At 41.1% G+C, this 53,378-nt stretch carries 41 protein-coding genes (1 of these 41 cut by a window edge); 16 read left to right on the forward strand and 25 right to left on the reverse strand.

What is annotated here, in order from left to right:
• Positions 1-1,064: the 5' portion of a TetR family transcriptional regulator gene (locus AACU25_RS13915; RefSeq protein WP_096576509.1), read on the reverse strand. Its footprint begins 166 nt before the window's first position; 1,064 of the gene's 1,230 nt are visible here — the first part of the coding sequence; it begins with the start codon at positions 1,062-1,064; its stop codon lies off the left edge, out of view.
• 211 nt (positions 1,065-1,275) lie between these two features.
• Between AACU25_RS13915 and AACU25_RS13920 the strand changes: the two genes are divergently transcribed.
• Positions 1,276-2,133, forward strand: coding sequence for an acyl-CoA desaturase (locus AACU25_RS13920; RefSeq protein WP_096576511.1), 858 nt, complete (start codon positions 1,276-1,278; stop codon positions 2,131-2,133).
• 543 nt (positions 2,134-2,676) lie between these two features.
• Here the strand turns inward: AACU25_RS13920 and AACU25_RS13925 are convergent.
• The 4 genes from AACU25_RS13925 to hemE form a co-directional block, all read right to left on the reverse strand.
• Positions 2,677-4,266 (reverse strand): B12-binding domain-containing radical SAM protein, encoded by a 1,590-nt coding sequence (locus AACU25_RS13925; protein WP_096576513.1) that lies wholly within the window; start codon positions 4,264-4,266, stop codon positions 2,677-2,679.
• A gap of 401 nt (positions 4,267-4,667) precedes the next feature.
• Positions 4,668-6,644, reverse strand: a complete 1,977-nt coding sequence (locus tag AACU25_RS13930; protein ID WP_096576515.1) for a GAF domain-containing sensor histidine kinase — start codon at positions 6,642-6,644, stop codon at positions 4,668-4,670.
• Between the two features lie 302 nt (positions 6,645-6,946).
• Positions 6,947-7,900, reverse strand: coding sequence for an NAD-dependent epimerase/dehydratase family protein (locus tag AACU25_RS13935; protein WP_096576517.1), 954 nt, complete (start codon positions 7,898-7,900; stop codon positions 6,947-6,949).
• Between the two features lie 205 nt (positions 7,901-8,105).
• A complete protein-coding gene (gene hemE / locus AACU25_RS13940; RefSeq protein ID WP_096576519.1) occupies positions 8,106-9,158 on the reverse strand; it encodes a uroporphyrinogen decarboxylase in 1,053 nt (350 codons plus the stop codon).
• 112 nt (positions 9,159-9,270) lie between these two features.
• Between hemE and AACU25_RS13945 the strand changes: the two genes are divergently transcribed.
• Both AACU25_RS13945 and AACU25_RS13950 read left to right on the forward strand, forming a co-directional pair.
• Positions 9,271-10,026 (forward strand): hypothetical protein, encoded by a 756-nt coding sequence (locus AACU25_RS13945; RefSeq protein WP_096576521.1) that lies wholly within the window; start codon positions 9,271-9,273, stop codon positions 10,024-10,026.
• A gap of 52 nt (positions 10,027-10,078) precedes the next feature.
• Positions 10,079-12,154, forward strand: coding sequence for a S9 family peptidase (locus tag AACU25_RS13950; protein WP_096576523.1), 2,076 nt, complete (start codon positions 10,079-10,081; stop codon positions 12,152-12,154).
• A gap of 182 nt (positions 12,155-12,336) precedes the next feature.
• Here the strand turns inward: AACU25_RS13950 and AACU25_RS13955 are convergent, their stop codons facing one another.
• The 3 genes from AACU25_RS13955 to AACU25_RS13965 all read right to left on the reverse strand — a co-directional run bounded on the left by AACU25_RS13955 (position 12,337) and on the right by AACU25_RS13965 (position 15,553).
• Positions 12,337-13,674 (reverse strand): ABC transporter substrate-binding protein, encoded by a 1,338-nt coding sequence (locus AACU25_RS13955; RefSeq protein ID WP_096576525.1) that lies wholly within the window; start codon positions 13,672-13,674, stop codon positions 12,337-12,339.
• A gap of 9 nt (positions 13,675-13,683) precedes the next feature.
• Entirely contained in the window at positions 13,684-14,346 is a 663-nt protein-coding gene (locus AACU25_RS13960) for a glycosyltransferase family 2 protein (protein WP_096576527.1), read from the reverse strand.
• A gap of 100 nt (positions 14,347-14,446) precedes the next feature.
• Positions 14,447-15,553 carry a methyltransferase domain-containing protein gene (locus AACU25_RS13965; protein WP_096576529.1) on the reverse strand — a complete coding sequence of 369 codons (1,107 nt, stop codon included), beginning with the start codon at positions 15,551-15,553 and terminating at the stop codon, positions 14,447-14,449.
• Between the two features lie 639 nt (positions 15,554-16,192).
• Here AACU25_RS13965 and AACU25_RS13970 point away from each other — a divergent pair.
• Positions 16,193-16,513 (forward strand): hypothetical protein, encoded by a 321-nt coding sequence (locus tag AACU25_RS13970; protein WP_096576531.1) that lies wholly within the window; start codon positions 16,193-16,195, stop codon positions 16,511-16,513.
• Between the two features lie 55 nt (positions 16,514-16,568).
• Here AACU25_RS13970 and AACU25_RS13975 read toward each other — a convergent pair whose 3' ends face one another.
• The 4 genes from AACU25_RS13975 to AACU25_RS13990 form a co-directional block, all read right to left on the reverse strand.
• The gene (locus AACU25_RS13975; protein WP_045870890.1) at positions 16,569-16,862 is read right to left on the reverse strand and encodes a DUF2103 domain-containing protein; all 294 of its coding nucleotides are present in this window, start codon (positions 16,860-16,862) and stop codon (positions 16,569-16,571) included.
• 5 nt (positions 16,863-16,867) lie between these two features.
• Entirely contained in the window at positions 16,868-17,173 is a 306-nt protein-coding gene (clpS, locus tag AACU25_RS13980; RefSeq protein ID WP_045870891.1) for an ATP-dependent Clp protease adapter ClpS, read from the reverse strand.
• 250 nt (positions 17,174-17,423) lie between these two features.
• Positions 17,424-19,673 (reverse strand): caspase family protein, encoded by a 2,250-nt coding sequence (locus AACU25_RS13985; RefSeq protein ID WP_321206732.1) that lies wholly within the window; start codon positions 19,671-19,673, stop codon positions 17,424-17,426.
• Positions 19,674-20,691: 1,018 nt separating this feature from the next.
• Positions 20,692-21,984, reverse strand: coding sequence for a dicarboxylate/amino acid:cation symporter (locus AACU25_RS13990; protein WP_096576535.1), 1,293 nt, complete (start codon positions 21,982-21,984; stop codon positions 20,692-20,694).
• Positions 21,985-22,155: 171 nt separating this feature from the next.
• On the opposite strand from AACU25_RS13990, the gene AACU25_RS13995 reads away from it, so the two are divergent.
• The gene (locus tag AACU25_RS13995) at positions 22,156-24,786 is read left to right on the forward strand and encodes a DNA polymerase III subunit alpha (RefSeq protein WP_096583740.1); all 2,631 of its coding nucleotides are present in this window, start codon (positions 22,156-22,158) and stop codon (positions 24,784-24,786) included.
• Positions 24,787-25,431: 645 nt separating this feature from the next.
• Here the strand turns inward: AACU25_RS13995 and AACU25_RS14000 are convergent.
• Positions 25,432-26,844 carry a pyridoxal-dependent decarboxylase gene (locus AACU25_RS14000; protein WP_096576539.1) on the reverse strand — a complete coding sequence of 471 codons (1,413 nt, stop codon included), beginning with the start codon at positions 26,842-26,844 and terminating at the stop codon, positions 25,432-25,434.
• 146 nt (positions 26,845-26,990) lie between these two features.
• Here AACU25_RS14000 and AACU25_RS14005 point away from each other — a divergent pair, with 146 nt between their 5' ends.
• Positions 26,991-28,127, forward strand: a complete 1,137-nt coding sequence (locus tag AACU25_RS14005; protein ID WP_096576541.1) for an ankyrin repeat domain-containing protein — start codon at positions 26,991-26,993, stop codon at positions 28,125-28,127.
• Between the two features lie 143 nt (positions 28,128-28,270).
• Here AACU25_RS14005 and AACU25_RS14010 read toward each other — a convergent pair whose 3' ends face one another.
• Together AACU25_RS14010 and AACU25_RS14015 are read right to left on the reverse strand one after the other, a co-directional pair.
• Entirely contained in the window at positions 28,271-29,284 is a 1,014-nt protein-coding gene (locus tag AACU25_RS14010; protein ID WP_096576543.1) for an SDR family oxidoreductase, read from the reverse strand.
• A 196-nt stretch (positions 29,285-29,480) separates the two neighbouring features.
• Entirely contained in the window at positions 29,481-30,188 is a 708-nt protein-coding gene (locus AACU25_RS14015; RefSeq protein WP_096576545.1) for an ROK family protein, read from the reverse strand.
• A 183-nt stretch (positions 30,189-30,371) separates the two neighbouring features.
• On the opposite strand from AACU25_RS14015, the gene AACU25_RS14020 reads away from it, so the two are divergent.
• Entirely contained in the window at positions 30,372-31,172 is an 801-nt protein-coding gene (locus AACU25_RS14020; RefSeq protein WP_096576547.1) for a creatininase family protein, read from the forward strand.
• A gap of 182 nt (positions 31,173-31,354) precedes the next feature.
• On the opposite strand, the gene AACU25_RS14025 is transcribed toward AACU25_RS14020, so the two are convergent.
• A complete protein-coding gene (locus tag AACU25_RS14025; protein ID WP_096576549.1) occupies positions 31,355-31,708 on the reverse strand; it encodes an ArsR/SmtB family transcription factor in 354 nt (117 codons plus the stop codon).
• Positions 31,709-31,791: 83 nt separating this feature from the next.
• Between AACU25_RS14025 and trxA the strand changes: the two genes are divergently transcribed.
• From trxA to AACU25_RS14055, 6 genes are all read left to right on the forward strand, one after another.
• Positions 31,792-32,118: a thioredoxin gene (trxA, locus tag AACU25_RS14030; RefSeq protein ID WP_096576551.1), complete on the forward strand. Its 327-nt coding sequence runs from the start codon at positions 31,792-31,794 to the stop codon at positions 32,116-32,118.
• A gap of 175 nt (positions 32,119-32,293) precedes the next feature.
• Positions 32,294-33,589 (forward strand): MFS transporter, encoded by a 1,296-nt coding sequence (locus AACU25_RS14035; RefSeq protein ID WP_096576553.1) that lies wholly within the window; start codon positions 32,294-32,296, stop codon positions 33,587-33,589.
• Positions 33,590-33,706: 117 nt separating this feature from the next.
• Positions 33,707-34,396, forward strand: a complete 690-nt coding sequence (locus AACU25_RS14040; protein ID WP_096576555.1) for an SDR family NAD(P)-dependent oxidoreductase — start codon at positions 33,707-33,709, stop codon at positions 34,394-34,396.
• A 139-nt stretch (positions 34,397-34,535) separates the two neighbouring features.
• Positions 34,536-35,234 (forward strand): glutathione binding-like protein, encoded by a 699-nt coding sequence (locus AACU25_RS14045; RefSeq protein WP_096576557.1) that lies wholly within the window; start codon positions 34,536-34,538, stop codon positions 35,232-35,234.
• Positions 35,235-35,554: 320 nt separating this feature from the next.
• On the forward strand, positions 35,555-36,367 hold the full coding sequence (locus AACU25_RS14050) for a HEAT repeat domain-containing protein (protein WP_096583742.1): 813 nt from the start codon (positions 35,555-35,557) through the stop codon (positions 36,365-36,367).
• A 401-nt stretch (positions 36,368-36,768) separates the two neighbouring features.
• Positions 36,769-37,005: a CDGSH iron-sulfur domain-containing protein gene (locus tag AACU25_RS14055; RefSeq protein ID WP_096576559.1), complete on the forward strand. Its 237-nt coding sequence runs from the start codon at positions 36,769-36,771 to the stop codon at positions 37,003-37,005.
• Positions 37,006-37,177: 172 nt separating this feature from the next.
• On the opposite strand, the gene AACU25_RS14060 is transcribed toward AACU25_RS14055, so the two are convergent.
• The 3 genes from AACU25_RS14060 to AACU25_RS14070 all read right to left on the reverse strand — a co-directional run bounded on the left by AACU25_RS14060 (position 37,178) and on the right by AACU25_RS14070 (position 42,998).
• On the reverse strand, positions 37,178-39,067 hold the full coding sequence (locus AACU25_RS14060) for a beta-barrel domain-containing protein (RefSeq protein WP_096576561.1): 1,890 nt from the start codon (positions 39,065-39,067) through the stop codon (positions 37,178-37,180).
• 144 nt (positions 39,068-39,211) lie between these two features.
• Entirely contained in the window at positions 39,212-42,130 is a 2,919-nt protein-coding gene (locus AACU25_RS14065; protein WP_096576563.1) for a peptidase domain-containing ABC transporter, read from the reverse strand.
• 136 nt (positions 42,131-42,266) lie between these two features.
• Complete coding sequence (locus AACU25_RS14070) at positions 42,267-42,998, reverse strand: peptidylprolyl isomerase (RefSeq protein ID WP_096576565.1); 732 nt, start codon at positions 42,996-42,998, stop codon at positions 42,267-42,269.
• A gap of 1,003 nt (positions 42,999-44,001) precedes the next feature.
• Between AACU25_RS14070 and AACU25_RS14075 the strand changes: the two genes are divergently transcribed.
• Positions 44,002-44,913: a CAP domain-containing protein gene (locus AACU25_RS14075; protein ID WP_096576566.1), complete on the forward strand. Its 912-nt coding sequence runs from the start codon at positions 44,002-44,004 to the stop codon at positions 44,911-44,913.
• A 197-nt stretch (positions 44,914-45,110) separates the two neighbouring features.
• On the opposite strand, the gene AACU25_RS14080 is transcribed toward AACU25_RS14075, so the two are convergent.
• Both AACU25_RS14080 and AACU25_RS14085 read right to left on the reverse strand, forming a co-directional pair.
• Positions 45,111-46,424, reverse strand: a complete 1,314-nt coding sequence (locus tag AACU25_RS14080) for a hypothetical protein (protein ID WP_096576568.1) — start codon at positions 46,422-46,424, stop codon at positions 45,111-45,113.
• Positions 46,425-46,915: 491 nt separating this feature from the next.
• Positions 46,916-47,413, reverse strand: a complete 498-nt coding sequence (locus AACU25_RS14085) for a hypothetical protein (RefSeq protein ID WP_096576570.1) — start codon at positions 47,411-47,413, stop codon at positions 46,916-46,918.
• A 476-nt stretch (positions 47,414-47,889) separates the two neighbouring features.
• Here AACU25_RS14085 and AACU25_RS14090 point away from each other — a divergent pair, with 476 nt between their 5' ends.
• Positions 47,890-49,140 (forward strand): glycoside hydrolase family 10-like protein, encoded by a 1,251-nt coding sequence (locus AACU25_RS14090; RefSeq protein ID WP_422641117.1) that lies wholly within the window; start codon positions 47,890-47,892, stop codon positions 49,138-49,140.
• 108 nt (positions 49,141-49,248) lie between these two features.
• On the opposite strand, the gene AACU25_RS14095 is transcribed toward AACU25_RS14090, so the two are convergent.
• Genes AACU25_RS14095 through AACU25_RS14105 form a run of 3 tightly spaced genes read right to left on the reverse strand, consistent with a single transcriptional unit; the run spans position 49,249 to position 51,155 of the window.
• Positions 49,249-49,440: a DUF6887 family protein gene (locus AACU25_RS14095; protein WP_096576574.1), complete on the reverse strand. Its 192-nt coding sequence runs from the start codon at positions 49,438-49,440 to the stop codon at positions 49,249-49,251.
• On the reverse strand, positions 49,437-49,613 hold the full coding sequence (locus tag AACU25_RS14100) for a DUF6888 family protein (RefSeq protein WP_190445795.1): 177 nt from the start codon (positions 49,611-49,613) through the stop codon (positions 49,437-49,439). The genes AACU25_RS14095 and AACU25_RS14100 overlap by 4 nt, the downstream gene beginning before the upstream one ends.
• 45 nt (positions 49,614-49,658) lie before the next feature.
• Positions 49,659-51,155, reverse strand: a complete 1,497-nt coding sequence (locus tag AACU25_RS14105) for a site-2 protease family protein (protein WP_096583744.1) — start codon at positions 51,153-51,155, stop codon at positions 49,659-49,661.
• Between the two features lie 176 nt (positions 51,156-51,331).
• Between AACU25_RS14105 and AACU25_RS14110 the strand changes: the two genes are divergently transcribed.
• Positions 51,332-52,111, forward strand: a complete 780-nt coding sequence (locus tag AACU25_RS14110; RefSeq protein ID WP_096576576.1) for an MBL fold metallo-hydrolase — start codon at positions 51,332-51,334, stop codon at positions 52,109-52,111.
• Here AACU25_RS14110 and AACU25_RS14115 read toward each other — a convergent pair.
• Positions 52,104-53,378, reverse strand: a 1,275-nt coding sequence (locus AACU25_RS14115) for a glycosyltransferase family 4 protein (protein WP_339382027.1), incomplete at its 5' end; no start/stop codon positions are given. The two genes, AACU25_RS14110 and AACU25_RS14115, sit on opposite strands and share 8 nt — an antisense overlap.

The raw sequence follows: 53,378 nt of genomic DNA on the forward strand, positions 1-53,378 counted from the left end.
TGGGCGATGACTGGGGGTTGTCCTTGGGGTGTTAACATTACCTGAGTCCAGGTTTGCCAGTGAGTTTCAATTTCCGATGCAGAAATTGGTTCTCCTAGATTATTAAGAAACATAGCTGTTTGGCTGTCTTTACGACTTTTCAGCCATTTAATTAAGGGATTGTTTGTATAGGAACCATAGTGTTTGCCCATGATCCACTGATTTACAGGTACTTGGCGGACTAATCCCGGAGTAGTAATTTGTAAAAAGTGCCCTTGATCGTCATAAATTTGGTGCGATCGCTGTAAGTTAACTATTTCTTTGGGAGATAAACCAGCACCAAATAATACATACACTAAAGCATAATCTTGGATTCCCGCTTTCCTGGCTAGGCGGAATATTTCGTGGACTAAACTAGCAGGTAAATCAGCTACCTCTGTAGTGATGCTAGTTTCTGTGAGATTACTGATGGCTAACTCTGGTGAGGGTGACATCGCACCACGTAGAAACAATTCCACCAAAGTTTCTAAAAAATCATCCCGGTCATCCCAAAGTTCATGAAATTCGCTAGTAAATTCTATGACGGCATATCCCAACAGCATTCCATTCAGCATACTAGCTAATTTTTCTGCCGGCAGATAGGTATTTAGATGTCCTTGCTGAATTACCGTAGCTAGGTACTGGGCTACATAGCGGTTAGCTTCTGTTAATCCCTTCCCCAAGGCGCGCCGATTTTCTGCGGGGTATTGGTCAGCTTCACCAACTACAGATCTGACTAACTCTGGTACTCGCTCTAAAGCAAGCAAGTTATCACTTGCATAGTCCTTCAAGGCTTGATAAACACTACCAGGAGGACTAGCTCGGCGTACCAAAGATTCCCCTAAATTTTTGAAGACAGCAGATTCTTCTAAAACCGCTAACAGCAGTCCATGCTTATTACCAAAATGCCGAAATAACGTGACTTCGTTCACTTCTGCCTTTTCTGCAATTTGGCGAGTTGTCGTACCGCTGACTCCTTGAGCAGTAAATAGTTCCAATGCTGCTTGAATCAGACGTTGACGAGCTGAATGGGTGGGAGATGCCATAAAAGCACTAATGCAAGTACTACTTGCATATAATTTTCAAAGTTGTTAGGATAACAAATGTAAGTGATACTTGCTCTACTTTACTGTAACACCCTGATACAGAACGGGTAGATTCCTTGTAGGTTGTGCCGCGTAATAGCCAAATACACCCCATGCAAGAGTACATCCGTAACAAAGCAGATCGCTTAATTACTCATCAACAGGAATTTTTATGGCTGCAAAATCGCTGGCGTTCGCCCCTGAGCAACAAACGTCACTCCGTCTCAGTTGGACGAACGTAGTATTCTTTGGCACAGTTCATGCCTTAGCTTTACTAGCTCCTTGGTTTTTCTCCTGGTCAGCATTAGGTATAATGCTGTTTCTGCACTGGTTGTTCGGAAGTATTGGGATTTGTTTAGGCTATCACAGGCTACTCAGCCATCGCAGCTTCCAAGTACCCAAGTGGTTAGAATATGCGATCGCAATTATTGGCGCTTTAGCTTTACAAGGCGGGCCGATTTTCTGGGTGGGGGGACACCGCCAACATCACGCCCACACTGAAGATGTTAGTCTTGATCCCTACTCTGCCAAACGCGGGTTTTGGTGGAGTCATATGTTGTGGATTTTCTATCCCCGTGCCGAGTTTTTTGATTACGAAGTCTATCAAAAATATGCACCCGATTTAGCGCGTCAACCTTTTTATCGTTGGTTAGATCGCTACTTCTTATTGCTGCAAATTCCTTTGGGGATTTTGCTCTATGCGCTGGGCGGTTGGTCTTTTGTGATCTATGGTATGTTTCTGCGCTCAGTATTACTGTGGCATTCTACTTGGTTTGTTAACTCCGCAACTCACAAATGGGGTTACCGTTCCTTCAATGCAACTGACGACTCACGTAATTTGTGGTGGGTATCAATTGTGACTTATGGCGAAGGCTGGCATAACAACCATCATACTTATCCCCATGTAGCGAAATCAGGATTTTCTTGGTGGGAAGTAGATATTACTTGGTGGAGTATCCAAGTTCTTAAGACATTAGGTTTAGCTAAAAAAGTAATTATGCCTCCCTCTCAAAGCACAACACAAGTATAAATTACTATCAAATTAAAGCATCTACCCAGCCCATAGCGCGATCGCCTGTGGGCTATTTTGATTTTAGATTTTGGATTTTGGATTTGCGATCGCTATCTGTCTGTAACTGTTTATCCTCATATCATTTTGAAAAAAGAACGCGACAGATGGGTAGGGGCACGGCACCAGTCATTGGTGTCAACTTAAGCTAAAAGCTATATAGGGCAGGCGTTGTACAAATACCTCGTGCCCTCATCCCCTAACCCCTTCTCCCCCAAGAGAAGGGGAACTAAATCTCTTGCTCCCCTCTCCCACAGGGAGAGGGGCTGGGGGTGAGGGCGAAACCTTGCAACCAAGAGGATTTCACGTTAAGTTGACACCAATGGGCACCAGTAAGATATTTGATATGCTAAAAGATTGCGGCTGCCGTGCCCTTACAAAGGATTTATCTTCAGGCATTTCCAGAAAATCATACCAATTTGAAAAAAGAATACAACAGATTGTAGGGTAAGGCACAGCAGTACCCTACCATATAAATTCTAAAAATTCATTTTTGTTATTCTCTTAACTAACTCCAGCTTCAGCCTTTTCCTTCACAGGTGGTACATAGGGTTTCTCTGCACCTTGGGCGAGATATTCTGCTAGCTGGCTTTCTATTTGATCGCGTACAATTTGGCGATATTCCAGAAAATGCTCGTTATGGGCACAAGCTGAAAGGTAATGCTCGGCAACTCCAGGGTTTCGCTTGATCATGCTAAATAAGTGATGCCAGAATTTCCAGCGAGTTTCGCGTTTAATGCCTTGTCGCCAAATGACAATCAATAGCGCCTTAATTACTATCAATTCTGGCCATTTAAATGGTGCTTTCCAACTGGGCGCACCCATCATTAAAAAGCAGCGATAGGTACGATCCAAATACTTTACTGGATCGTATAAAGCACAAAATGCTTCTATGTATTCTCTCGCAATATCTTCCAGGGGACGGGTAGCAACAAAGTTCATCAAAGTAGTCTGATTGATGTTGCCGTCTTTGTTTTCCCGTAATCTGCCTTCTTTTTTCAGGCGATGCCACAAGGCTGTATTGGGTAGCGCTTGTAACATAGCGAAAGTAGTAGAAGGAATGGCAGCTTGTTCAGCAAACCGGACAATGCGATCGCCTGCACCTGCTTTTTCCCCATCAAACCCAATGATAAACCCAGCCATTGGGCGCAATCCGGCTTTAATGATGGTTTGCACTGCCTCTGTAAGGGAACTGCGAGTATTTTGAAATTTCTTCGTCAGTTGCAAGCTATCTTCATCTGGGGTTTCAATTCCCAAAAATACCGCCGCAAAACCAGATTCCACCATCAATTCCATTAATTCTGGATCTTGTGCTAAATCCACAGAGGCTTCGGTATCAAAGCGGAAAGGATATTGATGTTCTTGCATCCAAACTTTTAACTCTTTGAGCAACAATTTCACATTGCGTTTGTTGCCAATAAAGTTGTCATCCACCATGAACACACCCCGCCGCCAACCTAATTCATAGAGGTAATCCAACTCTGCTAACAATTGGGCTGGGGTTTTGGTACGTGGTTTGCGGCCATAGAGAACAATAATGTCGCAGAATTCGCATTGGAAGGGACAACCCCGCGAAAACTGCACGGACATCATGTCGTAAGCATCAAATTCTAATAAATCAAAGCGGGGTACTGGTGTGATTGTTACATCTGGTTTTTCATCTGTGCGGAAAGTACCAGAGGTTTCGCCCCGTTGAATCGCCTCAACGAACATAGGTAAGGTGATTTCCCCTTCATCGAGAATTAGAAAATCTGCGCCGACATTTTGCACTTCATGGGGTGTAGAAGTGGGGTAGGGGCCGCCCACGGCGACTAACTTACCACGCCGCTTTGCTTCTTGGATTTGGTCTAGCAAGTCCTGTTTCTGGACAATCATGGCGGAGAAAATGACGACATCAGCCCAAGCCCATTCGGCTTCGGTGACTGGGCGAATGTTGCGATCTACGAGTTTATATTCCCATTCTTGGGGGAGAATTGCCGCCACTGTTACTAAACCTAAAGGTGGTAACAAAACCTTGCGATCGACTAACGCCAAAATTTTTTCATAAGACCAAAAGGTTTTGGGAAATATGGGATACACCAGCAGGACTCGCATACAGTATCAATCCTCACACTTTGATTGTTATTTCACTTTAACGAAAATCAAGGCTCATTGACTTTTTATCTCAGCAGGTTCAGCTGTTTACTCAATTTTTTCCTCAGTTGAGAAAAGTTTTCGTCGCACAAGGGCAAAAAGAAGAATGTAATTGTATGGTCTTAAATCTGAGTATAAAGGTTCCAATCAAAGGTTAGATTCCCATAAATATTAGGTATTGATTGCTTATCCAAATTTTACTTCTTTGGGTGGTAGTAGTTTATCTAGATATGATTAACAGGTGATAACTTTGCCTTAATGTGAATCAGGACTACTCTCAGGTCAGCCCCTGTGCGTAAGTCAAAAGCCCCGAAATATATTTCGGGGCTTGTACCTTTTTCTTTCTGGTCACAGTCTTGCTTCTACATTTGAATAGGAATCTCAATTAAAAATTCAGTTCCTTCTCCTAATGTAGAAATACAATTGAGTTGCCCTTGATGCCTTTCCACAATAATTTGATAACTGATTGATAACCCTAAACCAGTTCCTTGTCCCACAGGTTTAGTAGTAAAGAATGGATCAAATATCTGTTTCTGCACCTCTGGAGTCATACCTAATGCATTATCTTTAATACTAATTAAAACTCTATCTTCTTTCACTGAAGTTTTAATTATAATACTAGGAATAGCAGTGGTAGATTGCCAATGTTCTACATTTGCTTTTAAGGCATAAATTGCATTATTCAGAATATTCAGAAAAACCTGATTTAACTGGTTAACATAACAACTAACCTTGGGCAGTTGTCCATAATATTTAATTATCTGAATATTAGGTAACTGACTATTGATTACTAACTGATGATTCAGAATCATTAATGTATTATCTATGCCTTCATGAATATCTACCGACTTCGTTGTTGCTTCATCTAGTCGTGAGAAGTTACGCAATCCTAGCACAATGTTTTTAATTCTCTCACTACCTACTGTCATAGATTGCATCAACTTAGGTAAATCTTGACATAAATACTGCAAATCGATAGCTTTAATTTTGGATGCTATAGTAGGATTTGCTTCGGGATATTGCTCTTGATAAACTGCAATTAAATTTAGTAAATCATCAATATATTGATTTGCATATTCTAGATTACCAGCTATAAAACTAATCGGATTGTTAATTTCATGGGCAACCCCTGCTACCATTTGTCCAAGACTAGACATTTTTTCACTATGAACCAATTGCGCTTGTGTTGTTTGGAGATCTAGCAGCGCTCTTCTTAATTCAGTGGTGCGTTCTTCAACTTTCCGCTCTAATTCATTATTAGCCTTTTGCAGAGCTTCTGCGGCTCTAGCTGTTTCTGTGGCAATACTAGCAATATGAGTAGCTGTTTTCAGAATTTCTAGATGATGCGGAGTCGGATGACAGGGAAATTTATGAGATATCGCAAATGTCCCTAAGACTTCACCATTGTGTGAAGTAAAAGGTGATGACCAACAAGCTCTAATATTGTAGCTCAAAGCGAAATCTCGAAAATCAGCCCATAATGGATCATTAGCAATATCATTAACAAATACTGTATCTCCTCTATAAGCCGCAGTTCCACAAGAACCACAATTTTCACCAATCATCAAACCATCAACACCTTTAGCAAATTCCTCTGGTAGAGTTGGTGCTGCTCCTCCCCGCAGTCGGCGTTTGTCCTGATCTACAACTAAAATTGAGCAATAAGCTCCAGGTAATTGTTGCTCTAATAAAATACACAGATTATTAAAAATTTCATATAAGTTAACTCCAAAGGCAACTTGTTCTAAAACCTGGCTTTGGGTATACACTAATGCTTCTGATAGCTTGCGTTCAATCGCTGTAGCTAAAACATGGGTTACAGATTGTAAAAAATGAATATCTTCAGGAGAAAAATCTCTGGACTCAGTAGCATATACTTCCAGAAAACCTAAAGGTTTAGTCGCACCAGTAATTAGTACACTTAAACCAGCAACACTTTCAGGTGGAGAAGGAATAGCAAAATGTTCTATCTGACAAGCGGCTGTATTAATATTAATAATTTTTTGCCTCTCGTCCAAGATTTTTTTTAATCCTTGATTAATTCCCACATGAATTTCATAAGCATCTGTGGTTAAAGACGATTCTCCAAGACTAGCTACTTTACGCAGAGAATTCCCATCTGAAAGTACTTGCCAAATTCTACTATATTTAATATTTAATATTTGAGATACTAAAGCGACTGTATCTTGGAATAAGTAGGACAAGTCAATTCCTGACAATGCTTTTTGTCCTAGTAAATTTACAGCGGCTGCATAGCTGACATTAGTTGATAAATTATCAATGCTATCGGAGTTAAGTGATTGTTCTGTGTTGCTGGATGAAGGGAAATTTAATTTCATAAAAAAATATTAATTATTTAATGTCTGTATTCATATTTCCCTAAAAAAGACTCCAAAGTTGATATAATTATCAAAAATTCAAAATTAAAGGCTATTTATCAAGTAAATATTAAATAGGTGTTGAGTTAGGTCGAGGGGCAGTATTATCTCTAACATTTTAGGAGAAGATGAATTTGCTAAAGTACTTGCTGTATAAGTCTTATAGCCCTTAAATACCTGAGATAAAAGCTTTGTTGATGGTGAATGCAACCGACCATTTCCTCGACCTATGCTTGATAATATTCCCAGCAACTATCCATTCTCTAATGTCTTTTCACACCACTAATTTTCAAGACATCACTCATAGTTGCACAGTAATTTGGTAAACCAAAACTGTCGGGATTGATAGCGTTTTCGTAGGTAAAATGGCGATAGTTCATACAGAATCTATCCCAAGCAGCCATCTGAATGCGGAAGACGGCAATAATTACATTTGCCAATGATAAAGATAGCGGAATGCGAAAATAAATCTTCTTACCTAGATAGGCGCAGAGTTGTTCTACGGCTTGGTTAACAGTTAATTTCTCTTGACCTAAAACTAACTTGCGGAGTTCATTTCCAGTAGAGGGATTTTCTATTAAATATTTGACTGTGGTAGCAATGTCTTTGCCGTGGATAAAGTGGAAACTACCATCGGTTTGCAAAAATCGAATTAAATTGACATATTTTGTAACTTCAGGAATCCCGGCTGTTAAATGAGAATAGGGTTTATTAGCATCACCACCCAAAACCAAAGTCGGAAAAACTGTAGTAATTTTCGGTGCGATCGCAAGTTTTGGTAGTTCCTGTAAACAGTGATACTTAGAACTGACGTAATCTGTGCCTATTTCCCCGGCTTCTTTGAGTGGTTGATTGTGACGACTTAAAACGCTAGCGGTAGAAAAGTAAATTACTTGTTCGCATTTTTCTGGGTCTAGCAGCTTCAGCAATTCTAGAGTTTTATTAACATTAATATTAAATGTTTGGTCTCCACCCCAAGCCGTTGCTGTTAGCACCGCCACATCAATTGTTGAGAGTAAGTCAGCGAACTTGCCAATTTCTTGCATATCACCTTGTAATACGGTGATACCTGGACGCGCCTGAGTGTTGACTTGGAGTTTACTGGGGTTTCTAACTAGGAGATACAGTTCGTAATCTGTTTCTTGAATTAAGGCTTCACTTATGTAGTGACCTATACAGCCACTTGCACCAGTCACTAAAATCCGTTTCTGACTCATAGAGAGTTTTAAGTTTTATTTATTTATTTATTTATTTATTTAATTTATTTAGTTGCGTGGAATGAATTTTTAGTTCCCAATGTAGCCTCAACATCAGAATATAAATTTTCTTCGTGTCTTGGTGTCTTGGTGGTTAAAAATGATTTTTTCACCACAGAGACACTAAAACACGAAGAAGAAAAATGTACAACAGATTGACAATTGCCTACACTAGTGCATTAAGTTGCTTTGCTGTTTCAAAGAAGAAAGCAACATTTTCTTCTGGAGTTTCTGGTAGTACGCCATGACCGAGGTTGAGAATATGGCCCCAGTTACCAGCTTTGCGAACAGTATCGAGGATGCGATCGCGAATAAACTGTTTGGAACCAAATAATACACCAGGGTCAAGATTTCCCTGAACTTTCACGTGCTTGCCTAATCTGGCCCTTGCATCTGCCATGTCTACTGCCCAGTCTACAGTCACAACATCTGCACCAGATTGTGCCATTCTTTCCAGCACGCCTGCACTACCGCTAACCAACAAAATTAAGGGTGTGTCGGGGTGGGTTTGCTTGACTTGCTCAAAAACCCGTCGCTGATATGGCAAAGCAAAGGTGTCATAATCTTGAGGACTCAATTGACCTGCCCAGGAGTCAAACATTTGGACAACTTGAGCACCACAGTCAATTTGGTAGCGTGCGTAAACTGCGATCGCATCTGCTAATTTCGCTAAAAATTGATGCAGAATTGTCGGGTCAGAAAACGCCATATTCTTGATGATGGAATAGGTTTTAGAACCTTTTCCTTCTACTGCATAAGCAGCCAATGTCCACGGCGCACCGACAAAGCCTAATACCGTTGATTGATTCCCTACCTCTTGACGCAACGCCTGCAATATGGTTTTTATAAACGGCAGGGATGCTTCGGGTTCAAAGGGACGCAGGTTATCTACTTGTTCTTGAGTGCGAATGGGCGAGTGAATAATTGGCCCTTTACCTTCCGCAATGTCCATGTCAATGCCTAAACCAGGCAATGGCGTTACAATGTCGGAGAATAAAATCACCCCGTCTGGTTGAAAGGCTCTCCAAGGCTGTAGGGAAACCTCAATCGCTACTTCGGGAATTTCTGAGCGATCGCGGAAAGAAGGATACTTCTCCCTTAAATCGCGATAAGCTTTCATGTACCTTCCCGCTTGTCGCATCATCCATACTGGAGGACGGTCTACTACTTCACCACGAGCTGCCATGAGGAGTCTAGGAGCTGTTGAGGAAACACCCATTTAACACTTCATCCTAAGTCACTTTTTTATGCCACTGTTTAGCTTATCATTCTGAGATCACGCTTTTTCAGGAGGCTGGTCTCACTCTCGTTTCTGCTTAACTTAACTTCATATGCAAGCTAATTCCAACACTTCTTCTCCTGTGACATCAACTCAGAATGTTGCCAAACCCGGAAAGTTTTTGATCCCACGTTCTCAAGCCAGAAATTTCTTGATCAAATTTACCTTCATGACCTGTGTGGGATGGGTTGTAGGTGGCCTTGCCAGTATAGCTTTAGAAAAGCTGCTAGATAGTGTTTCTCCTGCTTTTTTTTCAGATTCTCAAATGTGGATGAACTTCGCTAACTACCTCAGCAGCGTTGTCTTTGCCTTAATTTTCGCTGCCGATCAAGCCTTAGTAATACGGCAATATGTATCTGGTTGGTGGTGGATGCTAGCTACTAGCATCGGTTGGCTGTTATCCAGTAGCGTTGCTACAGCTTGGATTAACTATATATCATCGATTGCTGCATCTTTTAACGAAACTTTACCTCCTGAGGCGGTAGTAATTTTGGGGTTCTTGTCTACCATTTCCTATATTATTTCCGGTGTTTGGCTAGGACTTTGCCAATGGTTGGTGTTACGACGTTACACAATCAACGCTTGGTGGTGGAATTTTTTGCCTGCAGTTGCCTTCTTCTTCATCAGTACTTTAATTTGGTTGCTTTCTTTATTGCAAAATTTTATTCCCGAAGCCTACCGGACTTCGATATTGTATTGGAATGGGCAAGGATTTACAGCATTCATTCTGGGCTTTATTCCCGCAATTGGCTTGTGTACTTTAAAAAGAAAACAAAACCACAAGAATGTTATTCCTAGTTCATCCTAAGGTTATTAGGCAGCTAAATGCTGCTTATTTGTGATTTATCAGCATAATTTTAATGTCTCATAATAATTTTTTACAAAATCTTACTAAACCACCAGTTGCTGACAAACACCCAGAAGTTTTAGAGTTACATGGCGATCGCCGCATCGATAACTACTTTTGGTTACGTGATGTTGATAACCCCCAAGTCATAGCTTATTTAGAAGCAGAAAATGCTTATACAGCAGCGATGATGCAACACACAGAATCGCTGCAAACCAAGCTCTACAATGAAATGTTGGCACGGATTAAAGAAACTGACTTATCTGTGCCTTATCGTAAAGATAATTACTACTATTATTTACGCACTGAAGAAGGTAAAGATTATCCAATTTATTGTCGTAAAAAAGATAATTTATCAGCGCCAGAAGAAATACTTTTAGATGAAAACGAACTAGCTAAAGGACACGAATTCTTTAGTTTAGGTGTATTTGATATTAGCCCTAATCATCAAATTCTAGCTTACTCTGTTGATACTAGTGGATCTGAGCAATATACTTTATTTTTCCTCGACTTAACCACCAATCAATTATTACCAGAAACTATTCCGGATACCTATTTTTCTTTTGCTTGGGCAAACGATAATCAAACAGTATTTTATACCAAAATTGATGATGCCAATCGTCCCTATCAACTATTTCGCCATACTTTAGGTACTGATACTGATGCAGATGTTCTCATCTATGAGGAAGCTGATGAGCTTTATCATTTATATGTGGATAAAACCCGTAGTCAAGCATATATTTTGATGAGCTTAAGAAGCAGCATCACTACAGAAGTGCATTATTTAGATGCAAATCATCCTCAGGGGAATTGGCAATTAATTCACCCCCGGACTACAGGGATGGAATATGATGTTGACCATCATAGCGATTACTTTTACATTGTGACTAATGATGCGGCTACTAACTTTAAATTAGTAAAAACCTTAGTAGCTTCGCCCAGTAAAGTCAATTGGCAAACGGTAATTCCCCACCAGGAAGATGTTTTGTTAACAGGAATTAGTTTATTTGCAAATCATTTAGTCATTTATGAACGTAAAGGTGGGTTAGAAACTGCGCGAGTACAAAACCTATCTACAGGTGAGGAAAGTAATATCACTTTTCCTGAGCCTACCTATGAATTTTATGAAGGCAATAACCCAGAGTTTAATACTACAATTTTGCGTTTTCATTACACTTCATTTATTACACCGCAATCTGTGTTCGATTACAACATGGAAACACAGCAGCGGGAGTTAAAAAAAGAAACAGAAGTACTTGGTGGTTACGACAGAACTCAATATCAAAGCGAGTGGCTAATGGCTACCGCCGAAGATGGAACAAAAATTCCCATCTCGATTGTTTACAAACAGGGAATTAAAAAAGATAGCCAAAATCCTTTATTACTTACAGGTTACGGCGCTTACGGTTCTTCTTACCCAGCCACATTTTCCTCAAATCGCCTAACATTGCTAGACAGAGGAGTCGTGTTTGCCATTGCCCATATTCGTGGTGGGGAAGAAATGGGACGAAAATGGTATGAAGATGGCAAATTTTTACAGAAAAAAAACACCTTTACAGATTTTATCGCCTGTACGGAATATTTAATTAATCAAAAATGGACAGCGAGCGATCGCCTAGTCATTACAGGCGGTAGTGCAGGCGGTTTATTAATGGGCGCAGTTATGAATCTGCGTCCCGAACTCTTCAAAGCAGTAGTCGCCCATGTCCCCTTTGTCGATATTGTCACTACAATCTTAGATACTTCATTACCCCTCTCTGCAATGGAATGGGAAGAATGGGGTAATCCCAACGATCCAGTTTATTACGACTACATGAAATCCTATTCGCCCTACGACAATGTTGAGGCGAAAGATTACCCAGATATGTTAATTACTGCTGGCTTAAATGATTCTCGTGTCAAATATTGGGAACCAGCGAAGTGGACAGCCAAACTCAGAGAACTCAAAACCGATAACAATATTCTGCTGTTAAAAACTAATATGGGTGCAGGACATAGCGGCGCATCTGGACGCTATGAAAGTTTGCGCGAACTGGCTTTTGAGTATGCTTTTATTTTAGATAGGCTGGGACTAGGGACTAGGGACTAGGGACTAGGGACTAGGGACTAGGAACTGGGGATGAAAGCAATGTAGAAGCGCAGCGGCTACTCTTCTCCTGCGGAGACGCTATGCTAACGAGAACGCCTAACGACGAACCTGCAGGGTGGGAGACATACAATTTAAAATTGTGTCTTTTTCCCTCTCACAAACACCCAATGCCCAATACCCAACTATCTATCTTTGTTATTATCCCAAATGAGTTCTAAACGCTCTTGTGCTAATTTCAGAGCGTTTTCTGCTGTAGACTTACCCATTAGCGTAGACTCAATCGCTCTCCCAAGACTATCAGATAAACGACTATAGCCAGCAATAGTTGGTCGCGCATTAGCTACAGGCATTTGTTCCATAAAGACTTTTAACCAAGGCTTTTGGTTGAGATATTGTTGATACGCTGCACTTTCAGCAGATTTGATATTTACAGGTAAAAAACCTGTGCCAATACTCCATTCTGTTTGGAATTCTTCACTTAAAACATAGGCTAAAAATTCCATTGCGGCTTTCTCTCTAGCTGGTGTAGTTTTCATCACATAAAGATTTCCCCCACCTATAACCGTAGCTTGGCTGGTATTTGCAGGTATGGGAAAGACACCATAATCAACATCAGACTTGGTAATGTAAGTCCAGGGGCCTGTAATTTGCATCGCCACACGACCCGCAATAAAAGCATCCTCTTCATAACCCCGTTCTGGTGCAGAAAGAGTTGCTGAACCATCTTTTAAGAGGTCTTCCCAAAATTTTAAAGCAGTAACAGCACCGGGATTCATTAAATTTGGTTGGTTATTAGTAACTACTTCACCCCCAGCACTCAATAAAAAGGGAAACCAACTAAAAACTGTCCATTCTCCTTTTCCCAGAGGTAGTACCATTCCATACTGTTCTGGTCGGTTGTCGCCATTACTGTCTATAGTTAATTTTTTGGCAGCTTCTCGTAATTCTTTCCAAGTTTTAGGCATTTCTGTGATTCCCGCAGCTTGAAACAGCTTCGGTCGGTAAAAAATCCCCATATTGCTGGTGTAAAGCGGCACAGACCACAAGTGTCCGTCTAATTTTAATTCATTCAGAGAGTTGGGTATAACTTCCGATTTCATCGACAATTTGTCTAGCCAATCTTCTAAAGGTCGAACCGCGCCTAGCTCTACTAATTGACCTGTAATTTGTGGATAAAATGACAAAATATCTGGAGGTGCATTGCCCACAACTGCTGCTAAAACTTTCGGTAATTGTTGGTCTAAGGCACCTGCAAAGATAGATTCTATCTGGATGTGGGAATGAGTCTGATTAAATTTATCTACCAGTTTTTGAAATACATCCCGATTCACAGGTGGATTGATTCCTTGCCACAAAGTTAGATGGATGACATCATTGTTTTTCTTGACTACTTGCTGGCAACTAGACAAAAATATCAAGCATAAACTCAAGCTAATTACCAGAGTTATAAACTTCCGAGGATAAGCAATTAAATTGCGGAAAAATATTTTGATTGGTGACAAAAAAATAATTATGTTCATCTCAAGTATTTAACCAGCCGCGGAAATTTTCTCTACAAAAGTCTTGGTAATACTAGTTTCGGCTCTTGTATAGATATAGGTTTGTGGTTCGGTGATTTTTTGAGTTTTAAATATTGTCTCCGCACGCTGCCAAAAATCTGTATCTTCTCCATAGGGAATATTATTAAATCCCTTTAATTCAAAAAATACCTGTCTCTTACCAAAGAAGGTCGGCCCCAAAACGCATTCTCTTAAATTAATGGTTTTCCCTGGCTGGTAATAATCTGCTACCCAAATCTCTTCTTCAGAATCAAAACCTCCTTCAATTAAGTCAATTTCTGGATGGGTTTGCATATAACCTATGCGGGACTCTAGATGGTTGGGTTTGTAGGCATCGTCACTATCAATAAAAGTTATATATCTACCAAAAGATGCTTGAATGCCAGCATTTTTAGCATAACCAAGTTTCCTATTTTGATGTTTTAAATAACGAATATTTCTAAACTCTTGCAGATAGGGATTAACTATGGCAAACGTATTATCTTGGCTACCATCATCAACTATTACTAGTTCCCAATCTTTAAAAGTTTGGTTAATAACACTATTAATACAGTTGCTTAAATATTGCTCGCGATTGTATGTACATAAAAGTACAGATATTTGCGGTGAAATGTCAAAAATTATACTACTCATTAGACGTTATTGTTGTACCTGTTTCACGCATCAATTATCTATTCTGACAGGAGATGTAATTATTGGGTAATAATTACACTATTTTGCTAAATATCTAGCCTTATTTTTCTGCCATGATGCAAGTTGCAACTGGATAGTCGGGATGAAAAGCATCGAGTTGATCAGAAGTTAATTCTTCTACAGCAATTCCATGATAACTAGCTATTACAGTTATCGGATTACCGTAAACATATAACTTTTGCTGAGAATAGTTTCTAAATATCCAGGCAAAAGCATCAGGTAAAGGTCGCCAATAATCAACAGGAGTTGCATGAACTCTAATCGCACTTGGCACCATAGCGAAACATTTTCCGTCTGGCTTTAGCCAAGTATGGATATTTTCAACCGCTATCCAAGGCGCATAACAATGCTCTAAGACATTAAAAATAATTACTGAATCTAAAGAGTTAGGCTCTATCAGTGAGACATCGTGAACATCCCCTACTATATCAACTCCTGGGCCAGATTCTATATTCATAATTCGATAAGAACTACCTGGATTGACTTGATAAAAATCTTTATCTTTAGGGGTTCCTCCTACTTCTAGAATATTGCCAACTATTTCCGGTTTAATTTCTGTAATAAAATTACTGAGATAATATCTATCGACGGGAGTGCCTCTTGTTAATCCAAATGCTTGACAAATAGGCACAGTTTTAGATAAGTCTCCCCAATTTATTGAACCTGTGGCTGGAGATAGAAAACCAATACTTTCTAATTTCTCTACTACTTGACGAAAGTCTTCTATGGTGTCGATAGATGCTAAATCATGCTCTAAGTTAACTATAGAAAAGAATTGTGAGAGGACTTGATAAGTTTCTTGACTTAATAAGCCAAGTTCAAATTTCATTTCATTCTCGATAAAGCTCCGAAATCCTTTACCAAAAATAGTGATTTTGCTATCTGCTAAAGATACGATAGATTCTGTAATTATTGGCTGATATTGTGTTAGTTCCTGAATCACTTTCTCAGAAATTTGCTTTGCTTTTACTTCTTGAAAAATTTTATAGGCTGCCGCTAAAGAATGTTCATGAACAAAGATTTCGAGTGTTGTTAACCAAGACTGTGCAGCTATCAGTTCTGCTTGCCGCTGACTCCAAGCAAAAATTCCATATAAATGGCCATCTTCTATTTTCAAAAAGGCGTTGGCTACATATTTTTTCGGCATATAATTACTGACTCAAAGACTGCCATTTATTAAGGATTGCTTATGTATTATAAAGTATATAGGTATTAATACAAATAAATCTCCAAAGTTATGCAGAGGCGAATTTAGCAAATACGAGTATTTTGGCAATGCATAAGATAAATACAGCACAAGGTGGATAGATCCTTGGCTACTAAAGTAATCGATAACAGTCAAAAGTTATTTGTATAAAAACAAAGCAAATTTCTCAAATGTTCTTTGTTCTCTGTTTTCTATCTAGACTAGTTTTATAACTCATTTAAGAGCGCTATAGATTGAAGTTCAATCAGGTTCATTTAGCGTCAAAAACCTTAAACTGTGAGGTTGGGGAGCCACTGCGTTGGACGGTTTTCCCGGCTTAAAGCAAGTGGCGTTTGAGGAACGAAACCCAACATTTTTGGCGCTTTTGTGGGTTTCACTTCGTTCAACCCAACCTACATTTATCCTTAACTGAACAGTATTGGATTGAAGTTGACTTGAACCGAATAAAACTTTATTAAGTAATTTTACAAATACCCAAACTATGGCGAGTTTTCTATTGCAGTTTGTAACTATTGTGTGCAACCCTAAGGACTATTCCTTTAGACTGAATCTCAATTAGAAAGATTGGGATCAAGACAAATGCATTCGGTAAATATATTTTGTCACGAGTTTATTGTTGCTGTGTCCTTTGTTGCTTGTATTGCGGGTCTATTGTTACTTTGGGATGGCAAACAGCACAAAGATGAAATGGAAGAAACAGAGCAGATTCTCTTGAGAATGAGCTTCTCTTACTGGCTAGTTTACTGTATTGCTTTTGGCGTTGAAAAAATCATGGTACCTAGCTGGGAACCCATGCTGATGACTTTAAAAATTACTACAGCTTTGTCATATTTCTTAACATTTTCTTGTATTCTCAGTTTGCCACTTCATAGATTTGCGGTACATCAAGTAGAAGAATAGTTGAGAGCCAACAGTGCATAGTCAATTAACTATGGACTATTGACTACAGTGATTGTTAAATTTTCATGGCGATCGCGATCGCTTCTAAGAGGCTATCTTGATCTAAAGTCGTCAAGATAAATACCTCCTGTACAGTTTTTCCTTGACGGGCAATGACTTTATAACCCCCACGGATGGGTACGGATATACGCAGCTGTAATTTAGGAGCATGACCTCTAACTCGCCCAATTACGCCTGGGGTAACAGTTTGAATTCCTGGCTGCTGACACAGACGTTCTAATATGGGGATGAGGCCATCTATGTGGGTTGAGTGATTCCAGACGAGTCTACCATCATTGGGTTTGCCCATTCTAGTTAAGCTGCCTCTAGAGGAGCCATTGTTAAACCCGCCCGCCGTAGTTGTTGGTGATAGAGTTCCGCTGGTTCTTGGGGCCCTACCCAAACGATCGCTTGACCCTCAAAATGGATTTGGTTGGTCAAGTCCCACGCTTGATCGCTGCTCATTCCCGGAATATATTTCATCAAACACTCCGCCACGTGCTGAAATGTATTAAAATCATCGTTCAAAACGATTACTTTGTAATTTGGATAATGCTTGCGGGTAACTTGATTAGACCGTTCAGGAGCTATAGTTGGTGTTGTTGAAAGTCTAGTCACCATAAAACAGTTAATCAACCAATTTGTACAAGACTACAAATAACTAGTTTAGTTCATCCTCCAAAGTCAAGAGTGCAACTTTGGATTCAGAAATATTAGTAATTTTATTGACAAAATTTTATAGATGTGTTCATCAGTTACATATTGATATAAAGCGGATAGATAACAGGTAACAAGCTGAAAGTTATGGCGCGCAAGGGGTAAGCGTTAAACTGCCCCTTGTCTTAAATAGTACAATGAAAGTGTAGCGAGATCAGCTGTTTGCTGTACCAACCACTTCAAATGCGATCGCCATTGCTGCTAATTTCTTAGTATCAATCCCCCGTACACCGTTAGGGAGTTGAATCCCTTCAACATTAATCGCGCCCCGAGTCCCGGCATCTAGGTCATTAAGTAAACTATTTGTTACATCTAATAATTCATTAGTTACAGCTATGGGCGCACGCGTATTTTCGACTCCGCGAGATTTGGCAATTTCTTTTAAGGCTTTGAGAGAATTTCGCAGTGGTGTAGTGCTAGCAACAATTAAAGCTTCTGATACTCCTAAAGGTTCGCCAATCACCAGTTTGAAGGTATCGCCAGCAGAAGGAATGACTAACTTTTGTTTACCTTCTACCAAAGCAGCATCTTCTGCAGCTGACCAATTATTAGGAAAGATAATCGCCATTTCGCCTTGGGCATCAATTACCAAAATACTTATATATAGAGGTTGCGATTCGTTATTTTGAATTTGAAAAGCAATTTTTGTACCCAGAGGTAACTTTTGCAAACCTGAGTTAGTAGTTTGGCTGGATGTCCCCAAATCTACTTTTTGAACTCCACGAATAGGGAAGGTTTCCCCCAGTATTTCTTGACTACCGACAACATTCATCGTCGCAGTCACATTAATTCGCGATGAATTAGTATTGCCCAGCATTTGCTTGACAATCCGCGCTGCGAGTAAGGACTTGAGTTTAGGCTGTAAGCGCGTAACAGCAGCACTCACCGTTTCGTTACTTGTACCAAAAGAACTAGCAATAATTTGCGTCATTCCTGGTAAAAACAAACCAAAACTACCCACCACAGGTAAATTTGAGAGGCGACTTTTTTGTAATTCCTGAGATTTGGCTTCAGTCATGCGACCAAAAATATATTGCACCTCTTGTCTTCCCAAAGTTTTGGCTGCAATGCGGGGAATCGCCTGTAATGCTTGTTTAGCTTGTTGAATGTTATTTCCTAAAGAGTCATCTAGCCCAATTTTTAAAGTTAAATCACTAGGAATACTGCGAATCCGTTCTTGTAAGAGTGCGCCTGGTTGGAGTGGTTGCTTTTTTTGGGCAGCTTTTAGGAGTTTACCTTGTCCTGTTAATCCTTGACGAGACTGTAACTGAATTAATCCGCGATCGCTACCTTTATTATCCAAAACTGTGAAAATCGCATCTTGTTTAAATGCTTCCAGGCTTTCGGAATCTAGCCCACCCAGCCACAATTTTACCTGCTCACCATTGACTTGAGTGACTACCGCCTCAGCGGAGACAGCAGGTGTGCGCGTAAAGTAAATAGGTGCGCGAGTATTTTCTTTGCTAAAGTTAGATTCTAATTCTGGTTCTTGAAAATTGCCTGATTGCCTAGCGAAGATAGTTGTACTGCGGCTAATATTAGCGATCGCACGATTAATCGCTTCATCCCCTGGTTGTTGCCAAAGGTACTGAGTAAATAAATAAGTAAAAGCCCCAGCGTTAAAATCATCAAAAGAAGCATCAGCCGCATATTGATCGCGTTTAGCGCTGGCGATGACTACGCCTTTAGCAACGCCTTTTCTCCTCAGTTCGATAAATTTTTGTGGTGACAGTCCCAGTTTTCCTAACAATCGGCGTTGATATTCCAGTTCCGCCGTACTTGGTAAGAGTTTTTCACCACCATCAATGGAACGCACCCGAAAATTCCCCCGCTTTGCACCACCCGCATGACAGCTATCCAATACTACAGTTACATTTTCTGTTTTCAATGCAGACATTAGCAAAAACAATGTATGCCCCATAATGTGCTGCACCTGGCCTCCTTGCTGGGGATAGCCTGGTGGTAAATTCCCATCAATCGGAACCAAAGTGCTGTTGAGTCCATCTTCCGTGTCGCGATCGCGATCGCGTACCCGCGAACCATGTCCCGAAAAATGAAATACCACCACATCCCCAGGCTTGGCTTGCTTAATTAAATGTTCTTCAAATGCTGTTAGCATCCCTTTCCGGGTGGCTTTTTGGTCGGTCAAAGTTAAAATATCTTGAGGGTTAAAGCCAAAGCGGTGAATTAATAATTCGCGTTGCAACTGCACATCATTCACACAACCATAGAGTTCTGGTATACCCTTATACTCATTAATTCCTACTAACAGTGCGAGTTTCCGCTTTGTACTTTGGGCTAGGACTTGTTGATAGCGTTCTCCTTGCTGCATGATATCCCACTGGCTTAAACCCAAGGTTGCTAAAGCAGACCCAGCAAATTGCAAAAAGTGCCGGCGTTTCATATCAGCCATTATTCACTCCTCTCATGGAATTTTGATTTCTTAGCAATAAGACTAAAAAATCACAGTAATTTATCCCATTAGCCCCATAAAAGGAAGATGAGGGGATTGGGGAACTCGGGGCCCCCTCTGGGGATAAGGGGTAATGGGGATTAGGGACTGGGGATTAGGGACTGGGGACTGGGGAACTCGGGGCCCCCTCTGGGGATAAGGGGTAATGGGGATTAGGAGATGAGGAAGATGAGGGAAAAACAGCAATTACCAATTACCAATTACCAATTACCAATTACCAATTACCCAATGCCCAATGCCCAATGCCCAATGCCCAATGCCCAATGCCCAATGCCCAATGCCCAATGCCCAATGCCCAATGCCCTAAGTATTATTACGTGTTTATAAAATCTAATCTTTAAAATAATGTTAATAAAAAAAAAGAATGTAACAGATTCTTCAGTAAATATAAAAGATTTGGAGAAGAAGCAAAACGCCGAAATCTATCCCTAGAAAGATGTTTGCTCAGGTGTTGTTATTTACCGTGGAATAACTATCAGTAATCTTGTAAATGACTGCCAGGAGATAATTGCCGCCAAAATCAGCTTTCTCAAGCAATTTTTTCCTTAAAAGCCATTAATATAACTTTAGCCATAAAAACTGGTGATTTTCCGCAATTGTCACCAGGACGATCGCGTGCAGATTGTTTAATCTTTAACTATACTGCTAGCACGCTTGTATAGTAACTCCTCCTATGGCTCCTAAGTTTAACAAGATTAAATTTCCACTTTGGCATTATCTCAATCAGCCTTTATTTTGTAACCACACTAAATTAATATGGAATCCTTATATCTTCGCCGCTATCTGGCGAATTCAGCTTCTAGAAAGATGCTGGAATAAAGAGTGTGATGCTAAGGGCCCGCAACAGCATTAAAAGGGACTGGGGACTGGTGACTGGGTACTAGGAATTAGGAATTGCAAATCAAGAGGGTAAGGTAGAAAAACTCAGCACTCAGCGCTACAGTTGAAACTAAGCCTCGTCTAAGTGGCGAGGCTTTTTGCCGTCTAGTAAAGCACTGACAGTCATATCGCCCATGACATTGAGGGCTGTCCGACAGCGATCCAAAAACCAATCGACTGTAACTAACAAAGCTATATACTGGGTCGGTAAGCCAACGGAAGTAAATACCAAGGTCATCGTTACAAGTCCGGCATTAGGAATACCTGCAGCGCCGACGGATGCAAAAATCGATGTTAAGACAACTATTAACTGCTGTCCTAAACCTAAATGTTGACCCAATATTTGGGAAATATATAATGCAGACATCGCTTCATATAGGGCAGTACCGTCATTATTAAAGTTTGCGCCTACTAATGCGCCTAAAGAAGCGGAAGATTCTCTTAAACCGATTTTAGTTTGCAACACTTCAAAGGTGATGGGCATTGTCACCGTTGAGGAAGAGGTGGAAAAAGCTGTCAAAAATGCATCAGAACCACCCTTGAGAAATGCGATCGGGTTGACCCAAGAGCCAATTTGTACTCTAGTGAGATAGTAGCAAGCTTGTAAAAACAAGGCGACTAGTACGGCGACGATAAAGGCTGCTAAAGATTGGAAGGGCGCAAAACCTTTTTCGGCAACAGTTTTAGCCACAATTCCAAACACAGCCAAGGGAATTAAGGCTATTACCCAATTGAGAATCCGGATTACCGCCTCAAATAAAATACCGATGACATCTTCAATCGGTTGGTATGCTGCTTTACCTTCCACGATTTGTTCTGATTTTAATGCCCGCAGCACAATTCCAAAGGAAAGGGCAATCACAATTAGTTGGATAACGTTATTATCGACTAGTGGCTTGAGGATAGCATCGGGGACAGCATCTTTAAATAAACCCCAAGGATCGAGACTTGCAGTAGGTGCTTGTGCTTCGGTGGGGGCTGTTATATTTCCCCAACTCCCAGGGTGCAAGACGTTAGCTACTAGCAAACCGATTAAAATTGCTGCGGTAGTGTTAGTTAACAGTAGTACTGCTAGCCGTCTACCTGCTGTTCCGGGGATATTTGTAGTCATGAAGGTATGCAGCACTGCTACCAAAATTAGGGGTGTAGCTAGGGCGCGTAAAGCCTTCAGCACCAATTCTGCAGGAATTGCTAAGTTAGTAATCAAAGTAGCATTACTGGGGCTGGGATTCCCCGCACCTAGGGCAATTCCTAAGCCGACAGCAAGCGCTAGGGCGACGACAATTTGCAATGTCAGAGGGATACGCAGCCACCAAGGACGGGTTTTGGTCTCTAGAGAAGTAATACTCTCTGGTTCAGTCATTGCTTAATTTGGGGTAACTCTACTGCTGTAACTATTTAAACATCACTTGCGGAAGTGAAAATTCTGCAAACGCGTTAATCTAAGATCCCATTGCTTTCTTTAGTGAATCCTACTCCAGGGGGTATTTTTTCTTTCCTGGGAGATATTGTTGGCTTGTGGTTGGAGACTGATATGTCCTTTGTCCCTTTGCATATTCACAGTGACTATAGCTTGCTTGATGGTGCCAGTCAGCTGCCAGAGTTGGTTGATCGCGCGATCGCCCTGGGGATGAAAGCGATCGCCCTCACCGATCATGGTGTGATGTATGGCGCGGTGGAATTGATCAAAATCTGTCGTAGCAAGAATATTAAACCCATTCTTGGCAACGAAATGTATATCATTAATGGCGATATTGAAAAGCAAGAACGCCGCCCCCGTTATCATCAAGTTGTCTTAGCTAAAAACACCAAAGGTTACAAAAATTTAGTCAAATTAACTACTATTTCTCACCTCAAAGGTGTACAAGGAAAAGGCATTTTTTCTCGCCCTTGCATCAACAAAGAATTATTAAAAGAATATCATGAAGGTTTGATTGTTACTAGTGCTTGTTTGGGCGGAGAAGTTCCCCAAGCAATTATGAGTGGTAGACCAGATGCAGCCCGTAAAGTTGCTCAATGGTATAAAGATGTATTTGGTGATGACTATTATTTAGAAATTCAAGACCACGGTTCCCAGGAAGACAGAATTGTTAATGTAGAAATTATTAAAATTGCTCGGGAATTAGGCATCAAATTTGTTGCTACAAATGACTCTCATTTCATTTCCTGTTATGACGTAGAAGCACACGACGCTTTGCTATGTATTCAAACAGGTAAGCTGATAATTGAAGAAAATCGGATGCGTTATAGCGGCACAGAATATCTCAAATCTGCTGAAGAAATGCATCTGCTATTTCGTGACCATTTACCAGATGATGTAATTGCCGAAGCTGTGGCGACGACTGAAGAAGTAGCAGATAAAGTTGAGCCATACCAGATTATGGGTGAGCCGCAAATTCCCACTCCACCGATTCCTTCTGGTCATACTGCTGATACTTATGCTGAAGAAGTTGCATGGAACGGACTTTTAGAAAGATTAAATCGCAAATCCCGCAACGAAGTCGATTCAACCTATAAAGAAAGGTTGGAATACGAACTCAAAATGATTCAACAAATGGGATTTTCCAAATACTTTTTAGTTGTTTGGGATTATATTAAATTTGCTAGAGATAATAATATTCCAGTTGGGCCTGGACGGGGTTCTGCTGCAGGTTCATTAGTTGCTTATGCGATGCGAATTACTAACATTGACCCCGTACATCATGGGCTACTATTTGAGCGTTTCTTGAATCCCGAACGGAAATCCATGCCTGATATTGATACGGATTTCTGCATTGAACAAAGAGATAAAGTTATTGAATATGTCACTGAGAAATATGGCGCTGATAAAGTTGCTCAAATTATTACCTTTAACCGTTTAACTTCCAAAGCTGTATTAAAGGATGTTGCCAGGGTATTAAATATACCCTACGGAGAAGCAGATAAAATGGCAAAATTAATTCCTGTGGTGCGGGGGAAACCAACTAAGTTAAAAGTGATGATTTCTGATGACACCCCAGAACCAGAATTTAAAGCCAGATACGATAATGATGAGCAAGTTCGCCACTGGATTGACATGGCGATGCGAATTGAAGGTACTAACAAAACCTTTGGTGTTCACGCAGCAGGTGTGGTAATTTCTGCCGATCCGCTTGATGAAATTGTGCCGCTACAAAGAAATAACGACGGTTCCGTCATTACCCAGTATTTCATGGAAGACCTGGAATCAATGGGTTTGTTAAAAATGGACTTCTTGGGTTTGCGGAACTTAACTCTAATCCAAAAAACTTTGGATTTGATTGAAGAAACTAAAGGTTATCGTGTTGATCCAGATGAAATTACAGGCCAAGAAAGAAAAGCTCAAAGAATATTAGCTAAAGGTGAGCATAGTACTTTGCCTAAAGATGTACAAAAGGCTTATGAATTATTAGAAGCTGGAGAATTAGAAGGAGTATTTCAGTTAGAATCCTCTGGGATGAAACAGATAGTACGAGATTTAAAGCCTTCTAATATTGAGGATATTTCTTCTATTTTGGCACTGTATCGACCCGGCCCATTAGATGCAGGGCTAATTCCCAAGTTTATTAACCGTAAACACGGACGAGAAGCGATTGATTATGAAAGTGTGATTTTAGAACCGATATTAAATGAAACCTATGGCATTATGGTCTATCAAGAGCAAATTATGAAAATTGCTCAAGATATGGCTGGATATTCCCTAGGACAAGCCGACTTGCTGCGGCGCGCTATGGGTAAAAAGAAAGTTTCCGAGATGCAAAAGCAGCAAGAAAAGTTTATTGATGGTGCTACTAAAAACGGGGTGAAAAAGCAAGTAGCTGAGAAATTGTTTGACGATATGTTAAAGTTTGCCGAATATTGCTTAAGCTACGATACAGAAGTTTTGACGGTAGAATATGGCTTGATTCCTATTGGTGAAATTGTCGAAAAATGCCTGGAATGCAGGGTTTATAGTGTTGATGCTAATGGTAATGTTTATACTCAACCGATAGCGCAGTGGCATAATCGCGGTAAACAAGAGGTTTATGAATATGCTTTAGAAGATGGTTCGATTATTCGGGCAACAAAAGACCATAAATTTATGACTACTGATGGTCAAATGTTACCCATTGATGAAATCTTTAAACGAGGGTTAGATTTGTTGCAAGTTCCCCATTTACCGGAGTAATATCAAATAATTTTGGCGGTACATCAATATATTCTAGAGGGCAAGGCAGTGCCCACCTGTGTCAACTTAAGCTAAAAGCTATATACGGCGCGTGTTGTACAAATACCTCGCGCCCTCATCCCCTAACCCCTTCTCCCCCGGGAGAAGGGGAACTAAATCTCTTGCTCCCCCAGGGGAAGGGAAATTAAATCTCTTGCTCCCCTCTCCTGGTGGGCTATCCATTATAAACATCTTTCTTAACATTTCAAGGGTGTTAACTCTCGTCTCTAGAACCATGATTTTTGCGTTCTTAATTCTCAATAAAACCCCATTTTTAGCGAGAAGAATACACGCGAATTTGTCAAGCCTGCCTAAACTCTCATTCTCTAAGATGCTTATAGAACAAGGGTTTTAAGATTGTAAAGAAAGATGTGGGTAATGCATAGCCTGGTGGGAGAGGGGCTGGGGGTGAGGGCGAAACCTTGCAACTATAGCGTTTCCTAACCTACTGAGGTACACCCAAATCTTGTTGAACAAGGTTATTAGCTTTGGAAATGTACTTCACCAGATTGGGAACCGCTATAAGCGGGTTTCACGTTAAGTTGACACCAATGGGCACTGCCTTGCCCCTACAATTTGTCGCATTAATTTTTCAATTTGGTACTGTTAATTTGCATCAGCTATTTGGCAAATTAATTCCCAGGCTTGTTGCACGTTTAACTTTTCAGTAGTTGCTTGCCCAATCGACATTCTTAAGGTAACTTTTTGGTCAAGCTTGGTGGAAATTAGGTAGATTTTACCGGAAGAATTGAGACTGTTGACTATGGTTTGGTTGATGCGATCGCCTCCTTTGTGGCGGAAACATACCAAATTTAATGGTGGATTAACAGCTAATTCAAAGCGTGAATCTGATTTTACCCACTCTGCAAACTCTTGGGCTAAGGCTATATGCTTACGGACATAATGCTGTAACCCTTCAATTCCGTAATGGCGAATCACAAACCAGAGTTTGAGGCTGCGGAATCTTCTACCTAAAGGAATTTGCCAATCTCGGTAGTCAATTACTGCACCGGATTCACTGGCTTGATTTTTGAGGTACTCCGGTACGATGGAGAGAGACTGAGTTAGCTTGCTTCTATCTCGCACGTAAAAACAAGTACAGTCAAAGTTAGTCAGCATCCATTTGTGGGGGTTAAAGCAATAGCTATCGGCTAACTCTAAACCTTGATGAATCCAGCGGTACTCAGGACATAACGCTGCTGTACCACTCATTGCGCCATCAACATGAAACCAGATATTGTATTTTTGTGCGATCGCTCCTAACTCAGGTAAAGGATCAATTGCATTGGATGAAGTTGTACCCACAGTAGCAGCTAAATAAAAAGGCGTTAACCCCGCCGCAATATCCTGTTCAATACACTGCTGTAGTGCATCTGGACAGATGGCGTAATTTCCATCAACCTCGATTAAACGCAAATTCTCACTGCTGATTCCCGCAATTTTAAATCCTTTCTCAATAGAAGAGTGCGCCTGAGTTGAGGTGTAAGCAACCAGTTTACTAATATCTGCTGTAGTTTGTTCTCTAGCCGCTACCAAAGCCACAAGACTAGCACTGCTGGCGGAATCTTGAATTACTCCTCCCCCTGTTTCACTGGATTTGAAATGCAAGGGTAACTCCAGCATATCTACTAGCCAATCAAGAACATGGGTTTCCAACTCTGTACAAGCGGGAGAAGTAGCCCATAACATCCCTTGTACACCCAAACCAGCGCTGAGTAATTCACCTAAAATTGAAGGTGCAGAAATCCCGGTAGGAAAGAAAGCAAAGAAGTTAGGCGATTGCCAATTTGTTAACCCTGGAACGATAATTTCATCGATATCTTTGAAAATCTCTGCAAAAGATTCCCCTTGCTGCGGGGGAGAATTTGGTAATTTTGCTCTAATATCTCCAGGTTCAACTTGAGATAGTACAGGCAGTTTTTCTACATTCTCTAAATAATCGGCTATCCAATCAATAGTTTTATATCCCCACTGACGAAATTCTGCGGAAGACATATGGTAGTTTGGCTTTTCTTCCATACCCTGTATTTGCTATTGCTGCGATTAACTGCAATTATTTTGACGTAAATTCCGTAATGTTGCATTTAGGTGTTGTATTTGGCTATGACAACATCCTAGCGACCAATAATTTCGTCAATAAATAAGGTAGATTTGCTGCAAATTACATGAAGTTATTATCATCTTTAGTTACACTTTCCGCAATTGCAATCACAATTATGCCTACAGTATCTTTAGGAGCATCAGAATCAACTTCTTTGTGCCGAGCGCTAATGTTTCAACAATATGATGAAGTTCAACAGATTGTAGAAAGCGGCGCAAATCCTAATGAAATTTGTATGATAGGAGAAGAAAGTTTTCTGCCGCTTCACGCTGCTATTGCTGCTGGTAATGAAGAACTAGCAAAATTATTAATTGCTAAAGGAGCAGATGTCAAAGCTAAAAACTCTAAAGGAGAGACATCTTTACACTTTGTTGGTAGTTCATTAACGCTAGCAAATTTGTTGATTGAAAAAGGACTAGATGTTAATGCTACAAATAATAATAAATTGACACCTCTGCATAATGTTTATGGTCAATTAACTCAGGAAGTAGCACAAGTTTTAATCGATAAAGGTGCTAAGGTGAATGTTAGGAGTGATGAACAGCTAACACCTTTGCATTTGACAGTAGCACAAGGAAAGCAGGAAGTAGCAGAGTTATTGATTGCCAAAGGTGCAGATATCAATGCAAGAACCATCATCAACTTTACACCGCTTCATTATGCTATTAATAGACCAGAATTTGCAAAATTACTAATTAATAAAAGAGCTAATTTTTATATTAAAGATAATAATGGTATGGCGGTCATTCACCAGCAATCTCTAGATAAAGAAATTTTAGAATTACTGATTGCTAAGAAAGTAAATGTTAATTTCAGAAGCAATGATGGTAAAACTCCACTGCACCACCATGCGAGAAACCCAGAGTTTACCAAGCTATTGATTACTAAAGGTGCTGCGATTAATGCCAAAGATAATTTAGGTAGAATACCATTACACTACGCTATGAAAGAAGCGGGTAAAATCATGGTTGAAAGAGGTGCGAATATCAATGCTAAAGATAAGCTTGGTAGAACACCATTACATACAGCAATTTTAGCAGAAGATTATTACACCCTCGATTTTATCGAATATTTATTGAGTAAGAAAGCCAAGGTAAATATTAAAGATAACGAAGGTAAAACGCCACTACAATTAGCTTTGTCTCGTAATAATTCGGCGGCTGTTGAATTACTGAAAAAGTATCGAGCTACATTAAATTAATTTTATTTGGTTCGTAGTCAGAAAATTAAGGCTAGATAAATTGTTTGTAAGGGCACGGCATCCTCAATCTTTTGGCATATCAAATATCTTACTGGTGCCGTGCCCCTACCCATCTGTCGCGTTCTTTTTTCAAAATGGTATTACTAAATATCGTTCCTACCCCATAAACCTACAAGTGCAGCAATACCCAAGGCTGCAAATGCTAACGCGCCCCATTTTAGCGGTGGATTCATATCCAAACTTTCCAAGAAACTGGGTATAGACAAGTTCCTAAAGTCGCCTTCAACTTTGTCATAGCCTGTAATTGGCTCAAAAACGTTATTAGGCGCGTCTTCTGATTTCGGCTCATTGGTACGCTGTCCTTGAAAAGCGATCGCTAATAGTAAAGAATCAGCTAAAAGTGGGGAAATCCGTTGTATAAAATCTAATATTTTACCCGCATCTCCAACTACAAAATCACGGGTAGGATGTTCCGCCGCGTAGAGAATGGCATCGGCAACCAAACTAGGTTGGTAATATGGGGGTACTCCTGTCGGCTTCACCCCTAATTTAGTGCCAACTTTATTGTAAAAAGGTGTATTGATTGTTGCAGGCAGGATCGAGGTAACGCTAATAGGCCATTTTTCGTGTTGTAATTCCACCCGTAAAGCATCTAGGAACCCTTCTAAACCATGCTTGGCTGCAGAGTAAGGGCTTTGTAAAGGTAGACTGCGCCTACCTTCCATTGAAGAAATATGAATTAACGCTCCCCGTCCTGTTTGTTTGAGATGAGGTAGCGCCGCCATTGCACCATATACCTGTCCCATCAAGGTTACATCGACAACTCTGGCAAATTCCTCTGGTGTAATTTTCTCAAAAGGAGCAATCACACCAGTAGCAGCCGCATGAACCCAAGTATCAAGCTGTCCGTATTCTGCTACAGTTTGATCTGCGATCGCCTTTACCTGCTCAAAATCGCTAACATCAGCAATTACATACTTAGCCACACCACCCAAACTCTGAATTTCTTCCACCAGGGACTTTAGCCCTGGTTCACTACGGGCAGCAACTACCACCTTTGCACCACGTTGGGCAAACTTTAGCGCTGTATCACGCCCAATCCCACTTGAAGCACCAACGATGGCTACCACCTGCTGACTAATTGGCTTTAATTGCATGGTTAATTATTGTTAACTTACCTTCCTTTTAATCAATAGGTGTGTTTTTAAATTGCTTCATCCCTCGGTAGGCTTAGGTGGGGGATTGGGGACTGGGGACTGGGGATTGGGGACTGGGGATTAGGGACTGGGGAACTGGGGAAAAGGGAGACAAGAGGAAATATTGATTACCAATTACCAATTACCAAATGACAAATTAATTTCGCCACAAGGCAATTCCACCTAATAACCCCGTGATATTAGGGATGAGTTTGACGTTTAAGGGTAGCTGGAGATTTACTTTCACAGCTTCACCGCCGCCGATGTAGAGGCAATCATAATTAAACAGATGTTGTAAAGATGCGATCGCTTTTTCTAAACGCCGATTCCATTTTTTCTCACCAATTTTTTCTAACGCCGCCCGCCCTAACTGTTCTTCGTAAGTCTCGCCTTTGCGGAACTGATGATGTCCCATTTCCATATTTGGCACTAGTTTGCCATCGATAAATAAAGCCGAACCAAATCCTGTACCCAAGGTAATGACTAATTCTACGCCTTTACCTGCGATCGCCCCTAGCCCTTGCATATCTGCATCATTAATTACCCTGACAGGCTTATGTAACTGTTGCGACAAAGCCGTTTGTAAATCAAACCCAATCCAATCACGATCTAAATTGACTGCTGTTTCCGTCACTCCATAGCGCACTACACCCGGAAAACCCACAGAAACCCGATGAAATTCACCTTGAGAGGCTGCTAAAACGACAATTGCATTAATTACAGTATCCGGTTTCGCAGGTTGCGGTGTCTCTAAACGCGCCCTTTCTGTTAAAGGATGACCTGTAATATCCAATACCATTGTCTTCACACCACTACCGCCAATATCAACAGATAAAGTGCGAATTGAGCCGTTATCATCAACCATTGAAGTTTTCTCCTAGTTAGAGTGTATTCTTTGGCTATTATGCTCTGCTAGATATGGTTCAGGGTCATATATTCCGAGAGTCTTTACAAGTTGGGGACTGGGTAATGGGTAATGGGTGAATCACCAGCACCAAACACCAAACACCAAACACCATTAATATAAAATTGACGCGATAGTAGTGCAATGCATAGTTTTATTCCCCCGGAACGGTTTTTTCCCTACCTCAGTTGGACTGACATTGAGGCGATGTCAAATAAGGAAAATGTGGTGATTATTCAACCAGTAGGGGCAATTGAACAACATGGCCCGCATCTACCTTTAATTGTCGATGCTGCGATTGGTATGGGAGTACTGGGAAAGGCGCTAGCAAAGCTGGAGGCTGATATTCCTGCCTATGCTTTGCCTAGTCTGTATTACGGTAAATCTAATGAACACTGGAACTTTCCAGGGACAATTACCTTGAGTACGGAAACGTTGACAGCCACAATTATGGAATTAGGTGACAGTATTTACCGTGCTGGGTTTAGAAAATTAGTGTTGATGAACTCCCACGGGGGACAGCCGCAAGTAATGCAAATGGCAGCGCGAGATTTACACGTGAAGTATGGAGACTTTGCGGTGTTTCCGTTGTTTACTTGGCGTGTGCCTCATATTACTAAAGAATTACTGACTCCGAAGGAAGCAGCACAAGGTATGCACGCTGGAGATGCTGAAACTAGCTTGATGCTAGCGCTTTTACCAGAACAGGTGAAGCTTGATAAAGCCGTTGCTGAGTATCCCCCAGCACAGCCAGAAGATAGCTTGCTAAGTTGGGAAGGTAAGCTACCTGTGGCTTGGGTAACAAAAGATATCAGTAAAAGTGGTGTGATCGGTGATGCGACAACAGCAACTAAGGAAAAAGGCGATCGCATTCTCGAATCTGTTTCTGATGGTTGGGTGCAAGTTATTCGCGAGATTTATCACTTTCGTCCACCCCAGAGTTAAGGAGAAGGGGCAGGGGGCAGGGAGCAGGGGGAGAAAGAACTATATTATTTGAGTAATCTATTTTCTGTAAGTGAGAAGCCTAGTGCAGACTGGCAGAAATAACTAATCAGTAGAAAATTCAACTCAGTACTCAGCACTCAGCACTACCATCACGACTGGTTAGAAACTTTTGCCGCAATGCGCTAAGAGACTTTAGAGGCTGTTTGTTTATTGGCTGAGGTGCAGATATTTAAGGGTTGAGCCGATCGCAAGACTGCATCTAGTAATCCGGGAAACAAGGCTTCTAAATCTTCACGCCGCAGGCTGTTGATGTGCTGGGTTCCTTCTTTATGGGTTAATACGACTCCCGACTCCCGTAAAATTTTGAAGTGATTTGACATTGTCGATTTGGCGATCGCAAAATCAAACCCCGCACAACACTGCTTTCCCTGGGTTGCTAATAACCGCACAATCTCTAGCCGCACCGGATCGCCCAATGCGTATAACACTCCCGCTAACGAAATATCTTTTCTATCTGGATGATACAAAAATCTCATAGTTGCACTATCTCATAAAATGACATATATTTTACTTATTCGATAATATCGAACAATAGAATTAAATACAGGAGGACAATATTATGTCATCCGTTACAAATGTCACGGAAGCTACCTTTAAGCAAGAAGTCCTTGAAAGCCAAGTTCCGGTATTAGTTGACTTTTGGGCACCTTGGTGCGGGCCTTGCAGAATGGTTGCTCCAGTTGTAGACGAGTTAGCTACCGAATACGGCGGACAGGTGAAAGTGGTGAAACTGAACACAGATCAAAATCCCACCGTAGCCAGCCATTACGGAATTCGTAGTATACCTACACTCATGGTATTCAAGGCAGGCAGACAAGTCGATACGGTCGTGGGTGCGGTTCCTAAAACCACTTTAACCAAGACTCTATCACAGCATATTTCCTAAAGTTAACAGCCTAGGGTGAGCTGTTTATATACCCTGAAAGGCTAACTGTAGGGTATGGGGCATTGGGCATTGGGCATTGGGCATTGGTAATAGGTAATAGTAATTTCTCCTTGTCGCCTTATCCCCAATCACCAGTCCCCAGTCCCCAGTCCCCAGTCCCTAATCCCCAATCACCATGTCTTTAATCTCATACTTAGCGCGTCGTTCGGTGCACTATGGCTGGTTTGTTGCGGGTTTAACATTTTTAGCTTTGTTAGTAGCCGCAGGAATTCGTTCTGCACCAGGAGTTTTGATCGTACCTTTAGAGCAGGAATTTGGCTGGAGTAGAGCTACTATATCTTTGGCAATTTCCCTCAACTTAGTACTTTATGGACTGATTGGCCCTTTTGCTGCCACATTCATGGAGCGTGTAGGGGTTCGCCGGATAATGGTATTGGCACTAACTGCGATCGCTGTTGGTGTAGGCTTAACCACTTTCATGTCAACTTCTTGGCAGTTAGTTTTGCTTTGGGGAATTATTGTTGGTAGTGGTAGCGGTGCGATCGCATTAGTATTAGGTGCTGTTGTTGTCAATCGCTGGTTTTCGGAACGGCGAGGTTTGGTTTTGGGGGTTCTCACAGCCAGCACAGCCACCGGACAACTGATATTTCTGCCAATCTTAGCCTCTTTAGTAGAGCGTTTCGGGTGGCGGGCTGCATCTCTTAGCCTAGCCGGGATTGCGCTTGTAATTACACCTGCGATCGCCTTATTCATGCGCGATCGCCCGGCGGAAATTGGTTTGCGACCTTTTGGCGATCGCAGCAATACTGAGGAAGTATTACCACCAAAGGTTAATTCTATTGCTTCCACTCTCCGCAAACTTTGGCAAGGTGCAAAATCACTCGACTTTTGGCTGTTATTTGGTAGTTTTTTTATCTGCGGTGCTAGCACCAATGGACTGATTGGCACCCATTTAATACCAGCTTGTATTGATCATGGTATCCCTGAAGTTAAAGCTGCGGGACTATTGGCGATTATGGGGATTTTTGACTTTTGCGGGACAACTATCTCCGGCTGGCTGTCTGATAAATATAACAATCGCTACTTACTTTGCTGGTACTACGGATTACGTGGTATCTCTCTAATTTTCCTGCCATTTAGTTTTAACTTTTCATTCTACGGACTGTCAGTATTTGCAGTCTTCTACGGACTCGATTGGATTGCTACCGTTCCCCCAACTGTGCGTCTTGTCAGCAATATATTTGGGAAAGAGAATGTCGGCGTGATGTTCGGTTGGATTGTAGCGGGACATCAACTCGGTGCAGCTACAGCCGCCTTTGGTGCAGGAGTGCTGAGAACTTTATTAGGTAGCTATTTTCACGCCTTTATTTTGTCAGGTGTTCTCTGTTTAATAGCCGCAGTCCTAGTACTGCGAATTGGACAACATCCTACTAAAAATAATTCAGTGTTGCTGATGGAAAATATGAATTAGTTTCACGCCAAAGGCTGAACTTGCAGATTAGCTGCAAAAAATCATATTGAATTTCATATCAAATTCAGCAACCCCAATTCACAACTATCAGTGCATTATTAAAGGAGAATTGCACCTATGGCAAAAACAGCTTTGATAGTCGGTGCTGGTAGTGGGCTGAGTGCCTCTATCGCTCGTTTATTGGCTAAAGAAGGATACCAAATAGCTTTAGCAGCTCGTCGCATTGAAAAACTTACGCAACTCAGCAGTGAAATTGCAGCCGTCAGCTTTGCTGCTGATGCATCAAAACCAGAGGAAGTAAACCAGTTATTTATCGATGTCGAAAATAAACTGAATACTCCTACAGTTGTTGTTTACAATCCCAGCTTTCGAGTACGCGGGCCGTTAATTGATTTAGATCCTGGCGAAGTTGCCAAAACTTTAGAGGTAACTGCCTATGGTGGCTTTTTAGTTGCCCAAGCTGCCACCAAAAGAATGTTACAGCAGGGGGGTGGTGCTATCTTTTTTACTGGAGCCTCAGCCAGCATCAAAGGTTATCCACAATCAGCACCCTTTGCAATGGGTAAATTTGCCCTGCGGGGTTTTGCTCAAAGCATCGCCAGAGAACTTGCACCCAAGAATATTCATGTAGCGCATTTTGTGATTGATGGTGCCATCCGTTCTGCAGAACGCTTAGATCCAGTAGACAATCCCGATAGCACCCTTGATCCAGATGCGATCGCGCAAACTTATCTCAACATTCTCAATCAACCCCGTAGCGCCTGGACTTGGGAAGTTGAACTCCGCCCTTGGGTTGAGCGTTTTTAAAGATGGGGAATGGAGAATGGGGATTGGGGACAAGGAAGCAGGAGAAAATCCCTATTACCAATTACCAATTACCAATTACCGATTACCAATTACCCAATCCCCCATGCCCAACAAAAAATACTAAACAGGGAAAATACCAATGATTGACCTTTATTACTGGACGACTCCTAACGGACATAAAATTACAATTTTCTTGGAAGAAATTGGACTGCCTTATAACATTATTCCTGTGAATATTGGTGTCGGTGACCAATTTAAGCCAGCGTTTTTGCAAATTTCACCTAATAATCGTATTCCAGCAATTGTTGACCATGAACCTGCAAATGGAGGCGCACCAATTTCTGTTTTTGAATCTGGTGCAATTCTGTTGTATTTAGCAGAAAAAACCGGGAAATTAATTCCCCAAGATGTGCGGCAACGGGTTGAAGTGCTGCAATGGTTATTTTGGCAAATGGGCGGTTTAGGGCCTATGGCTGGACAGAACCACCACTTCAGCCAATATGCACCAGAAAAAATTGACTATGCGATTAACCGCTATGTCAAAGAAACTGGACGCTTGTATGCAGTGCTAGATAAACGATTAGCCGATAGAGAATTTGTAGCTGGCGATTATTCAATAGCTGATATTGCAGCTTATCCTTGGATTGTTCCTTATAAAAGCCAAAATCAAAAGTTAGAAGATTTTCCCAACTTGCAGCGTTGGTTTGAGGCAATTAAGGCACGTCCAGCGACAATTCACGCTTATGAAAAAGCAGAAGCATTTAAAAATCAGGCGCTAGATATTGAAAAGTCGCGAGAGTTGTTATTTAATCAATCTGCACAAACAATTCAGCGCTAAAAGTTCTTGATAATAGCGGATTGTAATAACATCTGGTGTAGACAAACCAGCTAGGGGCACAGCAATGCTGTGCCCTCAAAATAGTATGTTTTAAAATATTTGAAAACTGCTACAGGGCACGGCACCAGTAAGATAATTGAATATACCAAGATATTGTGGATGCCGTGTCCCTACAGATAATTTATCTGTGACAAAGATTATTTGAATTGGTATAAGTACTTTAAACCCTATATTCGGGCAGGTTTTTCTTAATGTTGCCTGTTCCCTGTTCTCTCCCTAAAGAGCATGGTAATCTCAATTACAGGACTCAAACAGTTAACATGACCTCAGTCAGCTATCCACCTCCTGTAGATCGCCTTTTGAGCTATGGTGATTGTCGCAAATACAAAGAATGGCCAAATTATGTAGCAGAGCTTGGTCTTAAATCTGAGCATATACCCGATTTAATTCGGATGCTTACTGATGAAGAATTAATTTGGGCTGATTCTGATAGTGATGAGGTTTGGTCTACAATTCATGCTTGGCGCGCATTAGGACAGTTAAAAGCAGAAGATGCGATCGCACCACTGTTAAATCTGTTTGAAGAAATGGAAGATGTTGACTGGGTTAGCACTGAAATGCCACGAGTATTTCAAATGATTGGCCCAGTGTCAATTCCAGCACTGAGTGATTATCTGGCTGACGATCAATATCATATCTATGCTCGAACTACAGCAGCAGATTGTATTAGTCAAATCGGCCAGCACTACCCAGAAGCACGGACTGAGTGTGTTAACGTTATTACCCAACAACTAGCGCTATTTGCTAGCAATCATGCGGAATTTAATGCTTTTCTCGTTGCTAACTTAATTAGTTTGCAGGCTGTTGAGTCTGCTAATGTGATTGAGCAAGCTTTTGCGGCTAATTGTGTAGTTCCTTTTATTGCGGGTGACTGGGGTGAAGTACAAGTTGCAATGGGACTGAAAACCCGTGAAGAAATCCCAGAACGCAGGTTCACTCAGCAAGAGATGATGGATTATTTTACCTCTCTTGATGAAGCTGTGGACGATTCTAAAAATTCTCGTGGTTTTACGCCAGCAGCTAAACCTGCAAAGAAGAAGTCAGCTAAAACTTCTCGCAAGAAGAAGAAATAATTCATAATACTTTTACCATTTGTGCTGCAATTTGTAGAACAAATAAGTGTTTAGCAATTGAGAGATGTAGCTCACAAAATATTCATGGTTAAAAACGTTTTTGGAGTTCTACCTATTATCTAAATAAATACAAATTTAAGGTAGGGTGTGTTACGCCGTTCGCTTTTCATTATTTATTGATGCTAAGTCGGTGCGCTGCGCGACCACACACTCGACAAATACCGATATTTTTATAATTAAATCTAATTATTATAGTTACTTTTTAGTAAGTACCTTACTTTGAAGTACCTACTTTTCATAGTAATTGAACGTCAGTTAAAGTCAATATAGAGAACACAAAATTTAGTTGATTTAAAACTCAACAGCCGAAATCTTGATTTTAATCTTGAGAGGAAAATACTATGAATCAACCTGTAATTTTTGATAAAAAGCCTACTGTTATAGAGCTAGAGGCAGGTACTTATTATTGGTGTACCTGTGGTAAATCCCAGAATCAACCTTTTTGTAATGGTGCTCATAAAGATACTGAATTTACTCCTCTAGCTTTTGAAGTAACTGAGAAAAAAACAGTGGCTTTATGCCTATGTAAACACAGTGCTAATGCTCCCTATTGTGACGGCGCACATAGTAAGCTTTGATTGTAATTTTACAGCCTCATTACTACCGTTTCTTATTATTATTTTGATGATTCAGGAACGCACTAAAAACATGGTTACAGGTGCGTTACGCTATTGCTAACGCACCCTACATGAATTTCAAAAATCAAATAACAGTCCTTTGATTAATCAATCTGTTGCCTTGCATCAACCGCTAACGAGTGTATTTCAAACTTTCTACTTTGCCTAAAAACTTATCTGTGAAAATGCTCATAACGGTGCGCTTGCGAATGTTAACATTCGCGCTCAAAGACATACCTGATTGCAAAGGCACTTCTGTGCCATTGATATTGATAGATTGCTTGTCTAAACGAATTTCCGCAGCAAAACGATAGTAAGGATGGGTTTGATCCGGTGGTAAAGCATCCGAACCTACACGCACTAATTGCCCTTGAATATCACTGAATTCTGTGTATGGGAAAGAATCAATTCTGACATCAACAGGCATTCCAGGTTTGATAAAACCAATATCATTATTGGTAATGAAAACTTGCGCTACCAGGTTTTCTGGCGGCACAATTTTGAGAATCGATTCACTGCTGTTATAAACATAGCCAGAACTACGAGGCTTGAGGTCAAACACAATACCATCATTAGCAGCTCGCAGTTCTTGGTATTTCATATTTACCTCGAGTTCCCGAATTTCGCTGTTAAGTTCTTGGATTTTTTTGTTGTTTTCAACGATGACTTTGGTAAGTTGACTATCAATATCAGCGATGCGCTTTTCGTTATCGGCTATTTTGCTGAGTAAATCTTCTTGAGAAAGGGCGATCGCATTTTCTAGTTTCCTTTGCCCTTGAGCGATCGCTAATTTTAGCCGTTCTACTTCCTGTTCGAGGCGGTTTACCTCTGCACGGCTAGCTTCTGCTGCTTGTTGTTTTTCTAGGTAAGGTAAGCGAGCAAATGCGCCTTTATCTACAAGGCTTTCTAAATTGTTAGCAATTTCTAGATTTGTGGACAGAGTACTTCTAGCGTTAATTAGTTGTACTTGCGCTTGATTTAACTGCCGAGTTAGCTGTTCTCTATCCAAGCGCACCGAGTCAATGCGAGTTTCTTTTTCTAATTGTCTAGTGAGTAAGCGCTGTCTCATCTGTGGGTTTAAGTCGCGTATTCCTAAACCTTGGTTTAATTCTGCACGAAAAAGTTGATTTTCTTTGACTAACGCGGCACGGTTTTCGGTAAGTGCTGCTAATTCTGGGACTTCCTTCAAATCTTGCCAACTAGCATTAGCCGTGAGCGATCGCATTTGCGTCTGATAATATTTATTTTCTGCTGATAAACTGGCTCGCACAGCTTGCAGAGAAGTTAATTTCGCCTTACTAGCGGTGCGATCAAAGCTTACTAATAAGTCACCTTTTTTGACTCTTTGCCCTTCTTGGACGTGAATCTGATCAATTACACCGCCTACTGGCGCTTGAATTTCTTTGACAAATCCTTTGGGTTCGAGTTTACCTTGCACTGGTACAGATTCGTCAATTTTGGCAGTAGCAGACCAAACTACGGCAAAACTTGTAACTCCGACTATGCTCCAGACTATGGCATGAGACCAAGCACGAGACTGTTTTAAGATGACAGGTTGATCGAACTCCTTTTTTTTCTCCTTCTTTTCCGGCCAAGGTACATCCGAACTAAAAATACCTGTATCGCCTTGCAACAGCAGCTGCCATTGACGTTGGGCATCAGGAAAGCGTTTCCAGATAATTAATACACTGCCAACGATGAGCATGAAGAAAAAACCACCCATCGGCAACAGCAAATCTATTTGTAGAGGCCGAACTTCTGCAATTTGATTGAGATGATTGTATTTATTCGTGGGATTAACGAATGTTTCTGTTTGCGTTTGCGCTACGGAAGTCTGTTGATTACTCTCTTGAATTGGCGGTGAAAATGCTACCTCCATGCTTTCTGGTTGGCTAACGCAAGCACTCGTATCAGATGGTGGGGGAGTGGTTTCGTCAGCACGAATTTCTTGGCAATGATTAGCAGGTGTTTGCGAAACATTTGAACATTGTGTGCAAGCTAACAGCAAAGATAAATCTGGCATAGTTCTGCTTGGTGGTTTTCTTGGTCAAGGTTCAAGGGTTAAGAGTCGAGGGGCCAGAATCAAAAGTCAAGGCGCAAAAGTGATTGTTTATGTCACCTTTACTGCTGCATCTGTTGAGTTCTCAGTCCCATTCTTCAATACCCTCTATAATTGCGATTCTTGTTGTTGAAATAGACAGTAATAACGTCCTTTCATAGCCATGAGTTCGGTATGTGTTCCTTGCTCTGCAATTACACCCTGATCCATGATGATGATTGTGTCGGCATTTTTGACGGTGTTCAGACGGTGAGTAATAAATAAAACGGTACGGTCTTGAAAGAACTCCATCAAATTCCGACATACTTGTTGCTCAGATTCGTAATCTAAAGCACTAGTAGCTTCATCGAGAATTAATAATCTCGGATTTTGCAACACAGTGCGAGCGATCGCAATTCGTTGACGTTGTCCCCCAGAAAGGGCGGAACCTCTTTCGCCAACTTGGGTGTTGTAGCCGTTAGGTAGTGCCATGATGAAATCGTGGGCGGCTGCGGCTTTGGCAGCAGCTATGATTTCTTCGGTAGTTGCGTCTGGTCGAATGAGCGCTATATTTTCTTGAATTGTTCCTTCAAATAATAAAGTATCTTGTAGCACTATCCCAATTTGACGACGCAAAGAATTTAACTCTACTTTCCTTATATCATAGCCATCGATTTGAATTTGCCCTGCTACTGGTTCGTAGAGACGGGGTAATAATTTTGTCAAAGTACTTTTACCAGAGCCACTTTGACCGACTATACCGACAAAGGTTCCAGGGGCAATATCCAAATTAATATTGATTAGTTTTAAGCTATCTTCTGGATTAAACCCAAAGGAAACTCCTATGTATTTAATAGCACCTGCAATATCTGGGAGTTGAATATTGTTGCGATCGCTGGCGTTAACTTCTGGCGCTGTATCTAAAATATCACCGAGGCGTTCTATGGATAATGCGACTTCTTGGAAGCTTTGTGAGAGTTGAATTAAACGCAGCAGTGGACTGGTAACATAACCAGCAATAATTCGGAAGGCAATTAACTGTCCTAAACTCAGTTGATTGGAAATCACTAAATGCGCGCCTACCCACAATAAGACAAAGCTCGAAAATTGATTTAAAAATCCACTAATAGAATTGGCGGTGCTAGAAGTGAGGACATTCTTAAACCCGGCGCTAATATAACGCGTATAGCGATCGCGCCATTGCCAACGAGATTTTAATTCAATATTTTGGGCTTTGACTGTTTGAATGCCAGTGAGAATCTCCACTAAATAAGATTGCGTATCAGCGTAGCGTTCGGCTTTTTTGCGTAATTGTTGCTGGACAATCGGCACCACAAAAGTTGTGAGGATGGCAAACAATGGCACGGTTGCCAAAGCTACGAGGGTTAAAACCCAACTATAAAACAACATGATGCCAATATAAATCACGGAAAATACGGCATCTAAAACTACAGTTAATGCTGTACCTGTGAGAAATTGCCTAATATTTTCTAGTTCATTAATTCTCCCGGCTAATTCTCCGACGCGGCGACGCTCAAAATAATTTAGGGGTAATCGTAACAGATGCTCAATTACTTCGGAACCCAAACGAATATCGATGCGGTTGGTGGTGTCGGCAAATAAATAAATTCGTAAACTCGTTAACGCTGCCTCAAATACACCAATTACTAACAGGAAAATCCCTAAAAGATCCAGAGTATCGAGGCTTTTTTGAATTAAGACAGTGTCGATAATGATTTGGGTAATAATTGGGTTAGCCAAACCAAATATTTGTACAAAAAAAGAAGCCACCAGGACTTCCATCAACACCAAACGGAATTTATAGATGGAAGGTAGGAACCACCTTAAACTAAATTTTTCTGGGCGATCGCCATCTGCCTGTTCTACCGTTAATACTGGCCCGGATTGTCCCCAAATATTGGCAAACTCTGCGGGTGTATATCTGGCTATCCCAGTTTCTGGTGCGGCTACGATGATTTCCCGTTCAGTAATTTTGTACAACAGAGCCAAATTTTCTTGGAAGTAAATCAGCGCTGGCGCACTCAAGCGGTTGATCACATGAGATGGAACGTTAACTAATTGGGCTTGCAAACCCATCATTTCCACCACTGCGCCGACTACTGGGAGAGTAATTTGCTTGTGGGTTTTGAGTTGGTTGGTTAGAACTTTGCGGATTAAATCCCGGCGGAAAGAACCCCCCAATATCTGATTCAACATCTGAAAACAGGCTAAAGGCGCATCAATGGGCCCTTTTCCCGACACGAAGATAGTTTGTGCTGGTGCGAGATTTTCGCTGTATGGATCGGGTGGATATTCTGGTGCTGGCGCAATTTGTAACTGCGAAGTCTCTTCCTGAGGCGCATCCCAGGGAATACCTAGTATGCGAACCTCTGTAGTACTTTGCCAATATCTACCCTCGCGCGGCAATAAGCGAAAGCCGACACTCATATTATCAATAATGCCAGCACTGAGTATCCACAAGTGATCGCGATCAAATTGCAGAGAATTGATTTTTCCTGGTAGTAAATTCACCACCAATGTATCTTGCCAAAGTTGGCGCGCTAAATCTTTAGCGTTAAAGCTGGTATCTGGATGACGCTGGAGTTCCTGACTTACAAGTTCAAAAACTTCGATAATGTGGGAATGCGATCGCACCGCTTGGGCAAACTCTGGTTCTTGTTCCATTAATTGCATAAATTCCAGAGAATCCAGAGTCACGGCGATCAGTTCGGACGATGCCATAACAGCCTCGCAACTTATGCCTCGTACCAATCCCAACCAACCAAGGAACTCTCCTCTTTCAACAACCGTTAAACTACTGGGAGAGTTAGTTTGTAAATCGTGCCCCAATACCCGCGCTTGTCCTTGATAAATTACCATTACTTGCGCTGGCATTCTTTCCCTAACTAACATCCACTGTCCGGTACGATATTGCAACAGTTGGCATTTAGCCGCAACGTTTTCTAAAGTTGCTGGTGAAAGTTGAGTAAATGGCGGAGTGACAGCGAGAAATTCGATTATTTCGTTTTCAGTAATACCTTGCTTCATCCCATCTGATACCCCACGCAATTGTTGACAGCTTGTCTAACAAGTTTGGATTGGGCAATTTTTTGGTTAAAAATCAAAATTAAAAATCCAAAATCTAAGATCCAAAATTCAACATCCAAAATTCAACATCCAAAATCTAAAATCTAAAATTCTCTAATTCGGTTTTGATTTGTGTTTGTATCCAAGCTTCAAATAGTTCATCTAGTAAATGCTGCTGCATCGCTTCATCCAACTGTGCGGGCAGAAATTGTTCTAAGCGAATAATCACATACCAATCAGCGATTAACTGAGGTTTCCAAAGTTGACCAGGTTGACTAGCAAAGAGAATCTTTTGAATTATGGGATGGGGTTGAGATAAAGGAACTGGCCCAACAACGCCTCCTGTTTGGGCTTCAGAACCTTGGGAGTATTGTTGAGCAATAGTTGCAAAAGAATTCTCTTCTTCCGCAATGCGAAAATATAGCTCTTGGGCTAAACCTTCATCTTGGGTGCGAATCATGGAATAGACAACTTGGTCTAAATCTGATTTACGTTGCAGAAAATAAGACTCAAGCTTATTTCCCCACATCTGCATTTGAAATTTACGGATTAATAGAGGACGAATTGCTACTTCATACATGATTGCTTCCGTTAGCTGATTTTTTTGCAACCATGCGGCTTGTTCCTCCAAAGAGGTGAGTTCGTAGCGTTGACGGAAATTTGCGATCGCCGAGAGTGTTTCTGCTTCTGTGCAGTTAAAGGGTGCGATCGCTTCGTCGATCAGTTTGGCACGTAGTACCTGCGGTAATAGTTGGTAACGATTCAGCAAAGACAGCAATTTTTCTGCCTGAAGAATTTCGTTCCCCGCTTGTAATGTTGGTGTTGTCATAATTTCTGACTAGCACTTTGGCATTCTAAGGTTTGGGCAGAAAACTGTGTATCTCAACGCTGTGAGCGTATCTAAAACTACTAAGAGTCCTTAAACCCATCTCTTGTTCTGTTCAGGAATTTTTAATCACATCCGGAATTTTTTCAATAAGCCTTTGTAAATTTTTTTAGTCTCAATTCACGCCTGCTTCTTGAAAGCTTTACATTATATCCGCTTTTTAGAGTAATTTATTACAGCTATACTGAGACTATACTGGAATTTTATAAAATTTTTAGTTAATTAAGTTACTAAATGACTAATGAAAATATCTCCGTGTAGCTCATAAATAAACGCGCTAATGCTTGCAAAAATAAAAAATTATGTATAAAAAACAGAAATAAAGATACTGTATAAATTGTTTTTTGAGTACCATGTGACGGTTTATCGACCGTCACAAAGCTAGTGTCAAAAAAGCTACGGTATCTTTTATCCTGAGGTGAAGCGAATGATGTATTACTACTTACATCTTTTCCTCTACCAACTACGGTGTCTGAATCCATCTGCCAGAACTCATACCAATTCTCTAAAATTCGGCAACACATACACCCAAACTTTCAAATCCAGAATCGGCCGAATTTTCATAAATTACCAATTGGTATGAGGCATATTTACAACACCCCTAAATGAGGAAGTCGCTGGAGAGGAAAGCCTCTCTAACAATTAGCTTAAATCTACCCACTACAAGACCTTGCAGTTTTACGCAAGCTTGTGACAGTTTTGCTTTTACACCCCAAATTGACACCTCTTTCAATGCTTGTTGGTTAAGGGGAAAAAGGGGAATGGGAAAAGGAAAAGAAACAACCTTTCACCCTTAACCTTTAACCTTTTTCCCAAAACCAATTTTGAGTTCAAAACGCTTAACCGATTAGTATTGACACCTCTTCAGGTTTGCTTCTACCAAACATTGCAGGCAAACTCATCTCCTGCTGAATTCATGTGAACAAATCTTTGTGAGGATAGATTCATGGCCACAACAACTAGCCCAACATTTGAACAAAGAGTTTTAGAACTGACCAATGTAGAACGCATCAACAATGGTTTGAAACCTCTGCAAGGTAATGCAGAACTTAACTATGCTGCCGATCAATATGCAGAATCGATGGCAAAGAACAATTTCTTTAGTCATACCGGGCTAGATGGTTCGCAAGCCTGGGATAGAGCCAAAAAAGTTGGCTTTGAAGCCCAAACAATGGGAGAGAATATAGCCAAAGGCCAAAGAACACCAGAAGAAGTTGTAGCAGCTTGGATGAAAAGTCCGGGACACCGAGCAAATATTCTCAATCCCAGCTTTACTCAACTAGGTGTTGGTTTTCAAGACAACTATTGGGTGCAAAACTTTGGTAGCAATGATACCAACCCTGCAAGTTATATTCCAGGTTCTCAACCAAGTCCCACACCAACTCCTACTCCCACCCCAACCCCAACACCTACCATCGGTAAAGAAATCAAGGGTGGAGACGGTAACGATGTCTTAAATGGTACCGCAGGTAATGATGTGATTTGGGGTGGTAAAGGTAACGATATCATCAATGGTGGTAATGGTAGCGATCGCTTAATTGGTGGAATCGGCAGAGATAAATTAACTGGTGGTGCTGGCGGCGACACCTTTGTTTATCAAAGTCTGCAAGACAGAGGAGACACCATTACTGATTTTTCTGTGAGCGAAGATAAAATCGACCTGCGCCAAATTTTTAGTGGTCAAGCTTACAATAGCAACAATAAATTCAGTGATTTCATCAAATTCCAACAATATGGATCTAATACTATTGTTGGCATTGACGTAGATGGAAACACAAAACCAGGCGGTTTTCAGGGCTTTCTCCTCTTAGAAAAAGTAAATCCCTCTAACTTAACCGCTAAGAACTTTATCATCTAATTCTTCAAGTTCCTCCGCTCCACTTTGCAGAACAGGGCGCAATTATTGCGCCCTTACTTAATTTGCCAAGAGTCAAATGTCAAATGTCAAATGTCAAAGGTTAAAAGTTATTTCTTCTTATTACCCATTCCCCATTCCCCATTCGCCATTCCCCATTCCCCCTTATCCCCAGAGGGGGCCCCGAGTTCCCCAATCTCTCACTTAGCACCACTATTCAGCCGATTCCAACCATTCACCACTACCACCAAGTTTTGCGGTAATTTATTTTGTGAAATATCGCTATATCTCACTGTTCCCTCTCGGCTAGTCAGCGTAAAGGTAATATAATCAGCCGCACCTTGAGCCACTGGATAACTCAAATTTTTAAATTCACTAAATTTTGCGCTTTCTAATAATCTGAGAAATTGTTTTACCTGTTGGGTAGAAACGCGGCGAACGCTACGTTCCGAATCATTAGCATCACCAATTCTGACCCGAATCAAGCTTCCATCTTGGAGTAGAACAGTTTCATAAGTTCTCCCAGTAAAGCCACCGCTAGAAATTTGCCGAAATACAACATTTTGATCTAAAGGTGCTGGTAATTCATTCGCAGGAATTGGGACTGCGCCACTTGTATTGTTATTAGAAATAGGACTATTCCGCAGTCGATTCCAAGCTTTGATTACAGTTCGCAAATTCTTTGGTAATTGGTCTTGCGAAATATTGTTGTACTTTACAGTTCCTTCTTGACTGGTGAGAGTGTAAGTAATGTAATCAGCCGCACCAATAGGCGCTGGATAACTTAAATTTTTGAATTCACTAAATTTTGCAGTTGTTAGTAATTGTTGGAACTGTTGCACTCTGACAAGAGAAACCCGGCGCACTTTCCGTTCCGAATCGTTAGCATCGCCAACTCTCACTTGAATCAAGCTACCATCATTGAGTAAAACAGTTTCATAAGTTCTCCCAGCAATACCACCACTAGAAATTTGTCGAAATACAACATTTTGATCTAAACGTGGCGGTAATTCATTATCAGGAATAGTTACTGCTTGAAGTGTACCAGTATTAGCATTCCCTCCAGCAATTTGGCTGGCTTTTTCATTAAACCTAACTACGGAACCTACTTGATTAGTGTGATAAACCCATTTTCTTTGGTTATTAGATACGACAACTCGCCAACCTGGAACTAAAGCTTGAGTACAAAGTTCGTCAGGTTGAGCTAGTTCTAAACAACCATTACGCCAAGTCCGTTGGCTTGATTCCACAACTTCTAGTTTTTGGGTTGAGACTACACCTCTACGGGATAAATCTTGTAGCACCGCATTCACTACTGAACGTGGTAAGCTGTTTTGTCTAGCATTGCCTTTAATAGCTTCCTTTGAGGTTTCTGCTGACAAATTAACAGCCGCAGCACTACTAGTTTTTATGAATGTTAACCCGCTACCTACAGATAAAATTCCAGTTAAAACTAAGGCAGTGAAAATCCTGGCTTGATTTGCGGTACGAGACGCACCCAAAATATTTTTCATACTAAAGTAATAATTAGTTATTAGTAGAATAATTTTTAGCGATCGGTCTCATCAAAATTCATGAGACATATCACTAGTCTGCAACTATAGGATTCCTAGTTTATTTTTGCAATCCCTCTAGTCTGGACATTGCCACTTTATCTAGATTTTGTGGGTATTATTCACCCTAAACTACTTGAGATTAAACAAGCGTCTATCTTCTGAAGCAGATGTGAAGATAGACGCTGATAAGTTTATTATTTGTTCCTGAATTTTTACAGCAAGATTTTTACCAGGTCAACACAACCCAAATTTATGTAGTTCAGCTGAGCGGCCTTAGCCATATCATACACTCAGCTTTACTAGATATGAAATTTAAAATTATCAAGAGCATTAAGCACTGAATAGTTGCTGATTGTCTGGCTTATTCAATTGATCATGAACAGTTGCCCAGTCATGGAGATTATTGATATAGACTGAGATGGAAATTGACATTGCTGGGAAAAAATGTATTAAGCACTGAGAGCAGTTTGTTCGACAAGTTGGCTGTTAGGCATATCAAATCTAATAGTACTAGCTGCCCAATCTTTTAAATCAGGTGCTAGCCACACTAGTTTCCGGAGAATTTCATCATTTACCCATAAAACTAAGGGGCAATGAAATTGTTTGCGGAACTCATCTCGCATGAGATTTGTACTCACGATGAGTTCATTAATATCTACTACAGATTCTAAACCGCGTACCATTAAAACATCTGGTTGGGCAACACCCAGTGTAGTTGAAATAGTGGTATACAGTGTCTCTGCCCCAGGTGGGAGGATGATCTCTTGGATCTGCACTGAGGAGAATTCTGTTAACAGATTTAATACTTGTTGTTGTCTATTAGCTGAATTACAAGATACCAAAATTAATGAAAAAGCACCAGCAGAAACCATCATGGCTCTTGCAAGCCTTTTGGTGGCCGCAATGGTATTTCCCATACCATCTTGTGAATTACTGAAGCTACCCATTAGTAAACCCTGCCTTTGGTCTTTAAAAGTATTAAAAGTACCTTAGCCATTTCAGTTTAAATTGTTGATCAACTTAAGAGCCAAGGTATTTCTGGGTAAAAATTGATAACAATTTATTTGATGACCTATAGTAATCCTACGCAAGATTATCAATTAGAGTATGCAGTGCATGACCCCACATTTCCGAAAAAATAATGCGATTGCAGGTATTATAAGTAACAACAATTAGTAGTGCCGAATATATAAAAGTGTGGTGTATAAAGGCTGTGAAGGTTGTGTGGCAAGGAACGAGGGGGATGATGGTGCTGAGGAGGATGAGGTAGAGAATAGAGCAGGGAACTAAAAGGAAAAAAGTAATACAAAAGAACTAGTAACTAATAACAAAATCACAAATCACAAATAATAAATAACAAAAGAGCAACATCTATCCAGGTATTCTAGTCATGGTTTATGTTATGAGTTGCCTGTAACAAATGTTGAACAAATTTGGAAAGTGGGTAGTGAATATTGGTAAATGGAATATTTGGCATCAGAGAAAACAGGCATTATTTGCCATGATAGTTACCCTCAGCATGGTAGCTACAATAATGCTGTCGTTTCCCTTAAATGCTCAAACTCCGCCAGTGCGATCGCTCGCTACGGAATTAAGAGGTGTATGGTTAACAAATATTGATAGTGATGTGCTATTTGAGCGCGATCGCCTAAAAAAATCTTTACAACGGTTGAGCGAATTAAATTTTAATACCGTATACCCAACAGTTTGGAATTGGGGGTATACATTATATCCCAGTAAAGTCGCCGCTAAAGCAACTGGGCGATCGCTCGACCCCACACCAGGACTACAAGGGCGAGATATGCTCAAAGAAGTTGTGGATGAGGGGCATAAACAAGGTTTAACAGTGATTCCCTGGTTTGAATTTGGCTTTATGGCTCCTGCTGATTCTCAATTAGCCAAACTTCATCCCCAATGGCTCACGAATCGCAGTAACGGTACGCGCATTGTCAAAGAAGGAACTCATGACCGAGTTTGGTTGAGTCCTTTTCGACCAGACGTACAACAATTTATGCAAGATTTAATAGTTGAAATCGTTAAAAATTACAATATCGACGGCATTCAATTTGATGACCACTTTGGCTTGCCCTCAGAATTAGGCTACGATGCTTACACAGTAGCGCTCTATAGAAAAGAACATGGCGGACGTGCGCCTTCTCGCGACTTTAAAGATCCAGAGTGGGTGGCTTGGAGAGCGAATAAAATTACCGACTATATGAAACGGGTATTTACAGCCATCAAAGCAGCTAAAAAAGACTGTATAGTATCCGTCGCCCCCAATCCCCAACGTTTTTCCTACGATTTCTTTTTAGCAGACTGGCAGAAATGGGAACGCCTGGGATTGGTAGAAGATTTAGTCTTGCAAATCTACCGTGACGACTTGAGTGTTTTTATTAGCGAATTAGAATACCCAGAAGTCAAAGCCGCACGCAGCCATATTCCCGTGAGTATTGGCATTTTATCTGGGTTAAAGGGCAGATCTATACCCATGCAGCAAATTCAAACCCAAGTGCAAAAAGTACGCGATCGCAATTTTGCTGGGGTATCATTCTTCTTCTATGAAACTCTCTGGAATATGAGTAAAGAAAAACCCTTAGACCGCCAAACCAGCTTCGGGCAAATGTTCCCCACACGCACAGCATACCCGAATCTGTTAACAGGCTGGAAACCTTAGAGTTAATTTTTCTAATATTAAGCTCATCCCATACCCTTATTAGGGTATGGGATTTTACGTTGACTTTTGACGCTTAACAGTCATCAGTCATCAGTCATCAGTTAACGGTTAACTAGCTTGCTGTCCAAACCGTCTTTGTAATTCAGCTTCTGCTTGCTCAATTGTCATTGGCACATGATTTGAAGATTGGGCACGCTTCCTGTCGATGTAAACATGAAATGCTTCATCATCGTTGCGATGCTCCAAAATATAAACTCTTAACTGCTCTAGAGGCATTTGTTGAAAGTTAGGTTGTGTCATAACCAAAGAATTTCTCCGGTTGGTGTTACCTCAGCTTCTATGGAATTATCCGCCAAGATATAAACATTTCTGGTACGTTCGTCCAATCTCACAAGGTCTATTCTTTTATAAACCCTAGTAACTTGAGCGCACACCCGAATTGCGGATATTGCTTGTTTGGGTGTAGGCTCCATACACTTCCTTGATTATGTGATTTTAGTGCCATTCGACTCAGAGTACTATCCTATACCTAAACGCCCAGCTAAGGCGGGAGTTAAGGGTAAGAGAGTGCTAATCATCAAAAAGAGTGCTAAAAGACCTAAACCGGCTCTGGCATCATCAGGTTCGCTAATTTCATTCAGGCTGGGGCGTTCTAAATCCCGTTGTAAGAACAGAATTAAAATTGCCCAGTACATGGCTAAAGGATTAGCCAAGGATACTATACCCAGCAAAATTAAGGTTGCCAAGCTAGCTCTACCTGCGGTTTTGCGCCCGTAAATCGCTTGCACAATGCGTCCGCCATCTAATTGTCCGGCTGGCATTAAGTTTAAAGCGGTGACCACTAACCCCAGCCAGCCAATCACTACCAAAGGATGGACATTTACCAAGGGTGACTGTAAAGCCGAACCGAGAACAACTCGCGCCAAGCTACCTACTAGAATTGAGCCTTGGAAAAACTGATTTGGCACTTGGAATAAACTGCCTTGGTGAGACAGCAACAAACCAGCAATCAGCATTAACAAAGAAACAATTCCACCAGCCGCAGGCCCTGCTAAGGAAATATCAAATAGTACCGTGCGGTTGGGTAATAAAGACTCAAACCGCGTAATCGCCCCAAAAGAGCCAATTTGCACAGCCGGGAGAAAGAAAGGCCAGCTAAGACGCACATTGTAACGTTGCGCCATTACCCAGTGACCAATTTCATGGGCTACCAAAATTGTTAATAGACCGAGACCAATAGGTAAGGTTTCTGGCAGGCGTTGTAGTTGTCCAAATAAATCAAAACTCAGCAGTATTCCCGCCGCTTCTAAACTAGTAGCAACTGTAGCCAGGAATAAGATGACAGCAAAAGACTTTTGCGCCAAGTTTGTGGGACGCGGATCGTTACGGCTAGGCAGAACAATCACCACAGGTCTGCCATCGGTATTCTCTACCAAAAATAAACGATAGCGATCGCCTATTCTTTCTTGCAAACTTGTACTCAGGCGATTGTGAACTTCCTGCGCCTCTCCCCGCAAATTACCTTTAAAAATTGCGCCTTCTTGGTAGGCGATGGTTTCTGTGGCAAAAAATGTGTCAATCCCAAAAATGCCCTTAATGGCGTTTAAATCATCTTCAGGGATTGTGAGTACTTCAACTTTCAATTCCGCAACGCCTACGGGAGGCGGGGCATTTTCTGTGGTATTGGTTTCAGATGAAGCCTCAGCCGCCAACCTTTGATTTGCCTTTTGTTTGAGTAGAGCATCTTGTCCAGCTGCACGCAACTGCTTCCCTAAATAGATGTACAATCCAGCAGAAGCCACCACCAAGAACAATATACCCACTATGTTGATGTAGATTCCGGCTGCAAACAAACCAAAAAACAACAGCCAAGGAGCCATCAACACCACCGACTGTAACCAGGCAAAGATTCCCAGTTTACCAAAAGGTTTGGCACGATAAAAGCCCCAACCTAAAATGGCGAAAGCTACCAGCACAATTGTCGCAACAATAGAAGTTTCCGATAAAGTAAACATCTCCAAACCTTTGCTTTTGAGACCGAGCTGAGTAACAGTCCGGTATTGCAGATACATTAATTAATCTATAACGCCGTCTGTTCCCGGGGTAAGGGTTAATCAGAGTTTCTTTCCCTTTCTCCCCTGCTTCTTCAAAAACCCCCTGATAATAAAATCAGGTGTTATCTCTCTATGCTATGTATTTAACTTGGTTAGACAACAATAGTTGGCTGATTGAAATTGCAGGTAAAAGCATCCTACTCGACCCCTGGCTAGTTGGTAGCTTAACTTTCGGTAATGTAGATTGGTTTTTTAAAGGCTCTCTATCTCAACAACGCCCAATACCAGAAAATATTGACCTGATTCTACTTTCTCAGGGTTTGCCAGATCATGCTCATCCGCCTACACTCGAGCAGCTTGACCGCAAAATTCCTGTTGTGGCTTCGCCTAGTGCAGCTAAAGTAGTGCAGGGTTTGGGCTACAGCTTTGTAACGGTCTTAACTCACGGTGAAGCCTTTACATTAAATCATCAAGTAGAAATTAAAGCTGTTCCCGGTTCTGTTGTGGGGCCAAATGCAGTCGAAAATGGTTATCTCCTCAAGGAGTTGGAGAGTGGTTTTACCCTGTATTATGAGCCACATGGTACACATTCCTCCCAATTAAAACAGGCTGCACCAGTTGATGTGATCATTACACCGATTGTTGACTTAACACTACCTTTAGTGGGGCCCATTATCAAAGGGACAAACGGTGCTTTAGAAGTAGCCAAGTGGTTACAACCCCAGGTAATGCTACCTACAGCCGCAGGCAAAAATGTCATCTTTGAAGGCTTGATACCTAAATTTCTTCAGGCTGTGGGCAGTGTGGCAGAATTTCGTTCGTTACTCGCCAAGAACAATCTCACCACACAAGTAATTGAAGCATTACCAGGCGATCGCATTCAATTGCAATTACACAAACGCACTGTAGCTATTTAACTTTTTTGCCAAATCCACTGGGAAGTTTTGCGGCTTTCACAGTGGTTTTATTCGCCACATCCTTAATCATTTGAATATGCTTCGGGAGTAAATCTGCCAAATTGTAACGTTCAATTACTGTTTTGCGGGCATTAACTCGAATTTGCGCCATTTTGTCTGGATGATCTAATACTTCATCAATGCGGTCAGCTATCTTTTGCGGTGAGAAGAAATCCACCAGCAAACCGTTTTTCCCATCTTTAATAATTTCCGTCACTGGCCCGGTATCAGAACCTAAAACTAAGCATCCTGTAGACATCGCCTCAATCATTGACCAAGAAAGTACAAACGGTCTGGTTAAATAAACATGGACAGATGATGCTTGAATCACTTGTAAATACTGGGCATAAGGCAAAGCACCTGTAAAATGAACCCGTGATAAATCTAGGGGTACTTTTTTCAACATCAGCTCTTTGTATGTCATGCCATCCGGTAAAGCTTTGCCATAGCAAACTCTGTCTGAGCCAACAATTACCACATGGCAATTCGGTCTTCGTTCTTGAACATAGGCAATAGTTTCCATAAACTGCGGAAAACCGCGATATGGTTCCATCCCCCGTCCTACATAGGTGACAATTTCATCAACACCTGAGAGGTCAAGATTAGGTAGTACTAATTTAGCGTTGGGGTTGGGTTTAAAAAATTCTGTATCCACTCCATCGTGGAGTACAGAAATTTTGCTGTGAAATTCTGGGGGGAATTGGGATCTTTGCCAATGAGTTGGTGACAAACCGCGATCGCAAGTATATAAGTCAATTAATATCGGTGAATTTTTTACCCGAATCCGCGCCACATCATCAACGCTGAGTGGCTCTGTGGGGTCAAAATCTGCATCTGAGCCATGAGCATGGTAAAACCACTCAAAATAACAGATAAGTGGTGTATCAGGGAATGCATCCTTCATAAATAAAGTCGGCCCCCAGCCAGAATGACCGCAAATTACATCCGGTACAAAGCCTTGTGCTTTGAGTTGTTCCGCTAGCTTATATACTGCTTGTCCATGCAAAACAGCATTCTCTAGAGATTGCACATAATGATGGGTTGTAGGATGAACATTGCGGTTGGGTTCAAAAATAACCTTATAGATACCTGGTAAAGTCACATCTCGATTTTTCGTCCCAAAGACAACTTTGTTTTTGGGGTCTTGAGCGAGAGTTAGCGCTATATGGCGGTACTGCGCCGGAAAATTGTTATGGAGAAAGAGAAATCGCATTTTGGGGATGGGGGG

The sequence above is a fragment of the Tolypothrix tenuis PCC 7101 genome (genome assembly GCF_963874875.1).
In the GTDB taxonomy this organism is placed as follows: Bacteria; Cyanobacteriota; Cyanobacteriia; order Cyanobacteriales; family Nostocaceae; genus Aulosira; species Aulosira tenue.

Coding starts and splice junctions, on each gene's coding strand:
- AACU25_RS13920 (WP_096576511.1), top strand. CDS start 1,276: ATGGCTGCAAAATCGCTGGCGTTCGCCCCTGAGCAACAAACGTCACTC.
- AACU25_RS13925 (WP_096576513.1), bottom strand. CDS start 4,266: ATGCGAGTCCTGCTGGTGTATCCCATATTTCCCAAAACCTTTTGGTCT.
- AACU25_RS13930 (WP_096576515.1), bottom strand. CDS start 6,644: ATGAAATTAAATTTCCCTTCATCCAGCAACACAGAACAATCACTTAAC.
- AACU25_RS13935 (WP_096576517.1), bottom strand. CDS start 7,900: ATGAGTCAGAAACGGATTTTAGTGACTGGTGCAAGTGGCTGTATAGGT.
- hemE (WP_096576519.1), bottom strand. CDS start 9,158: ATGGGTGTTTCCTCAACAGCTCCTAGACTCCTCATGGCAGCTCGTGGT.
- AACU25_RS13945 (WP_096576521.1), top strand. CDS start 9,271: ATGCAAGCTAATTCCAACACTTCTTCTCCTGTGACATCAACTCAGAAT.
- AACU25_RS13950 (WP_096576523.1), top strand. CDS start 10,079: ATGTCTCATAATAATTTTTTACAAAATCTTACTAAACCACCAGTTGCT.
- AACU25_RS13955 (WP_096576525.1), bottom strand. CDS start 13,674: ATGAACATAATTATTTTTTTGTCACCAATCAAAATATTTTTCCGCAAT.
- AACU25_RS13960 (WP_096576527.1), bottom strand. CDS start 14,346: ATGAGTAGTATAATTTTTGACATTTCACCGCAAATATCTGTACTTTTA.
- AACU25_RS13965 (WP_096576529.1), bottom strand. CDS start 15,553: ATGCCGAAAAAATATGTAGCCAACGCCTTTTTGAAAATAGAAGATGGC.
- AACU25_RS13970 (WP_096576531.1), top strand. CDS start 16,193: ATGCATTCGGTAAATATATTTTGTCACGAGTTTATTGTTGCTGTGTCC.
- AACU25_RS13975 (WP_045870890.1), bottom strand. CDS start 16,862: ATGGGCAAACCCAATGATGGTAGACTCGTCTGGAATCACTCAACCCAC.
- clpS (WP_045870891.1), bottom strand. CDS start 17,173: ATGGTGACTAGACTTTCAACAACACCAACTATAGCTCCTGAACGGTCT.
- AACU25_RS13985 (WP_321206732.1), bottom strand. CDS start 19,673: ATGAAACGCCGGCACTTTTTGCAATTTGCTGGGTCTGCTTTAGCAACC.
- AACU25_RS13990 (WP_096576535.1), bottom strand. CDS start 21,984: ATGACTGAACCAGAGAGTATTACTTCTCTAGAGACCAAAACCCGTCCT.
- AACU25_RS13995 (WP_096583740.1), top strand. CDS start 22,156: ATGTCCTTTGTCCCTTTGCATATTCACAGTGACTATAGCTTGCTTGAT.
- AACU25_RS14000 (WP_096576539.1), bottom strand. CDS start 26,844: ATGGAAGAAAAGCCAAACTACCATATGTCTTCCGCAGAATTTCGTCAG.
- AACU25_RS14005 (WP_096576541.1), top strand. CDS start 26,991: ATGAAGTTATTATCATCTTTAGTTACACTTTCCGCAATTGCAATCACA.
- AACU25_RS14010 (WP_096576543.1), bottom strand. CDS start 29,284: ATGCAATTAAAGCCAATTAGTCAGCAGGTGGTAGCCATCGTTGGTGCT.
- AACU25_RS14015 (WP_096576545.1), bottom strand. CDS start 30,188: ATGGTTGATGATAACGGCTCAATTCGCACTTTATCTGTTGATATTGGC.
- AACU25_RS14020 (WP_096576547.1), top strand. CDS start 30,372: ATGCATAGTTTTATTCCCCCGGAACGGTTTTTTCCCTACCTCAGTTGG.
- AACU25_RS14025 (WP_096576549.1), bottom strand. CDS start 31,708: ATGAGATTTTTGTATCATCCAGATAGAAAAGATATTTCGTTAGCGGGA.
- trxA (WP_096576551.1), top strand. CDS start 31,792: ATGTCATCCGTTACAAATGTCACGGAAGCTACCTTTAAGCAAGAAGTC.
- AACU25_RS14035 (WP_096576553.1), top strand. CDS start 32,294: ATGTCTTTAATCTCATACTTAGCGCGTCGTTCGGTGCACTATGGCTGG.
- AACU25_RS14040 (WP_096576555.1), top strand. CDS start 33,707: ATGGCAAAAACAGCTTTGATAGTCGGTGCTGGTAGTGGGCTGAGTGCC.
- AACU25_RS14045 (WP_096576557.1), top strand. CDS start 34,536: ATGATTGACCTTTATTACTGGACGACTCCTAACGGACATAAAATTACA.
- AACU25_RS14050 (WP_096583742.1), top strand. CDS start 35,555: ATGACCTCAGTCAGCTATCCACCTCCTGTAGATCGCCTTTTGAGCTAT.
- AACU25_RS14055 (WP_096576559.1), top strand. CDS start 36,769: ATGAATCAACCTGTAATTTTTGATAAAAAGCCTACTGTTATAGAGCTA.
- AACU25_RS14060 (WP_096576561.1), bottom strand. CDS start 39,067: ATGCCAGATTTATCTTTGCTGTTAGCTTGCACACAATGTTCAAATGTT.
- AACU25_RS14065 (WP_096576563.1), bottom strand. CDS start 42,130: ATGAAGCAAGGTATTACTGAAAACGAAATAATCGAATTTCTCGCTGTC.
- AACU25_RS14070 (WP_096576565.1), bottom strand. CDS start 42,998: ATGACAACACCAACATTACAAGCGGGGAACGAAATTCTTCAGGCAGAA.
- AACU25_RS14075 (WP_096576566.1), top strand. CDS start 44,002: ATGGCCACAACAACTAGCCCAACATTTGAACAAAGAGTTTTAGAACTG.
- AACU25_RS14080 (WP_096576568.1), bottom strand. CDS start 46,424: ATGAAAAATATTTTGGGTGCGTCTCGTACCGCAAATCAAGCCAGGATT.
- AACU25_RS14085 (WP_096576570.1), bottom strand. CDS start 47,413: ATGGGTAGCTTCAGTAATTCACAAGATGGTATGGGAAATACCATTGCG.
- AACU25_RS14095 (WP_096576574.1), bottom strand. CDS start 49,440: ATGACACAACCTAACTTTCAACAAATGCCTCTAGAGCAGTTAAGAGTT.
- AACU25_RS14100 (WP_190445795.1), bottom strand. CDS start 49,613: ATGGAGCCTACACCCAAACAAGCAATATCCGCAATTCGGGTGTGCGCT.
- AACU25_RS14105 (WP_096583744.1), bottom strand. CDS start 51,155: ATGTTTACTTTATCGGAAACTTCTATTGTTGCGACAATTGTGCTGGTA.
- AACU25_RS14110 (WP_096576576.1), top strand. CDS start 51,332: ATGTATTTAACTTGGTTAGACAACAATAGTTGGCTGATTGAAATTGCA.